This is a genomic window from Pseudomonas sp. Q1 (assembly GCF_009935975.1).
Taxonomy (GTDB): Bacteria; Pseudomonadota; Gammaproteobacteria; order Pseudomonadales; family Pseudomonadaceae; genus Aquipseudomonas; species Aquipseudomonas palleroniana.
Genome location: NZ_QODI01000012.1, coordinates 114,327 through 169,790 on the forward strand (window position 1 = coordinate 114,327; position 55,464 = coordinate 169,790).

A 55,464-nucleotide genomic window follows, 5' to 3' on the forward strand; every position below is an offset into this window, starting at 1 on the left:
TGCTGGCCACCGGCGTGACCCATGAGTTCAGGCTGGCCACACCTGTGCCGGTGCTGCTGGGGTATTGGACGGTTGAGGTGGATCGTCAGGGTGGCTTGGTGTACGCGCCCGATATCTATGGGCGCGACCCGGTGTTGATCAAGGCGATGGGGGCGGTACTCTAGGGGCTGCCCAGCGCCCGTTGGGCGGCGTTACTCGGGGATCAATTGCTGGCGGCATTCCAGCACCAGCCGGGCGCCGCCCAGTTCACTGGTGCCGACCTCCAGCTTGAAGCCATGCAGGTTGATGATCGCCGCGACGATCGAGAGACCCAAGCCGAAGCCGCCCTGCTGATCGCTTTCATCCACCCGATAGAAGCGTTGGAACACCGATTTGCGTTCGGCCACCGGAATGCCGGGGCCCGAGTCGAGTACTTCGATCCGCGTGCTGCCCATATCCGTGGCGGCACGCAGGATGACTTTCCCTCCGGAGGGGGTGAACTTGATCGAGTTGCTCAACAGGTTGCTCAAGGCTTCGAACAGCAACGCGCGGTCGCCGGTGATCCACGGCAGGGATTCGGGGATCTGCAGCACCAATTCCACTTCGCCTTCTTCCGCCAGGGGCAGGTAGAAATCATGCAGTTCGCGCAGCAGCGGCAACGGGTCCATCACCAGAAAACCCGAGCGCCGCTGGTGGTCTTCCAGCTCGGAGATGCGCAGCAGCCCGCGAAAGCGCGCCATCAGGGTGTCGGTCTCGGCGATGGCGTCATCCAGTTTCACCGCATGGGCCGAGTCTTCTTCCGCTTGTTGCTTGATGCGGTAGAGCTGGGCGCGCAAGCGCGTCAGCGGAGTGCGCAGGTCATGGGCAATGTTGTCGCAGACGCCCTTGACCTCGTTCATCAGTTTTTCGATGCGGTCGAGCATGGCGTTGACGATGGCCGCCAGCATATCCAGTTCGTCACGCCGATTGGACAGCGGCAGGCGGTGCGTCAGGTCGCCGGCGACGATGGCCTCGGCGCTGGCCTGGATCCCGCGAATGCGTCGTAGCGGCTGGCGCCGCAATAGATGCCAACCGGCCGCGCCGGGGATGATCGTCAGGGACAGGGCCCACAGCAGGGCATGCCAGATGATCCGGGTGACACCGAACAATGAACCGTTGGCGCGCACCAGTACCAACCAGCGGCCGTCTTCGGTGTGGGTGGCGACGGCGTCGCAGCTGTCCTTGGGCAGCTTGGGGTCGTTGGAGTCGACGCAATTGGCCAGGGCGTGGATCTTGCCGTCCAGGGGCAGGTCGGGCGGCACCGCACGGATCGGCCCGCTCAATGGCCGGAACTGTTCATCGAACAGGCCGTAGGCGTCCACGCCCTTCATGTCGAAGGTCATGCTGGTGGTCAGTGCCTCGACCAGTTCCTCGCCGTCGAAGCGCTGGAACAGGTGCTGACGCTGCATCAGGGAGTGACGCGACAAGTCGCCCAGGTAGCCCGAGACCTCGTAGTACAGCACCCCCATGAGGATGCAGCTCCACGCCACGAACAACGAACTGTACAGCGCCAGCAAGCGGCTGCTGGAGGAGCGCCAGCCCTTAGAGGGGTTCAGCAATGACATACCCGGAACCTCGTACCGTGCGGATCAACGGCGTGAGGCCCGGTGGATCGATTTTTTTGCGCAGGCGACCGATGTGCACGTCGATCAGGTTGGTGCCGGGATCGAAGTGGTAACCCCAGACTTCCTCGAAGATCATCATCCGCGACAGGATCTGCCCGGTGTTGCGCATCAGGAACTCCAGCAGTTTGTATTCGGTGGGCAACAGGCTCAGCGGCTGTTCGGCACGGCTGGCTTCGCGGGTGATCAGGTTCAGTTCCAGGTCGGCCACGCGCAGGGCGGTTTCGAGTTCCTTGACCGTGCTTTTGCGCCGCAGCAGCACTTCGACCCGGGCGGCCATTTCATCGGAGGCGAACGGTTTGGTCAGGTAATCATCGCCACCGGCACGCAGGCCGCGTACACGCTCGTCGACGTCGGAGAGGGCGCTGATCATCAGGATCGGCGTCGACACCCCGATGGTCCGCAGCGTGGTGACGATGGCCAGGCCATCGAGTTCCGGCAGCATGCGGTCGAGGGTGATCAGGTCGTAATCCCCGCTCACGGCACGGACCAGGCCTTCGCGGCCGTTGTCTACCCAATCGACATCCAGTCCATGGCTACTCAGCTCGGCGACGATCTCGCGGGCCGTTACGGCGTCATCCTCGATGGTCAAAATGCGTGTCATAGGATTACCTGGTGAGCGTTCACACTAGAAGTGGGGGCATTTTGCCAAGAAATGATAGCGGGCTTACTAAAAAAATATTCATGTTAGGCAAATCGAGCATTCGCTGGGTGGAAGTGCATAACGCCCACCTCTCACGGCTCATTCTTGCAAGTTGCATGATTTCGAGAAGTTCAAGTTATTTAACTGTTTGAAATATATAGGATTTATTTTTGTCGGCGACTGGCATGGTGCCTGCACTGTCCTTTTTGGGACTTGTAACACTATTTTTCATGCCTGGAGCTAAACAACAATGATCACATCCTCATCCACGCTGCAAGAATCAAGCACGCTCTCCGGGGTTTCCTGGGGGGCTATCTTTGCCGGGGCCGCAGCTGCCGCTGCACTTTCCCTGATTCTGGTACTGCTGGGCTTCGGCCTGGGGTTCTCGGCGGTTTCGCCGTGGGCCGACAGCGGGATCAGTGCCAAGGGGCTTGGCATTTCTACCATCGTCTGGCTGGCCTTCACCCAGATCGTCGCGTCCGGGCTCGGTGGTTACATCGCCGGTCGGTTGCGGGTGAAGTGGGCCAATATGCACACGGATGAGGTGTACTTTCGCGACACCGCCCATGGTTTCCTGGCCTGGGCCGTCGCGACGCTGATCACCGCAGTGCTGGTGGTCGGCTCGGTCAGCAGCGTCGTCAGCGGCGGTGTCAAAGCCGGTGCGGCGGTTGCCTCGGGTGCCACCAGCGGCCTGACACAAGCAGCCGGCGGTGCCGCCAAAGGCGCCAACAGTGGCGACTTCGATTATTACGTCGACAGCCTGTTCCGCGATGACCGCCCAGCCGCCGTCAGCGATGATGCTGCCCATGGCGTGGTTGCACGTATCTTCACCCGCACCCTGAGCAACGACGGCCAGCTCGCTCCTGAAGACCGGACCTACCTGGCCCAGTTGATCAGCCAGCGCACCAACCTCAGCCAGGCTGACGCCGAAGCGCGTATCGACAAGGTCTACGGCGATGCCCGCAAAGCCATCGAAGACGCCAAGCTCAAAGCCAAGCAAGCCGCCGACACCGCTGCCAAAGTCGCTGCCTACACGTCGCTGTGGACCTTCATCACGCTGTTGATCGGTGCCTTCTTCGCCAGCTTCGCCGCCACGTTCGGCGGTCGCCGTCGGGATGCCGTGGTGTATGTCGAAACCGAAACCTACGTTCGTTAATTCAAGGAGAACACTCTCATGCGCTCATTACTCTTGTGGTTTCTCGGCGTGCCTATCCCGGTCATCATCCTGATCGCGATCTTCATGCACTAACCTGAGCCTGGCTCGGTCCCTTGTGGGGGCGTGCTTGCTCGCGAAGGCGGTCTTTCAGCGATTATCAGCTGACTGACACACCGCTTTCGCGAGCAAGTCCGCTCCCACATTTTGTTTTGCGCAGCGTCAGCCAACCGCTGAGCAGCAACACACTCGCCGCTGACGTCATGATCACCAGCGGAGTTGAAGTGCCATCCGACAGCAACCCGGTGAGCCAGCTGCCCACGGTCGTCAGGAACATCTGGATAAAGAAGAACAGCCCCGAAGCCGTCCCGGCCACCGCGCCATACGGCTGCAACACCGACAGTTGGCAAGCTGGAATCGCCATGCCCACCGACACCATGATCACCACCATCGGCAGCACAATCGCCAACCATTCATCTGGCAACACGGTGGTTGCGGTGGCGAGTGTCGCACTGCCGACGATATTCAAGCCGATTGCGGCGCTGATCAAACGGTCGGGTTCGAAACGTTGTACCAGCCGCCGAAACAGGTTCGCGCCGAGCATGTAGCCGCTGATCGTGGCGGCAAACACCAGCGCGTAAGCCGTGGCAGACAAGTGAAAGCCGCGTTGCAGCAAAGCTGACGACTCACTGATGAACGGAAAGTAGGTGCTGTAGACGCAGCCGATGGCGAGCGAATAGCGCAGGAAATAGCGGTCACGCAGCAGTTGGCCGTAGAGCTGCAACAGATTGCGCGGCGGCGCGGCAGCCACCTCTGCCGGGCGGGTTTCCGGCAAGCGCTGATACACCACCAGAGACAGCGCGGCCCCGATCAGCCCCAGCAGCACGAACAGCCCGCGCCAGTCGATCAACGGCAGCAGCAGGCTACCCAGCACGGGGGCGGCCATCGGCGACACGGCCATGGCCATGGAGATCAAGCCCAGCAGACGTGCCTGCTCCTGGCGGTCGAAGTAGTCGCGCACGATCACCCGGCCGATCACCGTGGTGCAGCATCCGCCCAGGGCCTGGAACAAGCGGGCGATGATCAGCACGCCGAGGTTGTCAGACCCGGCGCAGGCGGCGGTGGCCGCCACATACAGGAACAGGCCGCTCAGCAGCACCGGTCGGCGACCGAAGCGGTCGGTCAGCGGGCCGCTGACCAGCAGGGAAATCGCCGAACCCAGGGTGTACAGCGTGAGGGTCAATTGCAATTGGGCGTCGCGGGCGTGGAAATAGTCGGCCATGGCGGGCAGGGCCGGCAGGTGCAGGTCCAGGGTGATGCGCGGCAAGGCGATCAGGAGGGTCAGCAGCACCAGCCAGAATCCCGTGGAGAGGGCGCGTTGTGTCATGGAAAGCCTCGATACCGTTCGTGGAGCCTCGAACTCTACTGGCTTTGTGGTTTAATCCTTTGAGCCACTTATGCCTGGAGTGAATGGACCACTTATGAGTCGAGGAAAAGCCGCATCCGCCTTGGACCTGCCGCGTCCCGCCGCCTTGGACGCGGGCAAGCAGCAGGGCGCTTACGATGCGTTGCGTACCGCCATCCTGAACCGGCAGCTGCCGGCGGGCAGTCGCTTGCCGTCTACGCGCAGTCTGGCTGAGCGCTGGTTGGTATCGCGCGGCACCCTCGAGGCGGCCTATGAGCGCTTGCAGGGCGAAGGCTATGTGCAGCGGGTGGCCGGCTCGGGCACGCGGGTATGTGCGGTGATCCCCGAACAGTTCATTGCGGCTGCGGCGCCCAGCGCAAGCGTGCGCCGTGCGGCGTTGCCTGATCAGCCTGATGCGGTGGTGCAGAGCCACGTGCCTTTCGTGGCACGGCGCCCGGATGCCGGCCTGTTCGACTTGAAAACCTGGGCGCGTTGCCTCTCCCGTGGCTTGCTCCGCGTGGGCCCTGGTGTGCTGGAAGCCGCCCACCTGGCCGGGCTGCCGGCCTTGCGAGAACAGATCGCCGATTACCTGCGCAGCTATCGCGGCCTGCAATGCGAGGCCGATGAAGTAATCGTCACCACCGGCATTCGCCACGCCCTCGACCTGATCGCCCGCACGCTGCTCAAGCCCGGTGACACGGCCTGCGTTGAAGACCCCGGTTACACACCCGCACGTCGCCTGTTCGGCTTGGCGGGTGCACAGGTCAAGGCCGTGCCGGTGACGGCCGAGGGCCTGGATTGCGCGCAACTGCCTTCCACCGCACGCCTGGCCTATGTGACCCCGGCGCACCAGGCGCCGCTGGGCATGACCCTCTCGGTGTCGCGGCGCCTGGCGTTGCTGGACTGGGCCGCCCGCGCCGACGCCTGGGTGATCGAAGACGACTACGACAGCGAGTACAACTACAACAGCGCGCCCCTGGCGGCGCTCAAATCCCTGGATTGCGGCGACCGGGTGCTCTACTGCGGCAGCTTCAACAAGAACCTGTTTCCCGGTTTGCGCGTGGGGTTCATGGTGGTGCCCAAGGCGTTGCGCCCAGCGCTATTGCGCACCCTGCAACTGACCGGGCATTCGGTGGGCGCCACGGATCAGCTGGGGTTGGTGGAGTTGCTTGGCAGCGGCGCCTTTGTGCGGCACCTGCGCGCTTCGCGCCAGGCTTATCAGGCGCGGCGCGATGCATTGCTCGCGTGCCTGCCGGATGGCTGCTCAGTGAGTGGCCAGCAGGCCGGGCTGCACTTTGTCCTGTGGTTGCTGCCCGGTGTAGAGGAGCAGGACTTCTGTGAGCGGGCGGCTGCCGTCGGGTTGGCGCTGCAGCCCTTGGGCAAGTTCTGCGTAGAGGCCAGCCTGCCGCCGGCGGTGATCATCGGCTACACCGCGCTGACCCTGGCGCAGATCCGTTTTCACGGGCGGGTGCTGACAAAGTTGCTGATCGCGACGTGAGTCGGTGTCTGTCGCTCAGTCTTCGAACCCGACCTGTTCATGAATCTCGTCCACCTTCAATTCCAGGCGATACGCCACTGCAATGAACAGCGCCTGGCACAGGCACAAGGTGGCGCTCAACGAGCGGAAGGCGAACGAGGAACCTTCGTTCACCAACAGCACCGTGTTCGCCCGCTTGGCCAGGGGCGAGAGGTTGCTGTCAGTGATGATCAGGGTCTTGGCCTGCTGGTGCTGGGCGATGCGCAGGCAGTGCTGGGTCTCTTTGCCGTAGGGCGTGAAGCTGATGGCGATCACCAGGTCGTTGGCCCGTACGCTGCGCATCTGCTCGCGGTAGCTGCCGCCCAAGCCTGAGATCAGGTGAATGCGCTTGTTGGTGTGCTGCAGGTTGTAGACCAGGTAATCGGCGACGGCGAAGGAACGGCGCACGCCGACCACATAGATATTGTCGGCATTGACCACCAGGTCCACGGCTTTCTCGAACGCCGCGTCATCGAGTTCCAGCCCCAGGCGCTCGATGCCGGACAGCGTGGCGTTGACGCATTCACGTGCCAGGTCGCCGCCGCTGGCTTTCTGCGACTTGTTGGCGATCATGCTGCGGATGCGCTGCTGGTAGTTCTGTACCGGTGTGGTCTTGTGGGTATACGCCTCGCGAAACAGCGCCTGCATCTCACTGAACCCACTGAAGCCGAACCGTTGCGAAAAGCGCACGATGGCGGAGGGGTGCACTTCGCATTCGCGGGCGATATCGCTGATGCGGTCGACCATGATCCGGTCGCGCTGCTGGCTCATGTAGCTGGCAATGCGCTTGAGCTGACGCGGCAGGCTTTCGTACTCGTCGGTGATCAGTTGCAACAGGCGCTCGGCATTGATCGGAGGGCTGGCGAGCGTGGCTTCCAGGGTAGTCTCGGGATCGGTGCGGGACATGGGCAATCCTTCTGGCGTTTTCGTCTGTTGCGCGGGTGGGTGGCGCAAGTCTACAGGGTAGGCGCAAAAAAATACCCCGGCATCACGGCCCGCGCGGCGTGCTGAAACGATGCACGGCGAATGGCGAGCCATTATGTCAGTGTATTGGAAAAAATATTCCACAAAAAATAAATATGGAATAAATATTGATTGCGCTCCCCGGACGTTCTAGTCTGCTCCCACCAAGAGCGTTTGCTGTCGCCACGGCAGTACAACGCAGGCTGATAAAAATAACAGGAGCCAGCATGGGCCAGACTCGTTTTGCCAGTGGGCGTCAATTGGATCTGATTTGCCTCGGGCGCCTGGGCGTCGACCTCTACGCACAGCAAGTGGGCGCGCGGCTTGAGGACGTGTCCAGCTTCGCCAAGTACCTCGGCGGGTCCTCCGCCAATATGGCTTTCGGCACCGCACGCCTGGGGCTCAAGTCGGCGATGCTGAGCCGGGTAGGGGACGACCATATGGGGCGTTTCCTGGTGGAATCCCTGGCCCGTGAAGGCTGCGATGTCAGCGGCATCAAAGTCGATCCTGAACGCCTCACCGCCCTGGTGCTGCTTGGCCTCAAGGACCGGGAAACCTTCCCCCTGGTGTTCTACCGCGAAAACTGCGCAGACATGGCCCTGCGCGCCGAAGACATCAGCGAAGCCTTTATTGCCTCCAGCAAAGCCCTGCTGATCACCGGTACGCATTTCTCCACCGATGGTGTGTACAAGGCCAGCATCCAGGCGCTGGACTATGCCGCCAGGCACAACGTCAAGCGCGTGCTGGACATTGACTACCGCCCGGTGCTGTGGGGCCTGGCCGGCAAGGCGGACGGTGAAACCCGCTTTGTCGCCGACCAGAATGTCAGCCAGCACGTGCAGAAAATCCTGCCGCGTTTTGACCTGATCGTGGGCACCGAAGAAGAGTTCCTGATCGCCGGTGGCAATGAGGACTTGCTGAGCGCCCTGCGCAACGTGCGCGAACTGACCCCGGCCACCCTGGTGGTCAAGCTCGGCCCGCAGGGCTGCACGGTGATCCACGGCGCCATCCCGGCGCGACTGGAAGACGGGGCGATCTACCCCGGTGTGCGCGTGGAAGTGCTCAATGTGCTGGGCGCCGGCGATGCGTTTATGTCGGGCTTCCTCAGCGGTTGGCTGAACGATGCCAGCGATGAGCGTTGCAGCCAGTTGGCCAATGCCTGCGGCGGCCTGGTGGTGTCGCGCCATGCCTGTGCCCCTGCGATGCCCACGCCTGCCGAACTGGATTACCTGTTCAACAGCCCGGTGCCCATCACGCGGCCGGATCAGGACGTTACCCTGCAACGCCTGCATCGCGTCACGGTGCCGCGCAAGGTCTGGAAGCCGTTGTTCGTGTTTGCGTTCGACCATCGCTGGCAGTTGGTCGACCTGGCGCAAAAGGGCGGGCAGGATCCGGCGCGCATCAGCGATATCAAGCAACTGTTTATCCAGGCCATCGAACGGGTGGAGAAAAAACTCGGCGAGCAGGGCGTCGAGGCCGATGTGGGCCTGCTGGCCGACCAGCGTTTTGGCCAGGATGCGCTCAACGCCGCCAGCGGTCGCGGCTGGTGGATCGCGCGCCCAGTGGAAGTACAGAACTCGCGACCCCTGGCGTTCGAGCATGGGCGTTCGGTCGGCAGCAACTTGATCGCCTGGCCTCAGGAGCAAATCATCAAGTGCCTGGTGCAATTTCATCCGGACGACGAGCCGCTGCTGCGCCTGGAACAGGAAGCGCAACTCAAGGCGCTGTACGAGGCCTCGCTGGTCAGCGGCCATGAACTGCTGCTGGAGGTCATCCCGCCCAAGGATCATCCATCCCCTTACCCGGAGGTGCTGTATCGCAGCCTCAAGCGCCTGTACAACCTGGGCATCTATCCGGCGTGGTGGAAGATCGAGGCGCAGTCGGCCGAGGACTGGAAAAAGCTCGATGAACTGATTCAAGAGCGCGACCCGTACTGCCGTGGCGTGGTGCTGCTGGGCCTGAATGCGTCGGCGCAATGCCTGGCCGATGGCTTCCAGCAGGCCAGCCACAGCACCACCTGCCGTGGTTTCGCCGTGGGCCGTACGATCTTCCAGGAGCCGAGCCAGGCGTGGATGGCGGGGGAGATCGATGACGAGACCCTGATCCAGCGTGTGCAGGCGACGTTCGAGCAACTGATCAACGCCTGGCGCAGTTCCCGAACCTGATCACAATTCCAAATATGCAATGCAATCAAATGTGGGAGGGGGCTTGCTCCCGATGGCGGTGGTTCAGCTATAGAAGTTTTGCCTGATTCACCGCTATCGGGAGCAAGCCCCCTCCCACATAAAAGCAGATCTCAGCGATACCTGAAAAATAAAAAAGGTGCAGCCATGCCCGCAATCCGAATTGGCATCAACCCGATCTCCTGGAGCAACGACGACCTGCCGGCCCTGGGCGGTGAGACTCCCTTGAGCACCGCCCTCAGCGAAGGCAAGGACATCGGCTACGAAGGTTTTGAACTCAACGGCAAGTTTCCCAAGGACGCCAAAGGGGTCGGCGATGTGTTGCGCCCCTATGACCTGGCGTTGGTCTCCGGCTGGTACTCCAGCCGTCTGGCGCGGCGTTCGGTGGCCGAAGAAATCGAAGCCATCGCCGGCCATGTCGAGCTGCTCAAACAGAACGGCGCCAAGGTGCTGGTGTATGGCGAAGTCGCCGACTCCATCCAGGGTTCGCGTGTGCGCCTGATCGAGCGCCCGCGGCTGCACAGCGAGCAAGCCTGGCAGGCATACGCCGACAAACTCACTGAACTGGCGCGTTTCACCCTGTCCCAGGGGGTGCGGTTGGCCTACCACCACCATATGGGCGCCTACGTCGAGTCTCCCGAAGACATCGACCAGCTGATGCGCCGCACAGGCCCTGAAGTCGGCCTGCTGTTCGACTCCGGCCATTGCTACATGGGCGGTGGCGAACCCATCGAGGTGCTGCGCAAACACATCGACCGCATCTGCCACGTGCATTTCAAGGACGTACGCAAAGCGGTGGTGCAACTGGCGCGCAACCAGATGTGGAGCTTTCCCGATTGCATCGTCAACGGCACCTTCACGGTGCCGGGTGACGGCGATATCGATTTTGCCGAATTGCTCGATGTGCTGCTGGCCGCGAACTACCAGGGTTGGCTGGTGGTGGAGGCCGAGCAGGACCCGGCCGTTGCGCCCAGCTATATCTACGCCAAAAAGGGTTATGACACCTTGCGTGCACTTCTCGACGAGAGGGTTTGAGTGATGAGCTTGCTGGTCAAAAGCAGCAAACGCGGACAAACCATGGTGGCCCTGGAAGCCGGGCGCCTGGAGTACGTGGGTTTTTCCGCTTACCGCCTGAGCCTGGGCGAAACCCTGCCGGTCAGCGCCGGGGATAACGAGCTGTGCCTGGTGCTGCTCAGTGGCCGGGTCGATATCCAGGGCGAGGGCTTCAACTGGCAGAACCTCGGTGATCGCCAGTCGGTGTTCGAGGAGAAGTCTCCGTTCGCCGCTTACCTGCCGCCCGGCACCGAGGCCCAGGTGACGGCGTTGAGCGATGTGCAAATCGCCGTTTGCGCCGCGCCCGGTGCACCGGGTTTCGAACCGCGCCTGATCCGCCCCGAACAGTGCAGGCGCAGCGTGCGCGGCAAGGGCGCCAACACCCGCTATGTCTGCGACATCCTGCCCGACAGCGAGCCGGCGCATTCGCTGCTGGTGGTGGAAGTGCGCACGCCGTCCGGGCATTCGTCGAGCTACCCGCCGCACAAGCATGACACCGACGACCTGCCGCGCCAGAGCTTTCTCGAAGAAACCTACTACCACCAGATCAACCCGCCCCAGGGCTTCGTGTTCCAGCGCGTCTACACCGATGACCGCAGTATCGACCAGGCCATGGCCGTGGAAAACAGTGACCTGGTGGTGGTGCCCAAGGGCTATCACCCGGTCAGCGTACCGTATGGCTATGAGTCCTATTACCTGAACGTGATGGCCGGCCCCAAGCGTGCCTGGCATTTCCATAACGACCCGCAGCACAGCTGGCTGCTGGACCTTTAAGGGGCGCTTCATGACCACAACCCGACTGACCATGGCCCAGGCCCTGGTGAAGTTCCTGGATAACCAATACATCGAAGTCGATGGCGTGCAGAGCAAGTTTGTCGCTGGGGTATTCACGATTTTCGGCCACGGCAATGTGCTCGGCCTGGGCCAGGCCCTGGAGCAGGACAGCGGCGACCTGGTGGTGCATCAGGGGCGCAACGAGCAGGGCATGGCCCACGCGGCCATCGGTTTCGCCAAGCAGCACCTGCGTCGCAAGATCTACGCATGCACGGCGTCCGTGGGCCCGGGTGCGGCGAATATGCTGACCGCCGCCGCGACGGCCACCGTCAACCGCATCCCGTTGTTGCTGTTGCCCGGCGATGTGTATGCCAGCCGCCAGCCCGACCCGGTGTTGCAACAGATCGAGCAGTTCCATGACTTGAGCATCAGCACCAACGACGCCTTCCGTTCCGTGAGCAAGTACTGGGACCGTATCAACCGCCCCGAGCAATTGATGACGGCGGCCATTCACGCCATGCGCGTGCTCACCGACCCGGCCGAAACCGGCGCGGTCACCCTGGCCCTACCCCAGGACGTGCAGTGCGAAGCCTGGGACTATCCCGATTATTTCCTGCAAAAGCGCGTGCATCGCCTCGAGCGTCGCCCGGCCACCACGGCGATGATCGAGGATGCCGTGGCGGCGTTCCGGGGCAAGCGCAAGCCGCTGATCATCTGCGGTGGCGGGGTGCGTTACTCCGGCGCGAATGCTGCGCTGCAAGCCTTTGCCGAACGTTTTGATATTCCCTTCGCCGAAACCCAGGCCGGCAAGAGCGCCGTGATCTCCAGCCATCCGCTGAACGTCGGTGGCCTGGGGGAAACCGGTTGCTTGGCGGCCAACCTGCTGGCGCCGCAAGCGGACCTGATCATTGGCGTCGGCACCCGTTACACCGACTTCACCACCTCGTCAAAGTCGCTGTTCAAACATGCCGAGGTGACGTTCCTCAACCTCAATATCAGCCCCTGCGACGCGTTGAAACTCGATGGCGTGCAAGTGCTGGCGGATGCGCAAGTCGCCCTTGACGCGCTGGCCGATGCGCTGGGGGATTATCGCGCCGGTTGGGGCGAGCAGATCCAAGAGGCCAAGGCACTGTTCGACGCCGAGGTAGACCGTGTGCACCAGGTGGAATATCAGGGCGACGACTTCGTGCCTGAGGTCGATGACCGCCTGGACCGTGCGGTGCTGCGTGAATTTATCGAGCTGACCGGCTCCTGCCTGACCCAGAGCCGCGTGCTCGGCGTGTTGAACCAGACCCTGGCCGACGACGCGATCATCGTCGCCGCCGCCGGCAGCCTGCCCGGCGACTTGCAGCGCGCCTGGCGCAGCAAGGGCGTCAACACTTACCACGTCGAGTACGGCTATTCGTGCATGGGCTACGAGATCAATGCGGCCCTGGGCGCGAAGCTGGCCGAGCCAAGCCGGGAGGTCTATGCACTGGTGGGCGACGGTTCCTACATGATGCTGCATTCGGAGCTCGCCACCTCGATTCAGGAGCGGCGCAAAATCAACGTGGTGCTGTTCGACAACATGGCCTTCGGCTGCATCAACAACCTGCAACTCGGCAATGGCATGGACAGCTTCGGCACGGAATTTCGCTTTCGTAACCCCGAGAGCGGCAAGCTCGATGGTGGGTTGGTGCCGGTGGATTTCGCCATGAGTGCGGCGGCATATGGCTGCAAGACTTACAAGGTCAGCACGCTGGAGCAACTGGAGGCGGCCTTGGCCGATGCGCGCACGCAGACCGTCTCGACGCTGATCGACATCAAGGTACTGCCCAAGACCATGGTGCATGGCTACCTGTCGTGGTGGCGGGTGGGCGTGGCGCAGGTTTCCACCAGTGAGCGCACGAATGCGGCGGCGAAAAAACTCAATGAACAGCTGGCCAAGGCCCGGCAGTACTAATAACAAGAGGAATGAATCTATGTCGTTGAAGCTTGGAGTGATCGGTACGGGTGCCATCGGCCGGGACCATATCCGGCGTTGCAGCCAGACCCTGCTCAACAGCCAGGTGGTGGCAGTCACCGATATCAATCTTGCGCAAGCCGCCCAGGTGGTGGCGGACTTGAAGCTGGACGCCGAGGTGTACCCAGACGGCCATGCGCTGATCGCCTCACCCCAGGTCGAGGCGGTGCTGGTGACGTCCTGGGGGCCGAGCCACGAAGCGTTCGTGCTGGCGGCCATCGCCGCCGGCAAGCCGGTGTTCTGCGAGAAACCCCTGGCAGTGACGGCCGCGGGCTGCCGCAGGATTGTTGACGCAGAAGTGGCATACGGCAAGCGCCTGGTGCAGGTCGGTTTCATGCGCCCGTATGACGAAGGCTATCGCGCCCTCAAGGCCGTGATCGACAGCGGCCGGATCGGCGAGCCCCTGATGTTGCACTGCGCGCACCGCAACCCGAAGGTCGGCGAGAACTACAAGACCGACATGGCGATCACCGACACGTTGATCCATGAGCTGGATGTACTGCGCTGGTTGCTCAACGACGATTACGTCTCGGTGCAAGTGGTGTTCCCACGCAAGTCGAGCAAGGCGTTGGCCCACCTGCGCGACCCGCAGATCGTGCTGCTGGAAACCGCCAAGGGCACGCGCATCGATGTGGAAGTGTTCGTGAACTGCCAATACGGCTATGACATCCAGTGCGAAGTGGTGGGGGAGACCGGCATCGCCAAACTGCCGGAGCCGTCCCAGGTGCAATTGCGTAGTGAGGCGAAACTGTCGAATGCGATTCTGATGGATTGGAAAGACCGGTTTATCGCGGCCTACGACGTGGAGCTGCAAGCCTTCATCGATGGCGTGCGCGCAGGCCAGGTGGGCGGGCCTTCCGCGTGGGATGGGTTTGCGGCGGCGGTGGCGGCGGACGCCTGTATCGAGGCGCAGGGCAGTGAGCAGATTGTGAAAGTCAGTCTCCCTGAGCGCCCGCACTTCTACGGCTGAGCGAACCTGTGGGAGGGGGCTTGCTCCCAATAGGCCGCGCAGCGGCCTCAAAAAATGAGCCTGCTACGCAGTCCATCGGGAGCAAGCCCCCTCCCACATATGGATTGGGTTGGCCGTTCAAGAAGGAGTTGAAGCATGCGAATTGGACTAGTCGGCTACGGCCACGGCGGGCGATTTTTTCATGCGCCGCTGATTGCCACACTGCCGGGGGCCACCTTTGTCGGGGTGGTGACACGCTCAGCGGAACGTCGGCAGCAATTGAACAGCGACCATCCCGGGGTGAAGGCGTTTGACAACATCGGCCAGATCGTCGAGGCGGGTGTCGACGCGCTGGTCATTTCGACCACGCTCAAGGGGCGCCCGGCGCTGGTACTGGAGGCCATCGAACACGGTGTCGCGGTGGTCAGCGACAAACCCTTCGCGGCCAATGCCGAGCAGGCCCAGGCGTTGATTACCGCCGCCGAACGCCAGGGCTCGCTGTTAAGCGTCTATCAGAACCGGCGATGGGATTCGGACTACCTGACCCTGCGCAAGCTCATCGACGCCGGTGCCCTGGGCGAGATCACCCGGTTTGAATCCCGGGTCGAACGCTACAGCCCGCAAGCGGTGGGCAATGCCAGTGGCGGTGGCTGGCTGCGGGACCTGGGCAGCCACTTGGTGGACCAGGCGCTGCAACTGTTCGGCCCGGTGGACCGGGTGTTCGCACAGCTGCAGTTCAGCCGCGACTACCCCAGCCTCGACCACGGGTTTTTTGTCAGCCTGACCCACGCCAATGGCGTGATTTCCCATTTATGGGGCAGTGCGCTGCAAAACAGCCAGGCGCCGCGCTTTCGGGTGAGTGGTACCGGAGGGTGTTACACCGTGGACGGGCTGGACGGCCAGGAAGAAGCCTTGATGGCCGGCAAGTCACCGAAAACCGAAGGTGAGCATTGGGGCGCTGAAGAGCACCGGCGCTGGGGTTGGTTCGAGCAGGGGCCGGAACGCGAGCGCGTGCCGTCGGAGAAAGGCTGCTGGACCGAGTTCTATCGTCAGTTGCAGCGCGCCGTGCAAGGCCAGGGCCCGCTGCCGGTGGAGGCCTGTGACGCGCTGGAAACCACCCGTATATTGGACGCCGCACGCCTGAGCGCCGAGCGCCAGCAGGTGGTTTCAACAAAAATGGAATAAAATTCCAAAACATATTGATATAGAAATTATTTTCCAATAAAGTCTTTTCCAGGTTGCAAAAAAGTACGTTCGAACCCGATTCGCACGGCTCAACAAAAACAAGATCAAAAACAACCAGGTACCGTCAGATGAAAATCTTCAACGCTGTACTGCGAGTTTTACGCCCCGCCTTTGCGTCACGCGGTCTGCCCCGCCCCCGTCCGTTTTACTTCTCTTTCCTGAATGTGCTGTGCGTCGAAAACCAGGGCGCGCTGGTGTGCTGCATTCCCGGCGCACCGGTGGTCCGACTGCCCGCCGAGCTCTGATCAACGCAACGTCCAAAAAACCAACAAAAAAATGTGGAGACAGACCGTTCATGAAGACCCCGATCCGTTTTACCGCGCTGGCCCTGTCCATCCTGCTGACCAGCGGCGTTGCCGCGGCCGCCGATCTCAAGATCGGCGTAAGCATGTCGCAGTTCGATGACACCTACCTGACCAGTGTGCGCGACAACATGCTCAAGCAGGCCAGTTCCTATCCCAAGGGCGATGGTGTGCAGCTGCAATTCGAAGACGCGCGCGCCGACGTGGTCAAGCAACTGAGCCAGGTCGAGAACTTCATCAGCCAGAAAGTCGACGCCATTATCGTCAACCCGGTCGACACCGCCTCCACGGCAAGAATCAGCAAGGAGGCAACCGAAGCCGGCATCCCGTTGGTCTACGTCAACCGTCGGCCGGATCAGAAGGATCTGCCCAAAGGGGTCGCGGCCGTGACGTCGAATGATGAAGAGGCCGGCCGCATGCAGATGCAGTACATCGCCGAAAAATTGGGCGGCAAGGGCACGATCGTGATCCTGCTCGGCGATCTGGCGAACAACTCCACCACCAACCGCACCAAGGGCGTCAAGGAAGTTTTGGCCAAGTATCCGGGTATCAAGATCGAGCAGGAACAGACCGGTGCCTGGCTGCGCGACAGGGGCATGACGCTGGTCAGCGACTGGCTGACCCAGGGCCGTGCGTTCAACGCGGTGATTTCCAACAACGATGAAATGGCGATTGGCGCCGCCATGGCCTTGAAATCGGTGGGGACCAAGCCGGGGAGCGTATTGATCGCGGGTGTCGATGGTACGCAGGACGGTTTGAACGCGGTGGCCAAGGGTGACCTGGCCATGTCGGTGTTCCAGGACGCCAAAGGCCAAGGGGACGGCGCGGTAGAAGCGGCACGCAAGATGGCCAAAGGCGAAACGATCGAACAGAACATTGTCATCCCGTTCAAGCCGATCACCGCCGACAACGTCAAAGACTTCAAGTAGCCCTGGTATAACAACAATAAGCCGGCAGGGCGGTCTCGGCCGTCCTGCAGATGGAGTACTTTTCTATGCTCGCTCAAGCGACTGCTTCGCAGCCTCCGGGTATCCAGCCTGTCGAACCGCAAGAACCCTACCTGTTGGAGATCGTCAACGTCAGCAAAGGCTTTCCCGGTGTCGTGGCTCTGGCCGATGTGCAACTGCGTGTGCGCCCAGGTACGGTGCTGGCGCTGATGGGGGAGAACGGTGCGGGTAAGTCGACGCTGATGAAAATCATCGCCGGGATCTATCAGCCGGACGCCGGCCAGATTCGCCTGCGGGGCAAGCCGGTCAAGTTCGAAACGCCCCTGGCGGCGCAGAAGGCCGGGATCGCGATGATCCACCAGGAGCTCAACCTGATGCCGCACATGAGCATCGCCGAGAATATCTGGATCGGGCGCGAGCAGCTCAACAGCCTGCACATGGTCAACCACCGCGAAATGCACCGCTGCACGGCGCAGTTGCTGGCGCGCTTGCGCATCAACCTGGACCCCGAGGAACAGGTGGGCAACCTGAGCATCGCCGAACGGCAGATGGTCGAGATCGCCAAGGCGGTGTCCTACGACTCTGACATCCTGATCATGGACGAACCGACCTCGGCGATTACCGACAAGGAAGTCGCGCACCTGTTTTCGATCATTGCCGACCTCAAGTCCCAGGGTAAAGGCATTGTCTATATCACGCACAAAATGAACGAAGTGTTCGCCATCGCCGATGAAGTGGCGGTGTTCCGTGACGGCCAGTACATCGGTTTGCAACGTGCCGACAGCATGAACAGCGACAGCCTGATCTCGATGATGGTCGGCCGTGAATTGAGCCAGTTGTTCCCGGTGCGGGAGACACCGATCGGCGAATTGTTGCTCTCGGTACGCGACCTGAGGCTGGACGGCGTATTCAAGAATGTCTCGTTCGACCTGCACGCCGGTGAAATCCTCGGTATTGCCGGGCTGATGGGCTCGGGACGCACCAACGTCGCAGAGACCCTTTTCGGTATTACCCCAAGCGACGGCGGGCAGATCACCCTTGATGGCAAGGCGGTCCGCATCACGGACCCGCACATGGCAATTGAAAAAGGCTTCGCGCTGCTGACCGAAGACCGCAAGCTCAGCGGTCTGTTTCCGTGCCTGTCGGTGCTGGAAAACATGGAAATGGCGGTGCTGCCGCATTATTCGGGTAATGGCTTTATCCAGCAGAAGGCCCTGCGGGCGCTGTGCGAAGACATGTGCAAGAAGCTGCGGGTGAAAACCCCCTCCCTTGAGCAGTGCATCGACACCTTGTCCGGCGGCAACCAGCAGAAGGCCCTGTTGGCGCGTTGGCTGATGACCCACCCAAGGCTGCTGATTCTCGATGAGCCCACTCGCGGCATCGATGTAGGCGCCAAGGCGGAGATCTATCGCTTGATCGCCTTCCTCGCCAGCGAAGGCATGGCGGTGATCATGATTTCCTCGGAACTGCCCGAAGTGCTGGGCATGAGCGACCGGGTGATGGTGATGCACGAAGGCGAACTGATGGGCACCCTGGACCGTGCGGATGCGACCCAGGAAAAAGTCATGCAGCTGGCTTCCGGTATGACGGCAGTCCACTGACGCAAGCATAAGAAGGTGATTGGCTATGAATGCGATAACAGAAAACAAACCGGCCACGGCCCCGGCCAAGAACCGTCGACGCCTGCCCACCGAGCTGAGCATTTTGCTGGTGCTGATCGGCATCGGGTTGGTGTTCGAACTGTTTGGCTGGATCGTGCGCGACCAGAGTTTCCTGATGAACTCCCAGCGCCTGGTGCTGATGATCCTGCAGGTGTCGATCATCGGTCTGCTGGCGATTGGCGTGACCCAGGTGATCATCACCACCGGTATTGATTTGTCCTCGGGCTCGGTGTTGGCACTGTCGGCGATGATTGCCGCCAGCCTGGCGCAGACGTCCGATTTTTCCCGGGCAGTGTTTCCCAGCCTGACGGATCTGCCGGTCTGGATTCCGGTGGCGATGGGGCTGGGCGTGGGGCTGCTGGCGGGGGCGATCAACGGCAGTATCATCGCCGTCACCGGTATCCCGCCGTTCATTGCCACCCTGGGCATGATGGTTTCGGCCCGTGGCCTGGCGCGTTACTACACGGAAGGCCAGCCGGTGAGCATGCTGTCGGATTCGTACACCGCAATCGGCCATGGCGCCATGCCGGTGATCATCTTCCTGGTGGTCGCGGTGATCTTCCATATTGCCCTGCGCTATACCAAATATGGCAAGTACACCTATGCCATCGGCGGCAACATGCAGGCGGCGCGTACCTCGGGTATCAACGTCAAGCGTCATCTGATCATTGTCTACAGCATTGCCGGTCTGCTTGCCGGGCTGGCCGGTGTGGTGGCCTCGGCACGCGCCGCCTCCGGCCAGGCCGGCATGGGTATGTCCTACGAGCTGGATGCGATTGCCGCCGCTGTGATCGGCGGCACCAGCCTGACGGGCGGGGTAGGGCGCATTACCGGTACGGTGATCGGCGCACTGATCCTCGGCGTGATGGCCAGCGGGTTTACCTTTGTGGGCGTGGATGCGTATATCCAGGACATCATCAAGGGCCTGATCATCGTGGTGGCGGTCGTCATCGACCAATACCGCAACAAGCGCAAGCTCAAGCGCTGACGCGCAGCCGCAAGTCATGAGCCACAAGCGGCAAGCCGAGCTTTACAGCTTGTCGCTTGCAGCTTGCGGCTTATAGCTGTTTCACGAACTTTCCTGCTATAAACGCACTCCGATGACCATTCTCCGAGCCCGTCCTGATGCTTCTGGGGGTTATCTCGGAAAAATTGCCTGTCTTTTCAGTTGCTGCGCTCTCAAGTCGGCCTTAGACTGCCGCCCCTCGTAAATTGAGTGCCGGGTGGCGCTTGGAATGGATGGCGCCCTTCCGAGACCTGAAGAGGTCGACCGGAACGCTCCCTTATTCGCCTTAATGCACGTATTTTTTATAGAGAAATCAATGACAAAGGAAAAGTTGCTGGCCATGCCGGCAGATGACTACATGAATGCCGAACAGCACGCTTTTTTCGAGCAGATGCTGCAAGACATGAAAGTGGAACACCACGCGCGCATTGAACAGAACCGCATCGCCATTGAAAGCCTGGACACCCCGGCCGACCCGGCTGACGCCGCTTCCGTTGAAGAAGAGCGCACCTGGCTGGTAAACGCCATCGACCGCGACCAGCGCATGCTGCCGCAACTTGAGCGCGCCCTTGAGCGTATCAAGGAAGACTCCTTCGGCTGGTGTGATGACAGCGGCGAGCCTATCGGCCTCAAGCGCCTGCTGATCAGCCCGACCACCAAGTACTGCATCGAAGCGCAAGAGCGCCACGAGCAGATCGACAAGCACCAGCGTCAAGCCTGATGCGGTGAGCGGGGGGCCGTCCCGTCGGCTCCCCCGAGAAATATCCGTTACACCCTGGTTATTGATCTACTGCAGGTTCTCCCACTAAAGGCCCATGGATAATGGCTCGATAGTGGCGTTTAATGCAGAAACAATAACGACAAGCAGCGGGGTAACGACGATGGCTGGAGACGGATCTCTGATGGGCGCATCAGTGCCGCCGCACACGGTGACGCGCGCGCTCCCCCGCTGGCTGACGCCATTTTTGCAGAGCACTGCCCTGGTGCTGGTACTGCTGGGCCTGGCGTTCGCCGGTTTGCCGATATACCTCTGCCTGCCGCTGGCCTTGCTGGTCATCTGGCTGCCTTCCCTCAAAGCTCGTACACCACGAGTGGCACCGGCCCAGGCCGTCGATGCGATAGGCGAGCTGACCCGCGATCTGTCCTATACCACCAGTCATAACGCGCTTTCCGCTGCGGGCGTGGCCTATTCGGTCAAGCAACTGGCGGCGCGGGTGCAGTCGCAGCTGGGTGCCGCCAGGCAGATCGTCAGCAGTGCCGAAGTGATGATCGGCACCGAGCAGGTGACCGCACAACTCAGCCGTCAGGCCCTGGAGGCGGCCAGCCAGGCCCACCAACGCAGCACCGAAGGTCGTGAAGTGCTGGCTGAGTCGATCACCCGCATGCGCCAACTCAGCCAGCGCGCCAATGCCAGCCGCGAGCTGATCGAAGCGTTGAGCCAGCGCAGTGAAGAGATCCAGCGCGTGACCCTGGTGATCCAATCCATCGCCAGCCAGACCAACCTGTTGGCGTTGAATGCGGCGATTGAAGCCGCGCGTGCCGGTGAGCATGGGCGTGGATTTGCCGTGGTGGCCGATGAAGTGCGCGGCCTGGCCGGGCGTACGGCCTCCGCCACCGATGAAGTCGGCGTGATGGTCGCCGATATCCAGCAGCGCACCGCCCAGGTGGTGGAGCAGATTCGCCAGTTGTCGGCGGACCTGCATATCGGCGTCGAGCGGGTGGAGCAGGCCGGCGAACAGCTGGAAAGCATCGCCAGCCTGGCTGCGGGTGTGGAAGGGCAGGTCAATGAAATTGCCCAAGGCACCGATACCAACCAGGCGCAACTCGACAGCCTGTTTCATGCCGTGGAACAGATGCGCAGCGATTTGTCGGAAAGCGATCAGCAAACCCGCCAGTTGGCCGAGGTTGCCGTGCAAATGGAAGGCCAGGCTGAAACGATCAGCGAGCGCCTGGCGCAAGTCGGGCTGGATGACTATCACCAGCGTATCTATGACCTGGCCCGAGAAGGTGCCGCGCGCATTGCCGAACAGTTCGAGGCCGATATCCAGCAGAATCGCATCAGCCTGGAGGACTTGTTCGACCGCAGCTATACCCCGATCCCGAATACCAGCCCGAGCAAGTACCACACGCGTTTTGACGGTTACACCGATCAGGTGCTGCCGGCGATCCAGGAAGCCCTGCTACCACGCCATGAAGGACTGGTGTTTGCCATCGCCTGTACGCCTCAAGGTTACGTGCCGACCCACAACAAGGCGTTTTCCCACGCCCTGACCGGCGATGCCCAGGTCGACGCGGTGCAGAATCGCACCAAGCGCAAGTTTGATGACCGTACGGGGATTCGTTGTGGCAGCCATCAACAAGCCGTGTTATTGCAAACCTACACGCGTGATACCGGCGAACTGATGCACGATTTGTCGGTGCCGATCATGGTCATGGGCCGGCATTGGGGCGGCTTGCGCCTGGGCTACAAACCCGAAGCCGCGAAGACCCATCGCCAGTGATTGTTGCGGTTTATGCAACGCAGCTATTCCGGGGATAGCTTTTTCCTACTGGCAGAAAACCGTAGCATGCTGAACATTGTTAGCCAGCTAACTAATGCGACGGAGAAGCTCCATGCAAAACAAAGTCGATGTGGCGGTGATGATCGGCAGCGGCGTGCCTGCCACCCTGCGTGAGCTGGGCCAGAAGGCTTGTTGGGTGGTATTGCTCAATGGCGAGCAACGCGGCACGGCGTTCGCCAGCCGCGATGAAGCAGAGGAGTGCAGGGCTGCCTGGCAAGCGTTGATGAACCTGGAAAAGTCAGACAGCCTGCACTGAGGCGTGCGTTATTGCGGTTGATGCAGGCGCTGGTTCAGTTCATCCACCGGGATCGCCCAATCGGCGTCCTCGCGCAGTTCTTCCTTGAGAAATTGTGCTTGTTGCGGCGTCCAGAACGGGGCGTCGATCAATTTCACGTCGTCAGGCAGCGGATGGGCGGCGATGAATGCGTCGATGGCTTGCGGCGTCGAGTCCAGGCCCAGTTGTTCGAACAGGGTTTCAAGGGTGGGGATAGGCGCGTCCATTGTGGGTTCTCCATGCAGGATGAGGGTCGTTGTGCATGTGAGGCTTTGGCCCCGGCAGAGTTCTATCGGATTATCCTCAATGGAGCGTGCGCGAATCCAAGGCAGCCCTGAGGGCTGTGTACGCCGTGCCGGTCGGTCATCCCTGCGTCGCAACAATCCCGGCCTGAAAGGCTTGCAGCCCGGCCTCAAGCTGTTTGGCCAACTCACAGGCCTGGATATGGTCGCTGCGAAAGCCTTTGACCCTGCCGCTGGTGACTTCAAGAATATGAAAAAAGTTCTTTCCGGCCGGAACCACCTGATAAAGGACCGAATTCAAGTACCCATCGGGGTTGTGCAGGCAGTAGTATTGGCGCCCATCATGACATGTTGAACGAATGCGCGAAGACGTAGCGTCGTGTTGAGGTCGGTTCATCGTCAGCTCCTGTCGCTCGATCATGTTGACCCATCAGCAGCGTTTCGGGTGGTTTTGTTCGGTGTTGCTGTTTTAGTATTGTCGTCGGCAGTCCACGCCTGGTTCCATGCTCTAGTCTTTTCTTTTGTGTCAGGTGTCAGAAACTGCGTTTTTAATAAGGTTATTCTCTGAAGTTGGTCGACCCGTATTCTCGGGTTGTTGAACCTGTGATCTGCTGTGGTACCGGATGGCCCTTGCACAAGGTCTGTCGCGCCCGTCTGTACGAGTCTTATGGCGCCCCAGCGGGGTCTCTTCAGTTTTTTGACGAATGTGCGATCGCGCCGTAACGGCCGTTTTTTTGTGCTGCCCGCTTCAGCGGACAGCACCTTTTTGATGTGGGGGCGTTTCCTTGGCAGTCAGTAATCTGGATATGCACGCGTTATTCGTGCTGGGTGATTTGCGCGCAAAGTTGGTCAAGCAGTTTCAATCCCGTTTTGTTTATGTCACTGAACAGACGCCGGAAGGTATTTATATCGCCGAGATCGATACCGAAACGGCAATGGTCGTGGACGATAAACCACGCCTGGAACTCAAGGTCGGCGACCATTTTCGCGCAGCCGTATTGCCCAGCCGTGAAGGTGGCAAGTTCGAACTCAAGTTTCGCGATATCAAGTTGACGGTGTACGGCTTGGGCGATTATGCGTTTGTCTCCTCGGCCGAAGGCCAGGGAATCCTGTTCAAGGAAGGCCACAGCGTGATGCTGGTGTTTGCCGCCAATGAACAATTGCAGGAAGGCCTGACCAAGACCCTCAAGGCCGTGACCGGCAAGGCCGCCAAGTGGCGCAAGGGTGAACTGGTGACCTTCAAGGCCAGTGAGTAACCCTGAACACGCTGTGTATCTTGCTCTTTTGGAACCTCTACTACAGTTGAGTTGACTTAACTATTCAGAGGCTTCGCGCATTGGCAGCAAAGCCGCCCGCTATGGCTGCGAAAATGCGAGGTGAAGGCATGAAAGGATTGAAATCGCTGTTGGCAGCATCCCTGACGACCTTGAGTCTGTCGCTGGCCTCGGTGCCGGTATCCGCCGCTCAGGCACCGGTGCATTTTGCCGACCTGAATTGGGAAAGCGGCAGCCTGATCACCGAGGTGCTGCGTTTTATCGTCGAGAAGGGCTACGACCTGCCCACCGACACCTTGCCCGGTACCACCATCACCCTGGAAACCGCCCTGGCGAAAAACGATATCCAGGTGATCGGCGAAGAGTGGGCCGGCCGCAGTCCCGTATGGATCAAGGCTGAGGCTGAAGGCAAGGTGCTGGGCCTGGGCGATACGGTCAAGGGCGCCACGGAAGGTTGGTGGGTGCCGGAATACGTGATCAAGGGCGATCCCGCCAAAGGTCTCAAGCCCCTGGCGCCGGACCTCAAGACCGTGCAGGACCTGGCGCGCTACAAAGAGGTGTTCAAGGACCCTGAGTCACCTGGCAAAGGGCGCTTTCTCAACAGCCCGATCGGCTGGACCTCGGAAGTGGTCAACGCACAAAAGCTCAAGGCGTATGGCCTGGACGGTAGCTATGTGAATTTCCGCAGCGGTTCGGGCGCTGCACTGGACGCCGAGATCGCCTCGTCGATTCGTCGCGGCAAGCCGGTGCTGTTCTACTACTGGTCGCCAACGCCCCTGATGGGGCGTTACAAGCTGATCCAGCTGGAGGAACCGGCGTTTGATGCCGAGGCCTGGAAGACCCTGACCGACGCGGACAACCCTAACCCACGGCCAACGCGTTCGCTGGCGTCCAAGTTGAGCATTGGCGTGTCGACGCCGTTCCAGAAAGAACATCCGCAGATCGCGGAGTTTTTTACCAAGGTGCAGTTCCCCATCGACCCGCTGAACAAAGCCTTGGCGACCATGAGCGAAAACCACACGCCACCCCGGGAAGCGGCCCAGGCGTTTCTCAAGGCGCATCCCGAAGTGTGGAAGGCGTGGGTGACGGATGATGTGGCGAGCAAAGTCGAGGCAAGCCTGAAATAACGACACGTGCTGCAGCCAAGTCGCCCTAATGCTGGTCAGTTAAGAGAGCCCGCTCACTACAGATGATGTGTTCTACATCCCACCATTTGACTGACTGGCATTAGGGCAAGTCCCCTCCCACATGTTTGATTACATTGCAGGTTCAGAACCGGGTTTGCATTGCCAGCTCGAACGTGCGTGGCGCCCCCAGGTAATACGCCGGCGATACATGGGCAAACTCGGCATACACCTCATTGGTCAGGTTACGCACCCGGCCGGTCACCGAGGTATGGGCGTCCACTTTGTAGCGCAGGAATGTGCCGAACAACGTATAGGCCGGCACCGTGAGGGTATTGGCGTTATCCGCATATACCTCGGCGACGTACCGCGCATCCACACCGCCTTGCCAAGCCTCGGCAAAATCATAAGTCAGCCACAGATTACCGACGCGCTTGGGCACGTTGGTCGGCGTGTTGCCCTTGCGCGATACCACCGCACCGCTGGCAAGTTTCTCATTGAAGTCATCGTACTCGGCATCCACCCAGGCAAAGTTGCCTTCCGCCAACAGTCGGGGCGTGATGCGCAGTGAGCTGGCCAGTTCGATGCCTTTGGACGATTGCGCTCCCACCGGAATGCTGTTGTTCGGATCCAGCGGGTCGGTGACGGCAAAATCCTTGCGCTCGATCCTGTAGGCGGCAACGGTGGCCGAGCCGCGACCGTCCAGGTAGTCGAACTTGCTGCCGACCTCCCACTGCCGGCCGGTGGACACATCGAAGACTTGGGTGGTGGTCGATGGTTGCTCGGCCGCCGTGCTGTATTGCACATACACATTAGCCGACGGGATGAACTGGTAAGTCAGGCCGACGCGGCCGGTCACTGGTTCCCAGCGGCGTTTGAAGTGACGCGGATTGGTGGCCGTTATCTGGCGGTGGTTGGTCACGTCGAGGTCGATGGCGTCGTAGCGCAGGCCCGTCAGCAACGAGAGTTTATCGGTGAGGCCCAGGCGGTTTTCCGCGAACAGTGCCTGGGTCGTCACTGCATTGGTCTTGTCCGGTACGAACCCTGGCCGGGTGCCCGGGATGTCGTAAAAGTGCCCAGGGTCGTAGTGGTTCGGGTCGACCGTGCTTTTACCCGGTACGTTCAGCGGGTGGTTGGTGGTGCTGTTGACCTTGTATTCAAAACCGCCCGACCAGGTGGTCGAAAGCCCCCACAACGTATTGTCATGACGCAGTTCGAACTGGTTGCCGTTCTGCTCACCCTGGTGGCGCACCTGATACGCGGTCAAGCGATTCACGGCGCTGTTGTCGGCGTTGTATTGGTAAGTTTCCAGGTTTCGATAGTCGCGCTGGCTGTCCAGGTGATAGAGGGTGTTCTTCAGCGTGGTGTTGTCGTTGATCCGGTAGTCGATGATCGAGCGCGCCCAGATCGTGCGCTGTTCGTATCGGCCATCGCCGACGTTGTAATTGTTGAAGCGGTTGTGCCGGTCGATCTTCAATTCGCCGGCCTTGGGGTTGAGCACCGGCGTGCCCCAGTAGGGGCTGTCCTCATGCTCATCCTGGTATTCCAGCGCCAGGGTGTGCGACAGGTGGGGCGTCAAGTCGCTGAGCACGGAAAACGCCAGGCTCCAGGCATCGCGCTGGTCGCGGTCGATGTAGCTGTGGTTGGTATTACGGCTGACGTCCAGGCGTGCGTAATGCTGCACCTCGGCGCCGGGTTCGGTCAGGGCGTGGTTGAGGCCCAAGGCCATACCGGCGGTGTCGTAACTGCCGTAGGTGAGCTGGCCTTCAGCCGCCTGTTCTTCGCGGGTTGCCAGTTTGGTCACATAGTTCAACGAGCCGCCCACGGAGCCGGCACCGTTGATTAAGGAGGAGGGCCCGCCGACGAGTTCGACCCGGTCATAGATCCAGGCATCCACTGGCCGCGCCAGGCCGGTGGCGACGTTGATACCGTTGAACATCTGGGTGATCTGGTTGCTCGTAAAGCCCCGATAGGACACAAACCCACCAAACCCCGGCGGTGCGCTGGCGTTGACGCCGGGCAGGGTATTAGCCGCATCGCGGAAGGTCTTGGCGCCATGGCGCTCGATATCATTGCGATTGGCGATGGCCACCGACGCCGGGGTTTCTCGCACACTCAGGCCAAGGCGCGACGCCATGCCGCTGGGCTGATCCAGCGCCAGGCCAGGCTCGGTGCTTTGTTCACCATCAATGGTGGTGGGGGCCAGTTCAAGTGCCCAGCCACAGACAGGCAGGCAGCCGAACAGGCCCGCCAACAGGGGTAAATGTTTCATGGTTGAATCCTGAAAAACTCAGCTTGAAAACAACGCACAGCCGCCCGTAAACCCGAGGGGAACGGTGAGCGGTGCAGATCGGAAAGCGAAGGATCAGGCGACAGCGGGAGGCGCGCGCGGGTGGGCCGTGGGCCAGGTGAAGCGGGCAGGAACGTCAGCGGCAAACACGACCGCCGCAGGCGGCGCGTGCGGTTGTGGCAACACGGCCACATTCAAATGGGTGTTGAGCGCAGGGCCCATGCCGCCGGTGGAGCACAGCGGGCAACCGAACGCCTTGGACAGCGTCGGCAGGTTCTCGTCAGTGGACCGGGTTGGGGTGGGGGCCTGAGTGCGCGGGTCTACCGTACAGAACTGACCACCGATACCGTTGAGCTGCATCCCCAGCATCTGCCCATGGCCAATACTGCAGGCGAACACATTGAACAGGACGCAGCAGTAGAGCATCCAGGCAATGAGCGAGCGGTCGGTACGGGCAAGTTTCATGGGGCGGCACTTTACCATCAGCCGCCGACGAAATGCCTACAAAAAATCCTAGGGCGACTATCCTGAATCGCACATTTTTGGAGAGAGCCAGCCATGAGCTTTTTCATCGCGCGATGGATCGTTGGCGTATTTACCTGCATCAGCATGGTGCATTTGTACTGGGCCGCCGGTGGCAAACTCGGCATGCTCGCTGCCATTCCTCAACTGCCGGGCGAATTCGCCAGCGGGCCGAGGCCGGCGTTCAAACCCTCGGCGCTGGCCACGCTGCTGGTCGCGATGGGGCTGGTGGCGATTGCGTTACTCGTGTGCTTGCGGGTCGGGTTGTACTTTTCGCCGGTGTCCCACGGAGCGCTGCAGTGGGGCATCAGTGCGATCGCCGTGGTCATGTTCGCCAGGGCAATTGGGGACTCGGAATTGGTGGGTTTTTTCAAGAAAGTGGGCGGGTCGAGGTTTGCACGGTTGGATACGTATGTTTATTCGCCGTTGTGTCTGGTGTTGGGGGTGGGGTTGTTGGTGGTGGCGTGGGGGTAATGAGGGCGACAGGTTTCGCTTCTTACGATGCTCACTCAGTGCGAAGAGTTGCGAAGTCCAAGTGCCCCTCGAAGGAGATGCACGCAATCCAATCAATTGCCTCTGTCACAATGTAGGTGTGTTGAGGTAGTTCGGAAAAAATTCTGAGTGCGTGGATTTGATGTCCATGGTTTAGGCCCAAATTACGCAGTCATGGTCGTCCATATGTACTAGAAATGTAAGCTGGTTATCGGTTATCCAAAATGGATATCCAGTTGTTTCACCCAAAATAGAGGCGATATCTTGTGCACTGCTGACTTTCCAAGCTCGGTATGATGAGTCGAAAACCAGCAAAATCAGATTTTTTTTGTGAATGCGATTTTCTATCTCCCTCCAGAAGTTAGGGTTGTGCTCTATTTTTTTCATTCAGGTTTATTGCGTCAAGTACGTTGTTTTGTGATTTGAAGAATTTTTTGTCAGTGATTTTGTCAAGTCAGTGAGTTCCGCCTCCTCAAGCTTCTTTGAGTCTATTTTCAAGGTTTTAAAGCGTTATCGATTTCATCTTCAAGATAGTTGATTTGATAAATAATCTCGTTCATTTTGTTATGAGCCCTTTTTCGATTTAAAAATAATAGTGTCTATTTAGTGATGTTAGGTGAGTGTTTATCGAGTTTTCTGAATATATGATTTAGCCATAATGTCCCTGAGGGCCATTTGTGCGGGTAATAGTAGCCGCACCCAATTTCCAAGAATAGAAGGTTTTGGAGTTGTGGCTCGGGTAAATTGGCGAATATTAATTTGGTAAGTTCTAGTTTTGTCAGCTCTATTGTTTCTGCAGGTGCTTCCGATAGGTAATTCGCGATTACTTCGTCTGCATTTGAGTAGTCATCAGCCCAATCTTGATTAAAGTAGCCAGATAAGAATTGCTGTAGTTTTGGGTAGTCTTTATTCATGGGTTTGGATATCCGGTATGAATTCTATAGCCGTCAGGCATTCTTATGTCTCTTCGTATTATAAGATAAATTTCTATTCCTGGAACCGTTGTTTGTGTGCCTCTTACTAGGCTTTTGCCCACTGGGATTGGAGATCTTTGGATAATTACGGTTTGGCTGTCGTTACCCGTTAGAAAATCATTTATCTTAGTTTGGTTTTCGGCAAGCACTTTTGATATGGTGGCCTCGGCTGTTGTGCGATCAAGGAAAGTGGATGCCACAGGAACATGGGGTTCTTGCGCCAAACGTTCAGCAAGTTGCTCATCCGTTTTACCTATGTGCCTTCCTATCAAGTGCCCGCCTGCAGATTCATGTGCGCCCAAACCTCCTCCAGGAACAATTACGCTGAACGGACCTTCTGGACAATTATTTGACTTACAACTCAATCCGAGTGGATCCACCCACCCCGTAGGATTCGGCACGTACTGGTACGCGTTAATCCCACCCGCCAGCTTCACCGGATCCGGTGTCAGGTATCGACCAATGTCCGGATTGTAGTAACGATGACGGTTGTAGTGCAGCCCGCTTTCCGCGTCACGGTACTGACCTTGAAAACGCAACGGATTGTCGATTTTGCCGACATCAAGGCGGGCTATTTCGCCATAGGCGCGGTAGTGCGCGGACCAGACGATTTCGCCTTCGCTATCGGTCAGTTCCTGCGGCGTGCCGAGGTGGTCGAGTTGGTAGTAGTAGGGTTTTGGCTCTTTTGGCCCAAAGCCTTCCAGCATCGCGAGCGGGCGGAAGCTGTCCGGTTCATAGAGGTAACTGCGATGGCGCTCCGCATGATGCTCGGCAATCAGCTTGTCGCCTTGCCAGAAAAACTCCGTGGTCGTGTCATCCACGGTTTTGCTGATGCGCCGCCCAAACGGGTCGTAGCGATAGTGGGCGGTTTGCCCGTTGGGCGTGGTGAGGCCGATCAGGCGGTGCTGGCAGTCGTAGCGGTATTCGGTGACGAGTTGCTGGCCTTTGCCGCGTCGTTCGCGGATCAGGTTGCCGAAGGCGTCGTAGTCATAGTGATGATCGCCCTGGATCATCAGGCGATTGCCCGCAACGATGTTCGGACCAGGGCGGTTCTGCATCAGCAGGTTGCCCGCCGGGTCGTGGCCGAAGCGTTCCTGTACGTCTTGCGAGTGGTTGGCGCGGGTCAGGCGGGCGAGGGGGTCGTGGTGGTAGTCGTGCTGGCCCTTGCGGGTGTCGAGCAGGCGGGTGAGGTTGCCGGTTTTGTCGTAGTCGTATTGGCGCTGGTAGAGAATGTGTTCCTGCTGGGTGATGGCGTGGGCGTGCAGGCGGTGCTGGTCGTCGTAGTGGTAGTGGCTGAGCAACTGGCCTTGTTGGCGTTGGTGTTCGCGACCGTTTTTAAACAGGTGTGAGGTGAGCAGCGCACCGTTGAGTTCAACCGTGGAAAGGTGACCGCCTTTGTCGTGGTTGAACACCAGACGGTTGTTGTCCGGCAGGCGCAGGTGTTTTAACTGACCACAGGCGTCATAGCCGTAGCGCAGGGTGCCCCAGCCTTGGTGCTCGGCGGTCAGGCGATTCTGGACGTCGTATTCGTAGGCCAGCGCCCAGTGGCCGTCGTCGACACTGAGCAGGTTACCCTGGCGGTCGTAGGCATATTCAACCACTTCGCCATCGGGGAGGATTTTTCTTACAAGGCGCCCGGCGTGGTCGCGCTCATAACGCGTAACCAGCTGACTGCCATCGTCGCCGTGTTCGGTCTTTTCCAGCAGATTGCCGTTGAGGTCGTAGGCATACGCCGTGCGCTGGCCATCAAAGCCGATTTCTTGCTGGATCAGGCCGTTGGGGTGGTAATCAAGCTGGTAGGTTTCGCCGGCTTCGTTTTCAATCGCGGTCAGCAACAACCGCACGTTGTCGTAGCGGTACTTGACCTGGGTGCCGTCGGCATTGAGGCGGCGGCTGATCAGGTGCAGGCCATCGGTATATTCGTAACGGGTGACATGGCCGAGTTCGTCGCGTTCGGCGGTGATTTTTCCGTAGGGGTTGTAGCTGTATTCCCGACACGCATCGCCCGGCAGTGCCACGCGAACCAGGCGGCCCACGCTGTCCCACTGGTACTGGGTCAGCGCGCCGTGCTCATCCTCACGCGCCACTTGCCGCCCAACGTCGTCATAGCGATAACGCTTGATGGCACCATTGGGCAGTTGCTCCTCCAGCAATTGCCCGCGCTCATTCCAGACCAGCCGATGACAGCTGTGATCGGGGTACCAGACGCCGGTCAGTTGCCCGGATGGGTTGTAGCTGTAGTCGGTGATGTGCCCGGCGGGATCCGTCCGACGCGTCACATCGCCCTGGTCATTGCGCTCATATTTCCAGACCGCCTGACCCCGCCGCACCACGCGTACGAAGCCGTTGTCATGCTCGTAGGAGGTTGGTTCGTCCTCCCCCGGAAACATCGCCACCAAGCGTCCGGCATCGTCGTACTGATAGGCCGTCACCGCGCCCAGCGGGTCTTGCTCGACCGTCAGCCGGCCCTTGTCGTCGTAGGATTTGAAATGCTCGGCACCGTCCGGATCGATGCGCTGTACCAGCCGTGCGCGCTGGTCATGCACGTAGACTTCCTGGCTGCCGTCGGCGTTAAACACCGTGACCTGGCCGTCGTCACCCCAGGCATAACGCGCGTCCATCTGCGAGAAGCTGGCCCAATGCCGGACACAGCGCGCCGCCTTGCCGGAACGTTCCCATTCCCAGTAGAAACTCGCGCCACCGGCCAACTGCCGCTCAAGGATGACGTGCTGAGCGTCGTAGCGATAAACCTCACGTTCACCCACGGCATTGGTCGCACACACCAGTCGGCCACCGTCGTCATAGGCGTAGGAAACAACGTTGTGTTCGGTCACCCAGGTGAAGGCTTCATGACCTTTGGCGCGCTGAACTTGGTAGTCCACTGCCACAATGCGCTCAAGCTCATAGCGCAAAAACAGCGAGCGGCCGACGCCGTTATCCAGCCGTTCAATACGCCCCGAGCGATCCCGCAGAATACGCAGCCGGTTGTCGTACGCATCGCTGATGGCGGTGAGCACACCGTTGCAAAAGTGGTAGAAGCGCGAGGCCTGAGCCAGTACTAATTCATCGGGCAGAGCGCCCAGATAGATCGCCGCTTCGGCCAGGCTATTGGTGATTGCGGGCCGTGAAATAGACGGCAAGGGCAGCGTGGTCGACCGATTCTCATGATCCGTCCACACCACCGAATCGCCATCAACGACAAGCCTGTGCGCCAGCGCATGGCTCCAGCCAAACCCCAACCCACAATCCACCTCCACGGTACTGGTGCGATACAGCCGCGTCCACTCAAACGGCAACACGCCATCCAGCGTGCCATCGGTGAGGGTCAGCAACTCCTCGCCAGTGACCATCGACACCGGGCAGCCATGGGAGGCGGTCTTGTCCGCCGGGGCCGAAGCCTCCCCATTGAGGTTTTTCCCCGAGGCCGGTACATCGTCGACAGATTCTTTCTGCCTCAGCACCGCATTCTGCCGCGCTCGCCAGCGCATCTGCATCCGGCCTTGTTTCAGCCCGCCGACCACGCCGCGAACCGCGACCGCCTTGTAACGATCCACCGCTTGCATAAACGCCCGCAGAATCGTCAGCACGTCTTCGACAAAGCCCATCGCCGCCTGAACAATGCCTTTGCCATACTTGACCAGGCGCAAGCCCAGGTACGCCACGCCCGCCGCCGGCAAGGCAATCGTCAGCACCGCGCCGATCACCAGATCAATCAGCAGCGAGACCACAAAACCGGCAGCCACCTCCGCCATCGCCTGGGGAGGCAACGCGTCCAGCCAGATCATTGCAGTGCGCAACATCAGGTACAGCGCTGCTTCATCACTGGCGAGCAACATCGCCTGTTCCATGACCTTGGGTGCATCGGTGGCGATCTGCGCCAGCTTCGCCGCCTCGGCTCCCAGTTGTTCGGCAAATTTCAGCGGGTCTTCAAGAATCGACTGCACCAGCTTGATGCTGTCCCACACCTCTTTGATCGCCACCCAACTGCCCGCCAGCACACCGCTGGCAACTGCACTGGCCGTTGACACCTCCCAATGAGGCCGGAAACCCTCCCACTGTGAGCGCAGCCATTGTTCCAGGTCTGCCGTCAGCCCGGCGTAGGAGGCAAACAAGGCGTCTACCTGCTCCTCTGAGACCTCGCCTTGTACGCGCACCTGGTATCGCCCGCCGGCGGCGCAAACGTGCGCGCCTTTGCCGTGCTCATCCAGCATGATGGTGGTAGAGCTGGCATCATCCAGCCCGATGACCTCAACGGGGATATTGCCGATCGGTACCTCATACACCGACTCGAACTGGCTCTCGATCTGCAGCACACCGCCCGCCGGGCAGTGGGCTACGGTAGAAAAATCCGCATCGGAAAGACTCACCGAACGCTGTGAGTCGCCTACCCGCAACACCCGATCCATTCCCAACAGCGACGGCATATCGGCGACATGGCTGACTGAGTCCAGCGCCTGTGCGTACCAGGTGCTCATCTGTCGGCGGTAGTGCACCAGGCTCTGATGAAAGCCATCGAGCTCATGTTCGATAGCGGCAATGTGGGAGGCGTGGGTCATCCGTGACGTCTCGGCAGAAGGGCAAGGCGCCGGAGTCTGCCGCAACAAAAAGCGTCGGGATGAACGGTTTGAAAAAACAGAATGGGATGACTGGAGACGAGGAAAACTCGTAAAAAACCAGCCCTAAGGACTACACAAAAAAGCGATAGGGCTCATTGCGTGAGGCTAGGCATCTAAGATGCCGACGCAATAAGGCAATTTAATGGCCCCTTTGTAACAAAATTCTCGCCAGAATCGCTTTTATTTTCAGGTGGTTAGGTGGGGAAGCGAATGCGCACTGTTGGAATCATGCTGATTGCCTGCTCCCTGGCGGGGGGGGCGGCTGCCGTGCAGGCAAGGGAACTGCGCGAGGGTGACAAGTACATGTGCAGTTGGGGCGCCGGTACGGCGGCCAGGGCTCAGGAGCTCAAGTTGGCGGGTGTGTCTTTGTATGCGGCGCGCCAGAAGATCCAGACCATCAAGTTCAGCAAGTCGTGGATGCGCATGATGGCTATGGGCATCACCGAGCAGACCTATGACAGCCGTTCCCGGCTCAAGCCTGAGGTGATTCGCCAGAGCTTCTATCAGGACTGCTTGCGCTACAAGGTGGCGCGCAAGTAGCCCCTGGGCGCTTTGCACCGGGCAGTGCAAAATCTGCGTAAGCCTGTCCAACTTTCCCCGGAGGCCGCTCGCCATACTGGTGCCAGGTAAACCAGGAGGCACAGGCCATGACCGATTACGTATTCCCCCCCGCGCAAACCCCATCCCTGGCCATACAGGGCAGCGATGCGCGTTTCCCCCTGCGTCGCGTGTTCTGCGTTGGTCGCAATTACAGCGAACACGCCCGGGAGATGGGGCATGACCCGGATCGCGAGCCGCCGTTCTTTTTCATGAAACCGGCGGATGCGGTGGTGCCGGCCGAAGGTGTGATCGCCTATCCGCCGCTGACCTCCGACCTGCACCATGAAGTGGAATTGGTGGTGGCCATCGGCAAGGGCGGGGTGGATATCAGCCCCGATGAAGCTTTTTCCCACATCTGGGGCTATGGCGTGGGGATCGACCTGACGCGCCGCGACCTGCAAGCCCAGGCGAAAAAGCTCTCACGCCCGTGGGAATGGGCCAAAGCCTTCGATGAGTCGGCGCCCAGCACGGCGTTGCAGCCGGTGAGCGCGGTAGGGCACCCGTCCACCGGCAAGATCTGGCTGAAGGTCAATGGCGAACAACGCCAGGTCGGCGACCTGGCTGACCAGATCTGGTCGGTCAGCGAAGTGATCAGCCACGCCTCCCGATCCGTCGCGCTCAAGGCCGGTGACCTGATCTTCACCGGCACGCCCGCCGGTGTCGGCGCGTTGCAACCGGGCGATACCGTGACGGCCGGCATCGACGGCGTTGGCGAGTTGAGGTTCACCCTTGGCAACGGTTGAGGCTAAAGTGGTGCCCTGGCCACCCGAGACAGCGCTATGCCCGGCACCCGCGTCACCACCTACGGCATGGAACAACGCAGCGACCGCCCCGACTTCTATATCCGCGACAAACGCGGACGGGCGGCGCTGACCAGCCCCCATCGGCACGAATACTTCCAGATCCAGATCAACCTCGGTGGCGACACCGTGCAGCATATCGGTGGGGCGGTGCGACCGTTTCCGCGTAAAGCCCTGGCGTTCATCCTGCCCCATCGCCTGCATGTGATTCCCCATCCTGAGGATGGCGAGTTCATCCTGATCAACTTCAGCCAAGCGTTTTTCCTGCCGCAACTGAGTTGTGATCCGCTGGACCTGGAGGACATTCCTATCGGCCAGGCACCGGAGCTATCGCCGTTTCGCTTTCAGGAGCAACTGGACTTTATCCTCGATGATACCGCGTTCGAAGAAGTCAAAACCTGGCTGGCCCATATGCGCGCCCTCGACACTCACCGCACTTTTGGTGCCCGCGAGAGGCTCAAGGGCTACCTGTTTCAACTGATTGGCCTGGTCTGTGAGCAGTACGCCGAGCCGCTGCAAGCGTTTGCCGCCAACAACGCTATCCGGCGCGGGCGTAAGGACGCCTTGGCGCGGGTGCAAGGCTATATCCGCGCGCATATCCACGAACCCAGTCTCAACCTTACCGATACGGCCGCCGCCGCATTTCTATCGCCCAACTACCTGACGCACCTGCTGCGCAAGGAAACCGGGAAACCCTTCTCCCAGTGGGTGCTGGACCGCCGCATGCAACTGGCGCGCACGTTGTTGCTGAACAGCACCCAACTGATCGGGGTGATAGCGCAACGTTGCGGGTTTACCGACGAGGCCTACTTCTCCCGCTGCTTCCGCAAGGCCCAGGGCATGACGCCCGGGCAGTTTCGCCGTCAGCAGCAGACAGAAATGTTGTAGTCACACGGTTTTTACAAATCCACGACAATGAGTAGGTTTCAATGTGCATACAATTCGACGCTTCTAGTCACTCCAGCAGGACGCTTGCGAGACATGAATCAACCAGAACCCCCATCCTCAAGCGGCTTTCGCTCTTTTGCGATCGGGGTTGTGTGCGTGGCGGTGCTGTTGGGCACTTATTTCATGCGGCTCAACGCTGAGGTTGACCGAGAGCGGGAGCAGGTTGCAGAGCGTCTGGCTTTCTGCCAGCACCTTGAAAGTGTGACCCGTGTGGCGGGGTCCACGAACCTGGAATCCCCAGAAGCCTGCAAGCAACTCAAAAAACGTTATGCCGAAAGTGTTGCGCCGTTATAACCAATAACCCCAATTACAGAGTGGAAATAAGCGGGCGAAGTGTGCACGCTTAATCAGCGCTTATTGCACCAAAAAGTGGCACTTATGGTGTTGGCCACCTTAAAAAATGTGTGGATATTGAATGACTTACGGCGCTTTTAATCCGACGAAAGGATTAAAATAATCTTGTTGCAGGTTTTAACAACCGTTATTATAGCCGGGCGTTCACCTCCCACGGTTTATGCATTTTTAAATCCCAAGTTTCCATCAGCTACTTGGGATTTTTTTTGCCCGGAATTTGATCTCGGCGTCAAACTTCTATGTCGGCAAACTCTGCTCGCATCCGGCCATTGTGCTTGGCTTGATAGAGCAACTTATCGACGGATTCGACAAACCCCAACACGTTGCTGTCGGGTGTCACGATGTGCGTGCCCACGCCCAGGCTCAACGTCAGCAAGTTCGACACCGGCGAGAACCCGTGCTCGATCTGTTGTTGGCAAATCAAATGCAGACAACGCTGGGCAACCTGCCGAGCCGATGCGGCATCAGTTTCCGGCAACAGCCAGACAAACTCCTCGCCGCCGATACGGGCAATGAAATCCCGGGGGCGGTTGGCAGCCTGGGACAGGGTGCGCGCCACCTGGCGCAGGCACTCGTCGCCCTTGATATGGCCGTAGTGGTCGTTGTACTGCTTGAAGAAATCAATATCGAGGATGAGCAACGACAGCGGCAACCGGCTGCGCAGCGCACTGGCCCATTCCCGTTCCAGCACGGTGTCGAACATGCGGCGGTTGGCGATGCCGGTGAGGCCGTCCTGGAACGAGTACTCCTCCAGTTGTTTTTGCAGGCGGATCAGGTGTTCCTCGGTCTTTTTGCGTTCGCTGATATCGAACATGAAGCCGATCAACGCCTCCACTTCACCGTCCTTGCGCACGACGTGCACCACATCGCGAATCCACACGTAATCGCCATTCACCGTGAGCGCGCGGTAATCGGCCTCGTGGTCGACCCCGGCACGCGATTGCGACACACAGAAATTCACCACATATTCACGGTCGTCCGGGTGCATGCGTTCAACCCAGTCATCCACGCTGGCCCAGCTTTGCGGCGTCCAGCCCAATAACGTCTCGATCTGCGGGCCGATATAGCTGAAGGTCATGGTCTGCCAATCAATGCGCCAAGGGATAGCCTTGGTCGACTCCAGCAGGGTCTTGTAGACGTCGCTGTCGGGCAGGCGTGGAGCATCGATGTTCATGGGCGGCGGCTCGCATGATGGCTAAAAGCCAACAGCGTCTTGTGAGCGAAGCCCTGAGTCAAGCCTTCGCGAAAGCCGCAGACGAGAGGTCGTGTGCTGGGTTTCTGGCGCCAGCACACCAGTATTTGTTGGGCATAGTGAGGCACAGCTAACACTTTTGAGTTAATTGTTCGGTAGCAGGCAAAAGCTTATCTACGCTGTTTACATCACACATTCAGGGATGCATCCACGGACGGGGCTTTATCATGATTCCGATCGTCGAATTCAACCGCATCATGGCCGCCGGGTTCCTGCCGCTGGCGTGTGATTGCAGCCTCAACAGCGACGGTTCGCTGCGCATTCGTGTGTTCGAGCCGGAGTCTGGCCGTGTCGAGCTGCTGTTGACTCGGGTCTCGCCCCAAGGTCTGGACAGCATCCGTTCCATCTCAAACCTGATTGGCGAGTTGCGCACCGAGATCAAGGCCGGGCGCCGTGGCTTTGCGGTGATGGGTTAGCTGTTGACGGTACTGGTGGTGGGAGTGGCGGCGCCGTAGTAGCGCCAGCAGCAATGCCGGTGTTCCGGCAGGATCACGCAACCGCTGAGGCTCACGATCAACAGGGCGGCGACCAGCATATATAGGCGACGGGACATGATGTTTCCTCTTGGTGTGTTCTGCGTCACTCCTTGAACGCAACCACCGACACAAATCCGTCGCGATGCTTGCAAACTTTTCATCAAGTCCTGTGATTCCCTGGGCAATACTTCCTCTGGGCCACCGTGTAGAAAAAACCCGTTTTTTCTGCGACGGATTTTCCTGCGCCTGGCGTTCAACCCATCAGCAGCGTGCACTTTCGCTCGCCGTATGAAGGAGTTGCCATGAACTCACTGACCCAATTGCGTTGTGCCGTGCTGGCTCCGCTGGCTTTCGCCGCGTTTGTCAGCACCCCGGTTTTCGCCGAGACCGAAGTGATTATCCGCCAGGCACCACCGGCAGAACGTGTCGAAGTGATCCCTGCCGAGCGCCCCGGATACGCCTGGGATCGCGGCCACTGGCGTTGGGAACACGGTGCCTACGCCTGGGTGCCTGGCCACTGGCAACCGGTGATGCGCAATGCCCGGTGGGAGCCAGGCCATTGGGAATCCCGTGGGCCGAACTGGTACTGGCGCGAAGGGCATTGGATTCGCTGAAACCTAACTCCCCGGACCGAGTATTACCCGATTGAAAGACACTGATCCGGACGTTGAGCTACTGGCACGTATCGGCAACAACGAAGCCGCCGCGGTCAATGAAATGGTGACGCGCAAGCTGCCGCGGTTGCTGGCGCTTGCCGGCCGGCTGTTGGGGGATGCCGACGAGGCCAGGGACGTGGCTCAGGAAAGTTTTCTACGGATCTGGCGCCAGGCGGCCAATTGGCGTGCCGGTGAAGCGCGCTTCGACACTTGGCTGCACCGAGTGGCGCTCAACCTGTGCCATGACCGCTTGCGTCGACGCAGAGAACGCCCGTTGAATGAGGACGAGGTGCTGGAACTGGCGGACAGCGCACCGTCCCCCGAGGAACAGTTGGAAACCAGCCAGCGCAGCGCCCGCATGGCCGCCGCGTTGGCGGCTTTGCCGGAGCGTCAGCGCGAAGCCATCGTGTTGCAGTATTACCAGGAGCTGTCGAACATCGACGCCGCGGCCCTGATGAATATCAGCGTCGAGGCACTGGAGAGCCTGCTGTCGCGGGCCCGCCGCCAGTTGCGCAGTCAACTTGCCGACACACCCGGGCTCGCCCGCCCAGGAAGGGGAACACCATGACACTTGAACGATTTGCTTACCTGGCCGATGCCTACGGCGCGAGCCTGCACCGCTGGCCCGTTGCCGATCAAGCGGCGGCCCGCGCCTTGCTCGACAGTGGCGACCCTGGCGCCCGCGAAGCACTGAGTGCGGCGAGTTGGCTCGATCAGCAGATGGACAGCCATCAACTGGCGCCCGTCGACCCCGCACTGGTGCGCCAAATTCGTCAGTCGGCTGTGCAACGCAGGTCATTTTGGTCGCGCTATGCCAACTGGTTGTCACCGGCCGGTCTGGTGGGCGTGGGCATTGCCGGTATCGCTGCCGGGGTGCTGGTGGCGTCGATGAGCGTGCCGCTGCCGATGTTGTCATCCGAAGTGTTGCCCAGCGTCTTCGATCAAGGCGATGCCGACGTCGTGTTTACCGTCAATGCCGAGGAAACCGAGCAATGACAGCCAAAACCCTTAAGCCGTGGTTGGTCGTCTCGGTGTTGCTCAACGTATTTTTGATTGGCGGGGTGGCGGGCGGCCTCTATCACTGGATGGCCGTTGCCGCGCCTGCCGAGGCGGTGGTCAACCAGCATGGTCTGCGCCAGGCGATGTTCAAGTTGCCGGTCGAGCGGCGTAAGGAGTTGCGTCAGTTGCTGCGCCACAACCGTGCCGACAGCCAGCCGTTGATCATGGCGGGTCGTGAAGCCCGTCTGGGGGTGATCAAGCAATTGGAGGCGCCGACGCTGGACCGCGCGGTGCTGGTGTCTGAATTGGCCAAGGCACGTGAGGCGGATGTTGCGCTTCGGGCGTTGGTGGACGATACCTTGGCGCAGTTTGCGAGTAATTTGCCTCAGGATGAGCGGCAGAAATTGGTTGAGGCGCTTTATCAGCGGGGGCAGGGGAAGGCCAGGGAGAAGATGACGCAAGGGCTGGGGAGTAAGCCGCGTTCTTGAGCGGGGTGGCTACCTATCCATTGCTGCGGGAACGGCTGATGGCGCTGCCGCGTTCGTCAATTCCTTTGTCGAACGGCAGGGCGTAGAGGCAGTTATGCAAGGGTCAGAGGCGACGCAGGAAGGCTTTGACGATATGCCGCGTGGCGTCGGTGGTGTCCAGGTCGTCCACGGCGGTGTAGGGGTGCCACCGGCAATCGATGATTTCGTTGCAGGGCCGCGCGTCCGCGAGGTTGATCACGGAGGCTTCAAACACGTGGTGCTCGGTGTCACTGGTTTTCAGTTCCTGCAGGTAGAGCAGGCCGTCGACCTTCAATCCGGTTTCTTCGTGCAACTCCCGTTCGGCCGCGCCCACGGGGCGTTCGCCGGGTTCGACCTTGCCGCCCGGCAAGGCCCATTTTGATCGGACTTTGCGCACGAAGAGGATATGCCCCTCATGTGCGCAAATGACGGTTGCGCGTGTTTTCAATGTGTGAAGCTCCGTAGCGAGATGGCTGTCATCAAAGTGTAATGCAATTGTCATGCTGGGCGGCTGTGGCACTTGCATCAGGGGATGTGGATACTGCTCGCTGGACAACACGGACGAGGAAGGCAGATGAGTACCGTACGCTGGGGCATGATCGGCTGTGGCAGTGTCACTGAGTTAAAGAGTGGACCCGCTTTCTACAAAGCGCCAGGTTCGGCGCTGGTGGCGGTGATGGGGCGACGTGTCGAAGCGGTGCGCGATTATGCGGCACGCCATGGCATCGCTCGCTACTACACCGACGCCCAGGCGTTGATCAACGACCCCGAGGTGGATGCGGTGTACATCGCCACACCGCCCGACAGCCATCTTGAATACAGCCTGATGGTGGCGGCAGCCGGCAAGCATTGTTGCGTCGAGAAACCCATGTCGTTGAATGCCGGGCAGAGCGCGTTGATGCAGCGCACGTTCGAGCGCGCCGGGCTGCATTTGTTTGTGTCCTACTATCGCCGCTCCTTACCGCGCTTCCAGCAAGTGCGCGATTGGCTGCAGACCGGGCGCATCGGTGAGTTGCGTCATCTGACCTGGACCCTGTGCAAGCCGGCCGCCGCAGCGGATACCAACCCGGCCAACTGGCGCACCGACCCGGCGATTGCCGGTGGTGGCTACTTTGCCGACCTGGCCAGCCATGGTTTTGACCTGTTTCAGTACCTGGCCGGGGATATTGTCGATGTGGCCGGGTTCACCGCGCGCCAGGCCGGCCGTTATGCCGCGGAGGACGCGGTGACCGCCAGCTGGCGCTTCGCTTCGGGTGCGCTGGGCATGGGCGCCTGGAACTTTGTGGCGGACCGGCGCGAAGACCGGGTCGAGTTGATCGGCAGCCATGGGCGCATCTGCTTTTCGGTGTTCGAAGACCAGCCGATACGTCTTGAAGCGCAGGCCCATGAAGTGCTGACTGTGCCGTGCCACGCGCATATCCAATGGCATCACGTGCTGGGCATGAATGCGCATATTCGCGGGGAGGCGCAGCACCCCTCGTTGGCCATCGAAGCATTGAAGACCGATCAAATCCTTGACCAGGTGTTGCAACGTAACCCCGTTCATCCCGAGTCGTCGTACTAAAGTCAGCTTTTTTCAAGGAACAGGCAGATGAAATACTGGATGTTGTTATGGCTGGTGCTGGCCACGGGGGCCGTGGCGGCTCCGCGCAGCCAAGGGCAGGCGGGGGAGTTTGATTTTTATGTGTTGTCGTTGTCGTGGTCGCCGACCTTTTGCCTGACGCACCCGGACAACGAGCAGTGTTCGGGCAAGGGGTACGGCTTTGTACTGCACGGTTTGTGGCCGCAATACGCACGGGGCGGATGGCCGGCCTCGTGCGACTCGCCGTCGTCGCTGAACCGCCAAGCCATGGACAAGGGCGCCACGTTGTTCCCCAGCCGTTCACTGATCAAGCATGAATGGGCCAAGCATGGCACGTGCTCCGGGCTTGAGCCGCTGGCCTATCTGGAAAAGGCCGACGCCGCGCTGGGGGCGGTGAATATTCCGCCACAGCTGCAGCCGCTCAACTCGCCGGCGTCATTGCCGGCCCAAGCGATCGAGGCGTTGTTTCGCGAAAGCAACCCACGCATGGGCAACCACGGGCTGGCGGTTATCTGTAAAGGCAAGGTGCTGTCGGAAGTGCGCGTGTGCCTGACCAAGGATCTGGCGTTCGCCGGCTGCCCACGCAGCGTCAAGACCCAGTGCCGTGACGGGGATATCCGCATTCCTTCACAGCGTTGAAGCAACAGCGCCTTGCTGTTCGGCGCCAGAGGGTGATTTTCTTCAATACCGCGCGTGCCTTGCCCTTTAACGTGACGTCATCTTGATCGTCACCACCTAAAGGGAATCGCAATGAGCTTGATCATTTCCATGGCCGCCTTCGCCTTGGCGACCTCCATTACGCCGGGCCCGGTCAATGTGGTCGCCTTGAGTTCCGGTGCGCGCTTCGGTTTCGCCGCCAGTCAGAAGCACGTATTTGGCGCCGCCGTGGGTTTTACTTTGTTGCTGGTGCTGATTGGCCTCGGGTTGCATGAAGTGCTGTTGCGCTGGCCCATCCTTACCCAATTGATTCAGTGGGGCGGTGTGGCCTTCCTGCTGTACATGGCCTGGAAACTGGCCGTGGACGATGGCCGGTTGGACGCTGAGGGTACGGCTACCGCACCGTCGATGCTGTACGGCGCGATCATGCAGTGGCTCAACCCGAAAGCCTGGTTGGCCTGTGTCGCGGGCATGGGCTTGTTTGTGGCCGATGGCGACGCCGCACAGGTCTGGCTGTTCGCGGCGCTCTATCTGGTGATCTGCTACCTGTCGGTGGCGTGCTGGGCCTATGCCGGCACGTTCTTGCGTCGTTACCTCGGCAACCCGCAGGGTGTGCGTCTGTTCAACCGTTCAATGGCCGCGTTGCTGGTGGCCAGTGTGGGTTATTTGCTGATGGCTTGAGCCGGTCGCGGTACTGGCCAGGCGTGGCGGCGAAGTGCTGTTTGAAGGCGCGCTGGAAATGCGCCTGGTCGGCAAAGCCCGCCGCCAGGGCCACATCGGCAATCAGCTTGCCCTGGCGCAGTTGGGCGCGGGCAAACTGGATGCGTTGGTTGATCAGGAAGGCATGGGGCGTCAGCCCGTAATACTGCTTGAAGGCGCGGATCAGGTACGAGGGCGACAGCTCGGCGGCCAGGCAGATGTCTTCCAGTTTCAAGGCTTGCGTGCAGTGCGTGCGAATGTAGTCGGCCGCCCGTTCCAGCTTGTGGTTGACCTCGCGTACCGGAGTGTCCGCAGGGTTGAGGCGCTGTTGGACTTCGGTGAAATAACTCACCAGCGCGCTTTGTTTTTGCAGATGTTCAGCCTGTGTGTCCACCAGTATCCGGTACAACTCCAGCAGGCCGCGATACAGCAGCGGATCGCGCACGTAGGGCGTGTTGAACGGCCGGTAACCCTGGTCGGTGCTGAAGCCCAGTTGGTACTGCAGGTCAGTCAGCCAGGGCGTATCGATGTACAGCATCTGATAGGACCACGGCTCATTGTCGATGGGGTTGCAGGCATGCACGTCGCCGGGGTTCATCAGGACCACCGTACCCGCGTCGATCTCGAACGTCTGTGTACCGTAGTGGTAATAGCTGCGTCCGGTGGTGATTGCCCCAATCGAAAAATGCTCGTGCGCATGCCGGCTGTAGGTCACCTTGCGCCCGTCCGCAATAGTGCGCGCCTCAATGAACGCCAACGCAGGGTCGCGCCAGAAAAACGGTGCTGTAGCGGCGGTCATGGCAGGCGCTCCCTGAAAGAATTGGAATGAGCAGGCAACAGGCTCATACAAAAGGTGGGCTTATTCAAGCCTTGTGCATCACACGATACGCTGCCACGCGGCGCTCTATTGGCCTGACTGATTAACGGGAGGTGGCACCAGGAACGCCGCCTCCAGCAATTGCCGGGTATACGCATGCTGCGGATCGGCAAAAATCGTCCCGGCCTCGCCTTGTTCCACCACCTGCCCATGCTTGACCACCATCAGTTGGTGGCTCAACGCCTTCACCACCGCCAAGTCATGGCTGATAAACAGGTAGGTCAGGTTGTACTTGGCCTGCAGGCTGCGCAACAACTCGACCACTTGGCGCTGCACCGTGCGGTCCAATGCCGAGGTGGGTTCGTCCAGCAGGATCAGGCGCGGCTTGAGCACCAGGGCGCGGGCGATGGCGATGCGTTGGCGCTGGCCGCCGGAGAACTCGTGGGGGTAGCGATGGCGGGATTCCGGGTCCAGGCCGACTTCCTTGAGTGCGGCAATAATCGCCGCCTCCTGTTCAGCCGGCGTGCCCATCTTGTGAATACGCAAGCCTTCGCCGACGATTTCGCTGACGCACATGCGCGGGCTCAGGCTGCCGAACGGGTCCTGGAACACCACCTGCATTTCCCGCCGCAGCGGGCGCACCTGTTGCTGGCTGAGCTTGTCCAACTGCTGGCCTTCAAAGCGAATGCCGCCCTGGCTGCCGATCAGCCGCAAGATCGCCAGGCCCAGGGTCGATTTGCCTGAGCCGCTCTCGCCGACAATGCCCAGGGTCTGCCCCTGGGGCAGGTTGAAATGGATACCATCCACCGCCTTGACGTAATCGACGGTGCGGCGCAAAAAGCCTTTCTTGATCGGGAACCAGACCTTGAGGTCATCGACTGCCAGCAACGGCGGCCCGACTTCATTGGCAACCGGCCCGCCGCTGGGCTCGGCGGCCAGCAGTTCCTGGGTGTAGGGGTGGCGGGGCGACTGGAACAGTGTCTCGCTGTCGGCTTGTTCAACGATGCAACCTTGCTGCATCACGCACACCCGGTGAGCGATGCGTCGCACCAGGTTCAAGTCGTGGCTGATCAGCAGCAGCGCCATGCCCAGGCGCGCTTGCAGCTCTTTGAGCAACTCGAGGATTTTCAACTGCACCGTCACGTCGAGGGCCGTGGTCGGTTCATCGGCGATCAACAGCTCCGGCTCGTTGGCCAACGCCATCGCGATCATCACCCGTTGGCGTTGGCCGCCGGACAACTCGTGGGGCAGGGCCTTGAGGCGCTTGTGCGGCTCGGGGATGCCCACCAGCTCAAGCAATTCCAGGGTACGCCGGGTGGCGACTTTGCCGGTCAGCCCCTTGTGCAGGCCAAGCACTTCGTTGATCTGCTTCTCGATGGAATGCAGCGGGTTCAACGAGGTCATCGGTTCCTGGAAGATCATCGCAATGCGGTTGCCACGAATATGCCGGATGGTTTTTTCCTTGAGCGTGAGCAAGTCTTGCCCGGCATAGGCAATGGTGCCCGACGGATGCCGCGCCAGCGGGTAGGGCAGCAGGCGCAGGATCGAGTGAGCGGTCACCGACTTGCCCGAGCCGCTTTCGCCGACCAGGGCCAGGGTTTCGCCACGCTTGATATCGAAACTGACGTTGTTCACCACGCGGTGATGGTGACTGCCCGTGACGAACTCGACGCTGAGGTCGCGGACTTCGATCAGATTGTCCTGGTTCATCTCATTTCCTCGGGTCGAAGGCATCGCGAGCGGACTCGCCGATAAACACCAGCAAACTGAGCATGATCGCCAGCACGGCAAAGGCACTCATACCCAGCCACGGCGCTTGCAGGTTGGATTTGCCCTGGGCCACCAGCTCGCCCAGGGACGGCGAACCGGCCGGCAAGCCGAAGCCGAGGAAGTCGAGGGCCGTGAGGGTGCCGATGGCGCCGGTGAGAATGAACGGCATGAAGGTCATGGTCGAGACCATGGCGTTGGGCAGGATATGGCGGAACATGATCGCGCCATTTTGCATACCCAGCGCCCGGGCTGCGCGGACGTATTCCAGGTTGCGCCCGCGCAGGAACTCGGCGCGCACCACGTCCACCAGGCTCATCCAGGAGAACAACAGCATGATCCCCAGCAGCCACCAGAAGTTGGGCTGCACGAAGCTGGCGAGGATGATCAGCAGGTACAATACCGGCAAGCCCGACCAGATTTCCAGGAAGCGCTGCCCGGCCAGGTCGACCCAGCCGCCGTAGAACCCCTGCAACGCGCCGGCGATAACGCCGATGATCGAGCTGAGGACGGTCAGGGTCAGGGCAAACAGCACCGACACCCGGAACCCGTAGATGACCCGGGCCAGGACATCACGGCCCTGGTCATCGGTGCCCAGCAGGTTGACGCTTGACGGCGGTGCGGGCGCCGGGACCTTCAGGTCGTAATTGATGCTCTGGTAGCTGAACGGGATCGGTGCCCATAAGGTCCACGCATCCTTGGCCTTGAGCAGCTCCTGGATGTACGGGCTCTTGTAGTTGGCCTCCAGCGGGAACTCGCCGCCAAAGGTCGTCTCGGGGTAGCGCTTGAGCGCTGGAAAGTACCAGTCGCCGTCGAAGTGCACCGCCAGCGGCTTGTCATTGGCGATCAGTTCCGCACCCAGGCTGAGCACGAACAGGATCAGGAACAGCCACAGCGACCACCAGCCGCGTTTGTTCGCCTTGAACCGCTCGAATCGGCGGCGATTGAGGGGGGACAGGTTCATCTCAATGCTCCCGGCTGGCGAAGTCGATGCGTGGATCGACCAGGGTGTAGGTGAGGTCGCCGATCAACTTCACGATCAGCCCCAGCAGGGTGAAGATGAACAGCGTACCGAACACCACCGGGTAGTCGCGGTTGATCGCCGCTTCAAAGCTCATCAGGCCCAGGCCGTCGAGGGAAAAGATCACTTCGACCAGCAACGAGCCGGTGAAGAAAATCCCGATGAAGGCCGACGGGAAACCGGCGATGACCAACAGCATCGCGTTACGGAATACATGGCCGTAGAGCACACGATGGTGGGTCAGGCCTTTGGCCTTGGCGGTGATCACGTACTGCTTGTTGATCTCGTCGAGGAAGCTGTTTTTGGTCAGCAGCGTCATGGTCGCGAAGTTGCCGATCACCAGTGCGGTAATCGGCAGTGCCAGGTGCCAGAAGTAATCGAGGATTTTGCCGCCCCAACTCAACTCATCGAAGTTGTTCGAGGTGAGGCCGCGCAACGGGAACCAGTCGAAGTAACTGCCGCCGGCAAACACCACGATCAGCAGGATGGCGAAGAGGAACGCCGGGATCGCATAGCCGACGATGATCGCCGAACTGGTCCACACGTCGAAGTGGCTGCCGTGTCGCGTGGCCTTGGCGATGCCCAGCGGGATCGATACCAGGTACATGATCAGCGTGCTCCACAACCCGAGGGAAATGGACACCGGCATCTTCTCCTTGATCAGGTCGATGACCTTGGCATCGCGGAAGAAACTGTCGCCGAAGTCCAGCCGGGCGTAGTTCTTGACCATGATCCACAAGCGTTCCGGCGCCGATTTGTCGAAGCCGTACATCTTCTCGATTTCCTTGATCAGCGCCGGGTCCAGCCCCTGGGCACCCCGGTAACTGGAGCCGGCCACCGAGACTTCGGCACCACCGCCGGCAATACGGCTGGTGGCGCCTTCAAAGCCTTCGAGCTTGGCGATCATCTGCTCAACCGGGCCGCCGGGGGCGGCCTGGATGATGATGAAGTTGATCAGCAGTATGCCGAACAGCGTGGGGATGATCAGCAGCAGGCGGCGAACAATATAGGCCAGCATTCAATTGCCTCCGCTCGCCGGATCGGCGCTTTGAGTCGTGTCCAGGGAAACCGCCGGCTTGACGTTGGGTTTGGCCCACCAGGTGATGGTGCCGACGTCGTAGCGTGGCGGTACCTTGGGGTGGCCCAGGTGGTCCCAGTAGGCGACGCGGAACGTCTTGATGTGCCAGTTGGGGATGACGTAGTAGCCGAACTGCAGCACGCGGTCCAACGCCTTGGCATGAGCGACCAGGCTTTTGCGCGAGTCGGCGTTGATCAACTCTTCGACCAATTGGTCGACCGCCGGGTCCTTGAGGCCCATGTAGTTGCGGCTGCCGGGTTTGTCGGCGCTGGGGGAACTCCAGAACTCACGCTGCTCGTTGCCGGGCGATGTGGATTGGGGGAAGCTGCCCACCAGCATGTCGAAGTCGCGCGAGCGCAGGCGGTTGATGTACTGCGACACGTCGACCCGGCGAATCACCAGGTCGATGCCCAAATCGGCGAGGTTGCGCTTGAAGGGCAGCAGGATCCGTTCGAATTCGGTCTGGGCCAGCAGGAACTCGATGGTCACCGGTTTGCCGGTGGTGTCGACCATTTTGTCGTTGACGATCTTCCAGCCGGCCTGCTGCAGCAACTGGTAAGCCTCGCGTTGCTGGGCGCGAATCATGCCGCTGCCGTCGGTCTTGGCCGGTTCGAAGGCTTGGGTGAAGACCTCGGCCGGGATCTTGTCGCGCAGCGGTTCGAGAATTGCCAACTCTTCCGGGCCGGGTAGGCCGGTGGCGGCCATTTCCGAGTTTTCAAAGTAGCTGCGGCTGCGGGTATAGGCGCCGTTGAACAGTTGCTTATTGCTCCATTCAAAGTCCAGCAACAGGCTGATCGCCTTGCGCACACGTACATCCTGGAACATGGGCTTGCGGGTATTGAACACAAAACCCTGCATGCCGGTGGGGTTGCCGTTGGGGATCTCTTCCTTGATCAATCGGCCTTGAGCGACCGCCGGAATGTTGTAGGCGTTGGCCCAGTTCTTGGCGCTGATCTCCAGCCAGTAATCGAACTGCCCGGCCTTCAGCGCTTCCAGGGCGACGGTGTTATCGCGGTAATAGTCGGTGATGCGGCTGTCGAAGTTGTAGAAACCCTGGGTGACCGGCAGGTCCTTGGCCCAGTAGTCCTTGACCCGCTCATAGCGAATCATGCGTCCGGCCTTGACCTCGGCGACCTTGTACGGCCCGCTGCCCAGAGGGATTTCCAGGTTGCCCTTGGAAAAGTCGCGGGTCGCCCACCAATGCTTGGGCAGTACCGGCAATTGCCCGAGGATCAGCGGTAACTCGCGATTGTTGGTGCGCTTGAACTTGAACAGCACGCGCAACGGGTCTTCAGCCACCACTTCATCAACGTCGGCGTAGTAGGTGCGGTATATCGGTGAACCGTCCTTGAGCAGTGTCTGGAAGGTGAACACCACATCGTCGGCGCGGATCGGCTGCCCATCATGAAAGCGCGCTTCGGGGCGCAGGTAGAAGCGTACCCAACTGTTATCCGGGGCCTTTTCGATCTTGCCGGCGACCAGGCCGTATTCGGTGACGGGTTCGTCCAGGCTTTGCATGGCCAGGGTGTCATAGACCAGGCCGATGTTATCGGCGGGCACACCTTTGCTGATGTAGGGGTTGAGGCTGTCGAAGCCGCCCATGGCCGACTCGCGGAAAGTACCGCCCTTGGGCGCATTGGGGTTTACGTAGTCGAAGTGCTTGAAGTCGGCGGGGTACTTCGGCGGCTCGTTGTAGAGCGTCAACGCATGTTGCGGCGCGGCTTGGGCCGCGGTACACAGCAAGAGGCTGCCAAGCAGTGCCGTACGCAAAGACATCATTGGGCTTTCTCCGAAGCTTTGAGCCACCACGCGCTCAGGCCCAGGCTGTAGGGCGGCGTGGTGACAAAGGCGAACCGGTTGCGGTAGGCCAGTCGATGATAGTTGAGGTACCAGTTGGGAATGCTGTAGTGCTGCCACAGCAGCACCCGGTCCAGCGCCCGGCCGGCGGCCAGTTGCTCCTCGCGGGTTTGCGCGGCGAGCAGTTGTTCCAGCAAGTGATCGACCACGGGGTTGGCGATGCCTGCATAGTTCTTGCTGCCCTTGATCGCGGCCTGGCTGGAGTGGAAGTACTGCCACTGCTCAAGACCCGGGCTCAAGGTCTGGTTGAGGGTCATCAGGATCATGTCGAAGTCGAACTGATCCAGGCGTTGCTTGTATTGCGCCCGGTCAACGGTGCGCAGGCGGGCGTCGACGCCGATGCTGATCAGGTTCTCGACATAGGGCTGCAGGATGCGCTCCAGGTTCGGGTTGACCAGCAGGATCTCCAGGCGCAGCGGCTGCCCCTGGCTGTCGAGCAAGCGTTGCCCCGACAGCTTCCACCCGGCGTCTGCGAGTAATGCCAAGGCACGACGCATGGTGTCGCGGGGGATGCCACGCCCATCGGTCTGCGGCAGGCTGAACGGCTGGGTGAACAGTGGCGCCGGCAACTGCTCGCGGTAGGGGGAGAGCATCAGCCATTCATGCCCCACCGGCACGCCGGTCGCCGAAAACTCGCTGTTGGGGTAGTAACTGACGCTGCGTTTGTAAGCACTGCTGAACAGCGAGCGGTTGGTCCATTCAAAGTCGAACATCAGCCCCAGGGCTTCGCGCACTTTGGCTTGGCCGAAGGTCGGCCGCCTTGTGTTCATGAACAACCCCTGGCTTTGGGTCGGGATCTGGTGGGCGATCTGCGCCTTGATCACGTCGCCTCGGTTGACCGCCGGAAAGTTGTAGCCCGTGGCCCAGTTCTTGGCCTGGTGCTCGATATAGATGTCGAACTCGCCGGCCTTGAAGGCTTCGAACGCGACGTCACTGTCACGGTAGAACTCCACTTCGACCTTGTCGTAGTTGTAGAAACCCTGGTTGACTGGCAGGTCCTTGCCCCAGTAGTCCTTGACCCGCTCGAACACCAGTTGCCGCCCCGGCGTGACCTTGGTGATGCGGTACGGCCCGCTGCCCAGTGGCGGCTCGAAGGTGGTGGCCTTGAAGTCGCGGTTTTTCCAGTAGTGCTGGGGCAGCACGGGCAACTCGCCCAGGCGCAGGATCAGCAGCGGGTTGCCGGCGCGCTTGAAGACAAAGCGGATACGATGACGATTGAGAATGTCGACCCGCGCCACTTCCTGCAGGTTGGTGCGGTATTGCGGGTGGCCTTCGGTCAGCAGCGTACGGTAGGAAAACGCCACGTCATACGCTGTGATCGGCTTGCCATCGTGAAAGCGGGCTTCGGGGCGCAGATTGAACACCACCCAACTGCGGTCCTCGCTGTACTCCACCGATTGCGCGATCAGGCCGTAGCTGGACGTGGGCTCATCCCCGGACGGCGCGTACTGGCCGGTGCCGACCATCAGCGGCTCGTTCAGCTCGTTGACGCCGTATTGCAGGAAATTGGGAGTGGAAACCGGGCTGGTGCCCTTGAAGGTGTAGGGGTTGAGCGTGTCGAACGTGCCAAATGCCATCACCCGCAACGTACCGCCTTTGGGCGCTGCAGGGTTTACCCAATCGAAGTGGGTGAATTTGGCCGGGTACTTGAGCGTGCCGAACTGCGCGTAACCGTGGCTCTCGGTAATCGTCGCGTTCGCAGCAAAGCTCAAGGCCAGACTTATTAGTAGAAGGAGGGGACGCTTCAAGGCAGAGATCCGATCCAGGCGGCTTGGGCTTTATGATCGGTACAGTAACAGCTTGTTCCGGTTGGAAAAAGCTGGTTTATGTAGTGAGCGGGCTTGCCCCGCGCTGGGTGGCGCAGCCGCCCTAAACCAGGCCCCTCGGTCTTCCTGACACACCACGGCGTCCATGTTGGGGACACCTCATCTGTAGTGAGCGGGCTTGCCCCACGCTGGGTGGCGAAGCCGCCCTAAACCAGGCCCCTCGGTCTTTCTGACACACCACGGCGTCTTTGTTAGGGCGGCTGCGCCGCCCAGCGCGGGGCAAGCCCGCTCACTACAGAAACGGCTATCGTGGGCCGGAAACGACGAGCATCTGCCCTGGCTTCAATGCCTGGCCCGTGCGCGGGTTCCAACGCTTGAGGTGTTGCATCTCAACGTTGAAGCGCTTGGCAACTATGTACAACGAGTCGCCTTTCTTGACCTTGTATTGCACCGGCTTCTTGCTGCTGGCCACGACTTTGCGCGTGTCCTGCATCACCAGGGTCTGGCCGACCTTGAGTGCCTGGCCGTTGAGCTTGTTCCAGCGTTGCAGGTCATGCACGTCGACCTTGTTCGCCTTGGCGATCAGGGTGAGGTTGTCGCCAGTGCGCACCTTGTAGCTGCGGGTACGTCCGGCAACGGCTTTTGTCTCGACTTCGTCGAACACGGCCTTTTTCGGGCGCATGGCCAGCAATTCCTCCGGACGCATCGTCGAAAGGGTGCTGGTCAGCAGATGCGCCTTGGAACTGGGCACCAGCAGATGCTGGGGGCCGTCCAGGGTGGTGCGTTGTTTCAGGGCCGGATTGAGCTGGAACAGCTCGTCTTCGTCGATTTCAGCCAGTGCCGCGACCCGTGACAGGTCCATGCTCTGTTTGACTTCAACCACTTCGAAGTACGGCTGGTTGGCGATCGGGCTTAGGTTGACACCGTATGCCTCCGGCGCCAGCACCACTTGGGACAGCGCCAGGAACTTGGGCACATAGTCCTTGGTTTCCTGGGGCAGGGGCAGGTTCCAGTAGTCGGTGGGCAGGCCGAGTTTCTCGTTACGCTCGATGGCCCGGCTGACCGTGCCTTCGCCGGCGTTATAGGCCGCCAGGGCCAGCAACCAGTCGCCATTGAACATGTCATGCAGGCGCGTCAGGTAATCCAGTGCGGCGGTCGTGGACGCGGTGATGTCACGGCGGCCGTCGTAGGCGCGGGTCTGGCGCAGGTTGAAGTAGCGCCCGGTGGAGGGGATGAACTGCCACAAACCGACCGCATCGCTACGCGAATAGGCCATTGGGTTGTAGGCACTTTCAATCACCGGCAGCAGCGCCAGCTCCAGGGGCATGTTGCGTTCTTCAAGGCGCTCTACGATGTAGTGAATGTAGAGGCTGCCGCGTTCTCCGGCGTTTTCCAGAAAGGACGGGTTGCTGGCGAACCACAAGCGCTGTTGCTCGATGCGCGGGTTGACGCCCAGGCCTTCCTGCAATTGAAAGCCCCGTCGCATGCGTTCCCAGACATCCTGGGGCACTTCGGGGCTGGGCTTCTCTGAGAGCCAGATAGGTTTTTGCTTGATCTTGGCGGCAAGATTGGGTTTGGGTTGCACGGTGGATTGTGCAGCGAAATTTGTCGATTGGCAGCCCGCCAGAGTCGCGGACACAGCCACCGCCACGGCTTGAGCCAGGCGGGTCAATGCGTCTGAAGAAATGGATTTACGAATAGATGACGACATTGGCTGGAAGTAAGTTCCGGGCAAAAATGTCGGGCGATTCTAGAAAGCGCTTCGGTTCCGGTCAACCATTCAGAAATTGCGTATCAGATTGCTTCCCGTTAGAACTTATCTTTCCACGCCCTCAAGCTAGCAAACACCTCGGCCCCAGAGCGGTTGTCGCGACCGTTCCGTTCGTCCGCTTTTTGTTTAACGGATGTTTCAGCGGTGCGCAGAAAAGGGTTGGTGCGTTTTTCCAGGGCCAGGTTCGACGGCAGTGTCATCTCGCCACGGGCTCGCAACTGGTTGACGTCAGCCACCCGTTCGGCAATATCGGCGTTATCCGGCTCCACGGCCTGGGCGAATTTAAGGTTGCTTTGCGTGTACTCGTGAGTGCAGTACACCAACGTGTCGGCGGGCAGGGCGGCGAGGCGTTGCAGCGAGGCGTGCATTTGCTCTGGAGTGCCTTCGAACAGGCGCCCACAGCCGGCGGCGAACAGCGTGTCGCCACAGAACAGCACGCCCTGGTGGTAATAGGCTATGTGGCCCAGGGTGTGGCCGGGCACCGTATAGACGTCGAAGTCCCAGCCTAGCACCGTGACACGGTCGTTATCCTGCAGGGCAATGTCGCGTGCCGGGATCTTCTCACTGGCCGGGCCGTAGACCTTGGCGTCGGTAGCACTTTTCAAGGGCTCCACACCGCCGACATGATCATGGTGGTGGTGGGTGATCAGGATATCGCTGAGCTGCCAGCCGGGGTTGGCCTGGAGCCAGGCAAGTACCGGCCCGGCATCACCAGGGTCGACGACGGCGCAGCGCTGGGTGCTTGGGTCTTGTAACAACCAGATGTAGTTGTCGGTGAAGGCGGGTAGCGCACTGATCTGTATCATTCTTCGATTCGCCAAGCTGAACACATTGGTGCATCTTAGAACGTCTAGGCGAGTTGGAGAATGCAATGACTGATAAAGCGTTCGCCCAGGCCGATCCTGAGTGGCTGGCCCTGATCAGCGCGGCCCGCGAGTGGCTGTCCGGGCCGATAGGGCAATTTCTGCTGGACGAAGAACGGCGCATGCTCGAAGACGAGCTGGGGCGCTTCTTCGGCGGTTACCTGGTGCATTACGGCCCCTCGGCGCAGACGCCGCCGTCGGCCCCACAGGTGCAGCGCAATGTGCGCCTGGGTGCGCCGTTGCCCGGTGTGGAAATCGTCTGCGAGGAACAGGCCTGGCCACTGAGCGAGCACGCCGCCGATGTGGTGGTGTTGCAACATGGCCTGGATTTTTGCCTGTCTCCCCACGGTTTGCTCCGTGAGGCCGCCAGCAGCGTACGCCCCGGTGGCCATCTGCTTATTATCGGCATCAACCCCTGGAGCAGTTGGGGAATGCGCCATCTGTTCGCCCATGACGGCCTGCGCCAGGCGCGCTGCATCGCGCCGTCGCGGGTGGGAGACTGGCTGAACCTGCTGGGCTTCGCGCTGGAGAAACGCCGCTTCGGGTGCTATCGTCCGCCGCTTGCGTCGACCAAGTGGCAGGCACGCCTGGCCGGCTGGGAGCGCCGGGCCGGGGCCTGGCAGCTGTCGGGTGGTGGCTTCTATTTGTTGGTGGCGCGCAAGATTGTGGTCGGGCTTCGGCCGGTGCGCCAGGTGCTACGCCAGCCCGTGGGCAAGCTGGTGCCGATGCCGATGGCCAAGGTCAACCGCAAGCAGAGTGAACCGTAAAACCCTTTTTTTGATTTCAGGCCGAGTGACCGATGACCGATAGCGTAGAACTCTTCACCGACGGCGCCTGCAAGGGCAACCCTGGCCCGGGCGGCTGGGGTGCCCTGCTGGTGTGCAAGGGCGTGGAGAAGGAACTGTGGGGCGGCGAAGCCAACACCACCAACAATCGCATGGAGCTGATGGGCGCCATTCGTGGCCTGGAAGAGCTCAAGCGACGCTGCAACGTGCTGCTGGTGACTGACTCGCAGTACGTGATGAAGGGCATCAATGAGTGGATGGTCAACTGGAAAAAACGGGGTTGGAAGACCGCCGCCAAGGAACCGGTCAAGAATGCCGATCTGTGGCAATTGCTCGATGAACAATGCAATCGCCACGACATTACCTGGAAATGGGTACGCGGGCATATCGGCCATCCCG

The 55,464-nt window shown here is 60.5% G+C and carries 54 protein-coding genes (2 of these 54 running past the window's edge); 33 read left to right on the forward strand and 21 right to left on the reverse strand.

Features of this window, described 5'->3' with window-relative positions; translation table 11 throughout:
* A protein-coding gene (locus tag DK870_RS19720) for a murein L,D-transpeptidase (protein ID WP_161549458.1) crosses the window boundary here: on the forward strand, positions 1 to 164 show its end. Its footprint begins 1,423 nt before the window's first position; only the last 164 of its 1,587 coding nucleotides appear in the window; its start codon lies off the left edge, out of view; its stop codon occupies positions 162 to 164.
* Between the two features lie 27 nt (positions 165 to 191).
* On the opposite strand, the gene DK870_RS19725 is transcribed toward DK870_RS19720, so the two are convergent.
* Both DK870_RS19725 and DK870_RS19730 read right to left on the reverse strand, forming a co-directional pair.
* Positions 192 to 1,583, reverse strand: coding sequence for a HAMP domain-containing sensor histidine kinase (locus DK870_RS19725; protein ID WP_060757183.1), 1,392 nt, complete (start codon positions 1,581 to 1,583; stop codon positions 192 to 194).
* Positions 1,561 to 2,244, reverse strand: coding sequence for a response regulator transcription factor (locus DK870_RS19730; protein ID WP_060757182.1), 684 nt, complete (start codon positions 2,242 to 2,244; stop codon positions 1,561 to 1,563). The genes DK870_RS19725 and DK870_RS19730 overlap by 23 nt, the downstream gene beginning before the upstream one ends.
* Before the next feature lie 289 nt (positions 2,245 to 2,533).
* Here DK870_RS19730 and DK870_RS19735 point away from each other — a divergent pair, with 289 nt between their 5' ends.
* Positions 2,534 to 3,439: a hypothetical protein gene (locus DK870_RS19735; RefSeq protein ID WP_161549459.1), complete on the forward strand. Its 906-nt coding sequence runs from the start codon at positions 2,534 to 2,536 to the stop codon at positions 3,437 to 3,439.
* Between the two features lie 157 nt (positions 3,440 to 3,596).
* Here the strand turns inward: DK870_RS19735 and DK870_RS19740 are convergent, their stop codons facing one another.
* Positions 3,597 to 4,823 carry a multidrug effflux MFS transporter gene (locus tag DK870_RS19740; protein WP_161549460.1) on the reverse strand — a complete coding sequence of 409 codons (1,227 nt, stop codon included), beginning with the start codon at positions 4,821 to 4,823 and terminating at the stop codon, positions 3,597 to 3,599.
* Positions 4,824 to 4,917: 94 nt separating this feature from the next.
* On the opposite strand from DK870_RS19740, the gene DK870_RS19745 reads away from it, so the two are divergent.
* A complete protein-coding gene (locus tag DK870_RS19745) occupies positions 4,918 to 6,339 on the forward strand; it encodes a PLP-dependent aminotransferase family protein (protein WP_161549461.1) in 1,422 nt (473 codons plus the stop codon).
* Positions 6,340 to 6,354: 15 nt separating this feature from the next.
* Here the strand turns inward: DK870_RS19745 and DK870_RS19750 are convergent, their stop codons facing one another.
* Positions 6,355 to 7,263 (reverse strand): MurR/RpiR family transcriptional regulator, encoded by a 909-nt coding sequence (locus tag DK870_RS19750; RefSeq protein WP_060757178.1) that lies wholly within the window; start codon positions 7,261 to 7,263, stop codon positions 6,355 to 6,357.
* 284 nt (positions 7,264 to 7,547) lie between these two features.
* On the opposite strand from DK870_RS19750, the gene iolC reads away from it, so the two are divergent.
* The 13 genes from iolC (at position 7,548) to DK870_RS19810 (ending at position 22,259) form a co-directional block, all read left to right on the forward strand.
* Positions 7,548 to 9,485: a 5-dehydro-2-deoxygluconokinase gene (gene iolC / locus DK870_RS19755; protein ID WP_161549462.1), complete on the forward strand. Its 1,938-nt coding sequence runs from the start codon at positions 7,548 to 7,550 to the stop codon at positions 9,483 to 9,485.
* A gap of 165 nt (positions 9,486 to 9,650) precedes the next feature.
* Positions 9,651 to 10,538: a myo-inosose-2 dehydratase gene (gene iolE / locus DK870_RS19760; RefSeq protein ID WP_161549463.1), complete on the forward strand. Its 888-nt coding sequence runs from the start codon at positions 9,651 to 9,653 to the stop codon at positions 10,536 to 10,538.
* 3 nt (positions 10,539 to 10,541) lie between these two features.
* Complete coding sequence (gene iolB, locus DK870_RS19765; RefSeq protein WP_060757175.1) at positions 10,542 to 11,330, forward strand: 5-deoxy-glucuronate isomerase; 789 nt, start codon at positions 10,542 to 10,544, stop codon at positions 11,328 to 11,330.
* Between the two features lie 10 nt (positions 11,331 to 11,340).
* Positions 11,341 to 13,272, forward strand: a complete 1,932-nt coding sequence (gene iolD / locus DK870_RS19770; RefSeq protein ID WP_161549464.1) for a 3D-(3,5/4)-trihydroxycyclohexane-1,2-dione acylhydrolase (decyclizing) — start codon at positions 11,341 to 11,343, stop codon at positions 13,270 to 13,272.
* 19 nt (positions 13,273 to 13,291) lie between these two features.
* Positions 13,292 to 14,302 (forward strand): Gfo/Idh/MocA family protein, encoded by a 1,011-nt coding sequence (locus DK870_RS19775; RefSeq protein ID WP_060757173.1) that lies wholly within the window; start codon positions 13,292 to 13,294, stop codon positions 14,300 to 14,302.
* A gap of 135 nt (positions 14,303 to 14,437) precedes the next feature.
* Positions 14,438 to 15,466, forward strand: a complete 1,029-nt coding sequence (locus tag DK870_RS19780) for a Gfo/Idh/MocA family oxidoreductase (RefSeq protein ID WP_161549465.1) — start codon at positions 14,438 to 14,440, stop codon at positions 15,464 to 15,466.
* Between the two features lie 128 nt (positions 15,467 to 15,594).
* A complete protein-coding gene (locus tag DK870_RS29380) occupies positions 15,595 to 15,771 on the forward strand; it encodes a hypothetical protein (RefSeq protein ID WP_162843538.1) in 177 nt (58 codons plus the stop codon).
* 50 nt (positions 15,772 to 15,821) lie between these two features.
* On the forward strand, positions 15,822 to 16,757 hold the full coding sequence (locus tag DK870_RS19785) for a sugar ABC transporter substrate-binding protein (RefSeq protein ID WP_161549466.1): 936 nt from the start codon (positions 15,822 to 15,824) through the stop codon (positions 16,755 to 16,757).
* A gap of 65 nt (positions 16,758 to 16,822) precedes the next feature.
* Positions 16,823 to 18,376, forward strand: coding sequence for a sugar ABC transporter ATP-binding protein (locus DK870_RS19790; protein ID WP_060757170.1), 1,554 nt, complete (start codon positions 16,823 to 16,825; stop codon positions 18,374 to 18,376).
* A gap of 25 nt (positions 18,377 to 18,401) precedes the next feature.
* Positions 18,402 to 19,424 (forward strand): ABC transporter permease, encoded by a 1,023-nt coding sequence (locus tag DK870_RS19795; RefSeq protein ID WP_060757169.1) that lies wholly within the window; start codon positions 18,402 to 18,404, stop codon positions 19,422 to 19,424.
* Positions 19,425 to 19,758: 334 nt separating this feature from the next.
* Positions 19,759 to 20,163 carry a TraR/DksA C4-type zinc finger protein gene (locus DK870_RS19800; RefSeq protein WP_060757168.1) on the forward strand — a complete coding sequence of 135 codons (405 nt, stop codon included), beginning with the start codon at positions 19,759 to 19,761 and terminating at the stop codon, positions 20,161 to 20,163.
* Positions 20,164 to 20,707: 544 nt separating this feature from the next.
* Positions 20,708 to 21,943: a methyl-accepting chemotaxis protein gene (locus DK870_RS19805; RefSeq protein WP_372241684.1), complete on the forward strand. Its 1,236-nt coding sequence runs from the start codon at positions 20,708 to 20,710 to the stop codon at positions 21,941 to 21,943.
* Positions 21,944 to 22,055: 112 nt separating this feature from the next.
* Positions 22,056 to 22,259: a hypothetical protein gene (locus tag DK870_RS19810; RefSeq protein ID WP_060757166.1), complete on the forward strand. Its 204-nt coding sequence runs from the start codon at positions 22,056 to 22,058 to the stop codon at positions 22,257 to 22,259.
* A gap of 8 nt (positions 22,260 to 22,267) precedes the next feature.
* Here the strand turns inward: DK870_RS19810 and DK870_RS19815 are convergent, their stop codons facing one another.
* Together DK870_RS19815 and DK870_RS19820 are read right to left on the reverse strand one after the other, a co-directional pair.
* Complete coding sequence (locus DK870_RS19815; protein WP_060757165.1) at positions 22,268 to 22,504, reverse strand: DUF2789 domain-containing protein; 237 nt, start codon at positions 22,502 to 22,504, stop codon at positions 22,268 to 22,270.
* A 136-nt stretch (positions 22,505 to 22,640) separates the two neighbouring features.
* Positions 22,641 to 22,940: a hypothetical protein gene (locus DK870_RS19820; RefSeq protein WP_235594061.1), complete on the reverse strand. Its 300-nt coding sequence runs from the start codon at positions 22,938 to 22,940 to the stop codon at positions 22,641 to 22,643.
* A gap of 385 nt (positions 22,941 to 23,325) precedes the next feature.
* Between DK870_RS19820 and DK870_RS19825 the strand changes: the two genes are divergently transcribed.
* Together DK870_RS19825 and DK870_RS19830 are read left to right on the forward strand one after the other, a co-directional pair.
* Positions 23,326 to 23,775 carry a hypothetical protein gene (locus tag DK870_RS19825; protein WP_060757163.1) on the forward strand — a complete coding sequence of 150 codons (450 nt, stop codon included), beginning with the start codon at positions 23,326 to 23,328 and terminating at the stop codon, positions 23,773 to 23,775.
* A 128-nt stretch (positions 23,776 to 23,903) separates the two neighbouring features.
* On the forward strand, positions 23,904 to 24,920 hold the full coding sequence (locus DK870_RS19830; protein WP_104993437.1) for an ABC transporter substrate-binding protein: 1,017 nt from the start codon (positions 23,904 to 23,906) through the stop codon (positions 24,918 to 24,920).
* 142 nt (positions 24,921 to 25,062) lie between these two features.
* Here the strand turns inward: DK870_RS19830 and DK870_RS19835 are convergent, their stop codons facing one another.
* Both DK870_RS19835 and DK870_RS19840 read right to left on the reverse strand, forming a co-directional pair.
* Positions 25,063 to 27,189 (reverse strand): TonB-dependent siderophore receptor, encoded by a 2,127-nt coding sequence (locus DK870_RS19835; RefSeq protein ID WP_161549468.1) that lies wholly within the window; start codon positions 27,187 to 27,189, stop codon positions 25,063 to 25,065.
* Positions 27,190 to 27,282: 93 nt separating this feature from the next.
* Positions 27,283 to 27,672: a DUF2946 domain-containing protein gene (locus DK870_RS19840; RefSeq protein WP_060757161.1), complete on the reverse strand. Its 390-nt coding sequence runs from the start codon at positions 27,670 to 27,672 to the stop codon at positions 27,283 to 27,285.
* 93 nt (positions 27,673 to 27,765) lie between these two features.
* Here DK870_RS19840 and DK870_RS19845 point away from each other — a divergent pair, with 93 nt between their 5' ends.
* On the forward strand, positions 27,766 to 28,203 hold the full coding sequence (locus DK870_RS19845) for a DUF3995 domain-containing protein (protein WP_161549469.1): 438 nt from the start codon (positions 27,766 to 27,768) through the stop codon (positions 28,201 to 28,203).
* A gap of 617 nt (positions 28,204 to 28,820) precedes the next feature.
* Here the strand turns inward: DK870_RS19845 and DK870_RS19850 are convergent.
* Together DK870_RS19850 and DK870_RS19855 are read right to left on the reverse strand one after the other, a co-directional pair.
* The gene (locus DK870_RS19850) at positions 28,821 to 29,135 is read right to left on the reverse strand and encodes a contact-dependent growth inhibition system immunity protein (protein ID WP_161549470.1); all 315 of its coding nucleotides are present in this window, start codon (positions 29,133 to 29,135) and stop codon (positions 28,821 to 28,823) included.
* Complete coding sequence (locus DK870_RS19855; RefSeq protein WP_161549471.1) at positions 29,132 to 33,751, reverse strand: RHS repeat-associated core domain-containing protein; 4,620 nt, start codon at positions 33,749 to 33,751, stop codon at positions 29,132 to 29,134. Before DK870_RS19855 ends, DK870_RS19850 begins: the two co-directional genes overlap by 4 nt.
* Before the next feature lie 270 nt (positions 33,752 to 34,021).
* Between DK870_RS19855 and DK870_RS19860 the strand changes: the two genes are divergently transcribed.
* From DK870_RS19860 to DK870_RS19875, 4 genes are all read left to right on the forward strand, one after another.
* Positions 34,022 to 34,351, forward strand: coding sequence for a hypothetical protein (locus tag DK870_RS19860; protein ID WP_060757159.1), 330 nt, complete (start codon positions 34,022 to 34,024; stop codon positions 34,349 to 34,351).
* A 107-nt stretch (positions 34,352 to 34,458) separates the two neighbouring features.
* Complete coding sequence (locus DK870_RS19865; RefSeq protein ID WP_161549472.1) at positions 34,459 to 35,154, forward strand: fumarylacetoacetate hydrolase family protein; 696 nt, start codon at positions 34,459 to 34,461, stop codon at positions 35,152 to 35,154.
* 36 nt (positions 35,155 to 35,190) lie between these two features.
* Positions 35,191 to 36,099: an AraC family transcriptional regulator gene (locus DK870_RS19870; protein WP_161549473.1), complete on the forward strand. Its 909-nt coding sequence runs from the start codon at positions 35,191 to 35,193 to the stop codon at positions 36,097 to 36,099.
* A gap of 93 nt (positions 36,100 to 36,192) precedes the next feature.
* The gene (locus tag DK870_RS19875) at positions 36,193 to 36,453 is read left to right on the forward strand and encodes a hypothetical protein (protein WP_161549474.1); all 261 of its coding nucleotides are present in this window, start codon (positions 36,193 to 36,195) and stop codon (positions 36,451 to 36,453) included.
* 289 nt (positions 36,454 to 36,742) lie between these two features.
* On the opposite strand, the gene DK870_RS19880 is transcribed toward DK870_RS19875, so the two are convergent.
* Positions 36,743 to 37,687, reverse strand: a complete 945-nt coding sequence (locus DK870_RS19880; RefSeq protein ID WP_060757155.1) for a diguanylate cyclase domain-containing protein — start codon at positions 37,685 to 37,687, stop codon at positions 36,743 to 36,745.
* 245 nt (positions 37,688 to 37,932) lie between these two features.
* On the opposite strand from DK870_RS19880, the gene DK870_RS19885 reads away from it, so the two are divergent.
* On the forward strand, positions 37,933 to 38,181 hold the full coding sequence (locus tag DK870_RS19885) for a DUF1652 domain-containing protein (protein ID WP_090371558.1): 249 nt from the start codon (positions 37,933 to 37,935) through the stop codon (positions 38,179 to 38,181).
* On the opposite strand, the gene DK870_RS29385 is transcribed toward DK870_RS19885, so the two are convergent.
* Complete coding sequence (locus DK870_RS29385) at positions 38,178 to 38,318, reverse strand: hypothetical protein (protein WP_178126884.1); 141 nt, start codon at positions 38,316 to 38,318, stop codon at positions 38,178 to 38,180. The two genes, DK870_RS19885 and DK870_RS29385, sit on opposite strands and share 4 nt — an antisense overlap.
* A 225-nt stretch (positions 38,319 to 38,543) precedes the next feature.
* Here DK870_RS29385 and DK870_RS19890 point away from each other — a divergent pair, with 225 nt between their 5' ends.
* The 4 genes from DK870_RS19890 to DK870_RS19905 are packed head-to-tail and all read left to right on the forward strand — an operon-like array spanning position 38,544 to position 40,384.
* Positions 38,544 to 38,855 (forward strand): YXWGXW repeat-containing protein, encoded by a 312-nt coding sequence (locus DK870_RS19890; protein WP_060757153.1) that lies wholly within the window; start codon positions 38,544 to 38,546, stop codon positions 38,853 to 38,855.
* Between the two features lie 31 nt (positions 38,856 to 38,886).
* Positions 38,887 to 39,465 (forward strand): RNA polymerase sigma factor, encoded by a 579-nt coding sequence (locus tag DK870_RS19895; protein WP_060757152.1) that lies wholly within the window; start codon positions 38,887 to 38,889, stop codon positions 39,463 to 39,465.
* Positions 39,462 to 39,893: a hypothetical protein gene (locus tag DK870_RS19900; RefSeq protein ID WP_060757151.1), complete on the forward strand. Its 432-nt coding sequence runs from the start codon at positions 39,462 to 39,464 to the stop codon at positions 39,891 to 39,893. Before DK870_RS19895 ends, DK870_RS19900 begins: the two co-directional genes overlap by 4 nt.
* Positions 39,890 to 40,384 (forward strand): periplasmic heavy metal sensor, encoded by a 495-nt coding sequence (locus tag DK870_RS19905; RefSeq protein WP_060757150.1) that lies wholly within the window; start codon positions 39,890 to 39,892, stop codon positions 40,382 to 40,384. The genes DK870_RS19900 and DK870_RS19905 overlap by 4 nt, the downstream gene beginning before the upstream one ends.
* 103 nt (positions 40,385 to 40,487) lie before the next feature.
* Here the strand turns inward: DK870_RS19905 and DK870_RS19910 are convergent, their stop codons facing one another.
* Entirely contained in the window at positions 40,488 to 40,850 is a 363-nt protein-coding gene (locus DK870_RS19910) for an NUDIX hydrolase (protein WP_060757149.1), read from the reverse strand.
* Between the two features lie 126 nt (positions 40,851 to 40,976).
* Here DK870_RS19910 and DK870_RS19915 point away from each other — a divergent pair, with 126 nt between their 5' ends.
* The 3 genes from DK870_RS19915 to DK870_RS19925 all read left to right on the forward strand — a co-directional run bounded on the left by DK870_RS19915 (position 40,977) and on the right by DK870_RS19925 (position 43,322).
* Complete coding sequence (locus DK870_RS19915; protein WP_161549475.1) at positions 40,977 to 41,966, forward strand: Gfo/Idh/MocA family protein; 990 nt, start codon at positions 40,977 to 40,979, stop codon at positions 41,964 to 41,966.
* A gap of 27 nt (positions 41,967 to 41,993) precedes the next feature.
* Complete coding sequence (locus tag DK870_RS19920) at positions 41,994 to 42,623, forward strand: ribonuclease T2 (RefSeq protein ID WP_161549476.1); 630 nt, start codon at positions 41,994 to 41,996, stop codon at positions 42,621 to 42,623.
* Positions 42,624 to 42,734: 111 nt separating this feature from the next.
* On the forward strand, positions 42,735 to 43,322 hold the full coding sequence (locus DK870_RS19925) for a LysE family translocator (protein WP_161549477.1): 588 nt from the start codon (positions 42,735 to 42,737) through the stop codon (positions 43,320 to 43,322).
* On the opposite strand, the gene DK870_RS19930 is transcribed toward DK870_RS19925, so the two are convergent.
* From DK870_RS19930 to gloB, 8 genes are all read right to left on the reverse strand, one after another.
* Positions 43,264 to 44,139: an AraC family transcriptional regulator gene (locus DK870_RS19930; RefSeq protein WP_090371542.1), complete on the reverse strand. Its 876-nt coding sequence runs from the start codon at positions 44,137 to 44,139 to the stop codon at positions 43,264 to 43,266. The genes DK870_RS19925 and DK870_RS19930 overlap by 59 nt on opposite strands.
* Positions 44,140 to 44,244: 105 nt before the next feature.
* Positions 44,245 to 45,867 carry an ABC transporter ATP-binding protein gene (locus tag DK870_RS19935; RefSeq protein WP_161549478.1) on the reverse strand — a complete coding sequence of 541 codons (1,623 nt, stop codon included), beginning with the start codon at positions 45,865 to 45,867 and terminating at the stop codon, positions 44,245 to 44,247.
* 1 nt (position 45,868) lies between these two features.
* On the reverse strand, positions 45,869 to 46,888 hold the full coding sequence (locus DK870_RS19940) for an ABC transporter permease (RefSeq protein ID WP_017738565.1): 1,020 nt from the start codon (positions 46,886 to 46,888) through the stop codon (positions 45,869 to 45,871).
* Between the two features lies 1 nt (position 46,889).
* Positions 46,890 to 47,963 carry a microcin C ABC transporter permease YejB gene (locus tag DK870_RS19945; protein WP_060757143.1) on the reverse strand — a complete coding sequence of 358 codons (1,074 nt, stop codon included), beginning with the start codon at positions 47,961 to 47,963 and terminating at the stop codon, positions 46,890 to 46,892.
* On the reverse strand, positions 47,964 to 49,802 hold the full coding sequence (locus DK870_RS19950) for an extracellular solute-binding protein (protein ID WP_161549479.1): 1,839 nt from the start codon (positions 49,800 to 49,802) through the stop codon (positions 47,964 to 47,966).
* A complete protein-coding gene (locus tag DK870_RS19955; protein WP_161549480.1) occupies positions 49,799 to 51,628 on the reverse strand; it encodes an extracellular solute-binding protein in 1,830 nt (609 codons plus the stop codon). Before DK870_RS19955 ends, DK870_RS19950 begins: the two co-directional genes overlap by 4 nt.
* A 322-nt stretch (positions 51,629 to 51,950) precedes the next feature.
* Complete coding sequence (locus DK870_RS19960; RefSeq protein ID WP_060757140.1) at positions 51,951 to 53,357, reverse strand: transglycosylase SLT domain-containing protein; 1,407 nt, start codon at positions 53,355 to 53,357, stop codon at positions 51,951 to 51,953.
* Positions 53,358 to 53,455: 98 nt separating this feature from the next.
* A complete protein-coding gene (gene gloB, locus DK870_RS19965) occupies positions 53,456 to 54,223 on the reverse strand; it encodes a hydroxyacylglutathione hydrolase (protein WP_090371531.1) in 768 nt (255 codons plus the stop codon).
* 65 nt (positions 54,224 to 54,288) lie between these two features.
* On the opposite strand from gloB, the gene DK870_RS19970 reads away from it, so the two are divergent.
* Positions 54,289 to 55,047, forward strand: coding sequence for a class I SAM-dependent methyltransferase (locus DK870_RS19970; protein ID WP_060757138.1), 759 nt, complete (start codon positions 54,289 to 54,291; stop codon positions 55,045 to 55,047).
* A 32-nt stretch (positions 55,048 to 55,079) separates the two neighbouring features.
* Positions 55,080 to 55,464: the 5' portion of a ribonuclease HI gene (gene rnhA / locus DK870_RS19975; RefSeq protein WP_003173571.1), read on the forward strand. Its footprint extends 68 nt past the window's final position; only the first 385 of its 453 coding nucleotides appear in the window; its start codon is at positions 55,080 to 55,082; its stop codon lies off the right edge, out of view.

What these genes read in the sequence shown, in the direction of transcription:
- DK870_RS19725 (WP_060757183.1), bottom strand. Translation starts at nt 1,583, where the DNA reads ATGTCATTGCTGAACCCCTCTAAGGGCTGGCGCTCCTCCAGCAGCCGC.
- DK870_RS19730 (WP_060757182.1), bottom strand. Translation starts at nt 2,244, where the DNA reads ATGACACGCATTTTGACCATCGAGGATGACGCCGTAACGGCCCGCGAG.
- DK870_RS19735 (WP_161549459.1), top strand. Translation starts at nt 2,534, where the DNA reads ATGATCACATCCTCATCCACGCTGCAAGAATCAAGCACGCTCTCCGGG.
- DK870_RS19740 (WP_161549460.1), bottom strand. Translation starts at nt 4,823, where the DNA reads ATGACACAACGCGCCCTCTCCACGGGATTCTGGCTGGTGCTGCTGACC.
- DK870_RS19745 (WP_161549461.1), top strand. Translation starts at nt 4,918, where the DNA reads ATGAGTCGAGGAAAAGCCGCATCCGCCTTGGACCTGCCGCGTCCCGCC.
- DK870_RS19750 (WP_060757178.1), bottom strand. Translation starts at nt 7,263, where the DNA reads ATGTCCCGCACCGATCCCGAGACTACCCTGGAAGCCACGCTCGCCAGC.
- iolC (WP_161549462.1), top strand. Translation starts at nt 7,548, where the DNA reads ATGGGCCAGACTCGTTTTGCCAGTGGGCGTCAATTGGATCTGATTTGC.
- iolE (WP_161549463.1), top strand. Translation starts at nt 9,651, where the DNA reads ATGCCCGCAATCCGAATTGGCATCAACCCGATCTCCTGGAGCAACGAC.
- iolB (WP_060757175.1), top strand. Translation starts at nt 10,542, where the DNA reads ATGAGCTTGCTGGTCAAAAGCAGCAAACGCGGACAAACCATGGTGGCC.
- iolD (WP_161549464.1), top strand. Translation starts at nt 11,341, where the DNA reads ATGACCACAACCCGACTGACCATGGCCCAGGCCCTGGTGAAGTTCCTG.
- DK870_RS19775 (WP_060757173.1), top strand. Translation starts at nt 13,292, where the DNA reads ATGTCGTTGAAGCTTGGAGTGATCGGTACGGGTGCCATCGGCCGGGAC.
- DK870_RS19780 (WP_161549465.1), top strand. Translation starts at nt 14,438, where the DNA reads ATGCGAATTGGACTAGTCGGCTACGGCCACGGCGGGCGATTTTTTCAT.
- DK870_RS29380 (WP_162843538.1), top strand. Translation starts at nt 15,595, where the DNA reads ATGAAAATCTTCAACGCTGTACTGCGAGTTTTACGCCCCGCCTTTGCG.
- DK870_RS19785 (WP_161549466.1), top strand. Translation starts at nt 15,822, where the DNA reads ATGAAGACCCCGATCCGTTTTACCGCGCTGGCCCTGTCCATCCTGCTG.
- DK870_RS19790 (WP_060757170.1), top strand. Translation starts at nt 16,823, where the DNA reads ATGCTCGCTCAAGCGACTGCTTCGCAGCCTCCGGGTATCCAGCCTGTC.
- DK870_RS19795 (WP_060757169.1), top strand. Translation starts at nt 18,402, where the DNA reads ATGAATGCGATAACAGAAAACAAACCGGCCACGGCCCCGGCCAAGAAC.
- DK870_RS19800 (WP_060757168.1), top strand. Translation starts at nt 19,759, where the DNA reads ATGACAAAGGAAAAGTTGCTGGCCATGCCGGCAGATGACTACATGAAT.
- DK870_RS19805 (WP_372241684.1), top strand. Translation starts at nt 20,708, where the DNA reads ATGATCGGCACCGAGCAGGTGACCGCACAACTCAGCCGTCAGGCCCTG.
- DK870_RS19810 (WP_060757166.1), top strand. Translation starts at nt 22,056, where the DNA reads ATGCAAAACAAAGTCGATGTGGCGGTGATGATCGGCAGCGGCGTGCCT.
- DK870_RS19815 (WP_060757165.1), bottom strand. Translation starts at nt 22,504, where the DNA reads ATGGACGCGCCTATCCCCACCCTTGAAACCCTGTTCGAACAACTGGGC.
- DK870_RS19820 (WP_235594061.1), bottom strand. Translation starts at nt 22,940, where the DNA reads ATGATCGAGCGACAGGAGCTGACGATGAACCGACCTCAACACGACGCT.
- DK870_RS19825 (WP_060757163.1), top strand. Translation starts at nt 23,326, where the DNA reads ATGCACGCGTTATTCGTGCTGGGTGATTTGCGCGCAAAGTTGGTCAAG.
- DK870_RS19830 (WP_104993437.1), top strand. Translation starts at nt 23,904, where the DNA reads ATGAAAGGATTGAAATCGCTGTTGGCAGCATCCCTGACGACCTTGAGT.
- DK870_RS19835 (WP_161549468.1), bottom strand. Translation starts at nt 27,189, where the DNA reads ATGAAACATTTACCCCTGTTGGCGGGCCTGTTCGGCTGCCTGCCTGTC.
- DK870_RS19840 (WP_060757161.1), bottom strand. Translation starts at nt 27,672, where the DNA reads ATGAAACTTGCCCGTACCGACCGCTCGCTCATTGCCTGGATGCTCTAC.
- DK870_RS19845 (WP_161549469.1), top strand. Translation starts at nt 27,766, where the DNA reads ATGAGCTTTTTCATCGCGCGATGGATCGTTGGCGTATTTACCTGCATC.
- DK870_RS19850 (WP_161549470.1), bottom strand. Translation starts at nt 29,135, where the DNA reads ATGAATAAAGACTACCCAAAACTACAGCAATTCTTATCTGGCTACTTT.
- DK870_RS19855 (WP_161549471.1), bottom strand. Translation starts at nt 33,751, where the DNA reads ATGACCCACGCCTCCCACATTGCCGCTATCGAACATGAGCTCGATGGC.
- DK870_RS19860 (WP_060757159.1), top strand. Translation starts at nt 34,022, where the DNA reads ATGCGCACTGTTGGAATCATGCTGATTGCCTGCTCCCTGGCGGGGGGG.
- DK870_RS19865 (WP_161549472.1), top strand. Translation starts at nt 34,459, where the DNA reads ATGACCGATTACGTATTCCCCCCCGCGCAAACCCCATCCCTGGCCATA.
- DK870_RS19870 (WP_161549473.1), top strand. Translation starts at nt 35,191, where the DNA reads ATGCCCGGCACCCGCGTCACCACCTACGGCATGGAACAACGCAGCGAC.
- DK870_RS19875 (WP_161549474.1), top strand. Translation starts at nt 36,193, where the DNA reads ATGAATCAACCAGAACCCCCATCCTCAAGCGGCTTTCGCTCTTTTGCG.
- DK870_RS19880 (WP_060757155.1), bottom strand. Translation starts at nt 37,687, where the DNA reads ATGAACATCGATGCTCCACGCCTGCCCGACAGCGACGTCTACAAGACC.
- DK870_RS19885 (WP_090371558.1), top strand. Translation starts at nt 37,933, where the DNA reads ATGATTCCGATCGTCGAATTCAACCGCATCATGGCCGCCGGGTTCCTG.
- DK870_RS29385 (WP_178126884.1), bottom strand. Translation starts at nt 38,318, where the DNA reads ATGTCCCGTCGCCTATATATGCTGGTCGCCGCCCTGTTGATCGTGAGC.
- DK870_RS19890 (WP_060757153.1), top strand. Translation starts at nt 38,544, where the DNA reads ATGAACTCACTGACCCAATTGCGTTGTGCCGTGCTGGCTCCGCTGGCT.
- DK870_RS19900 (WP_060757151.1), top strand. Translation starts at nt 39,462, where the DNA reads ATGACACTTGAACGATTTGCTTACCTGGCCGATGCCTACGGCGCGAGC.
- DK870_RS19905 (WP_060757150.1), top strand. Translation starts at nt 39,890, where the DNA reads ATGACAGCCAAAACCCTTAAGCCGTGGTTGGTCGTCTCGGTGTTGCTC.
- DK870_RS19915 (WP_161549475.1), top strand. Translation starts at nt 40,977, where the DNA reads ATGAGTACCGTACGCTGGGGCATGATCGGCTGTGGCAGTGTCACTGAG.
- DK870_RS19920 (WP_161549476.1), top strand. Translation starts at nt 41,994, where the DNA reads ATGAAATACTGGATGTTGTTATGGCTGGTGCTGGCCACGGGGGCCGTG.
- DK870_RS19925 (WP_161549477.1), top strand. Translation starts at nt 42,735, where the DNA reads ATGAGCTTGATCATTTCCATGGCCGCCTTCGCCTTGGCGACCTCCATT.
- DK870_RS19930 (WP_090371542.1), bottom strand. Translation starts at nt 44,139, where the DNA reads ATGACCGCCGCTACAGCACCGTTTTTCTGGCGCGACCCTGCGTTGGCG.
- DK870_RS19935 (WP_161549478.1), bottom strand. Translation starts at nt 45,867, where the DNA reads ATGAACCAGGACAATCTGATCGAAGTCCGCGACCTCAGCGTCGAGTTC.
- DK870_RS19940 (WP_017738565.1), bottom strand. Translation starts at nt 46,888, where the DNA reads ATGAACCTGTCCCCCCTCAATCGCCGCCGATTCGAGCGGTTCAAGGCG.
- DK870_RS19945 (WP_060757143.1), bottom strand. Translation starts at nt 47,963, where the DNA reads ATGCTGGCCTATATTGTTCGCCGCCTGCTGCTGATCATCCCCACGCTG.
- DK870_RS19950 (WP_161549479.1), bottom strand. Translation starts at nt 49,802, where the DNA reads ATGATGTCTTTGCGTACGGCACTGCTTGGCAGCCTCTTGCTGTGTACC.
- DK870_RS19960 (WP_060757140.1), bottom strand. Translation starts at nt 53,357, where the DNA reads ATGTCGTCATCTATTCGTAAATCCATTTCTTCAGACGCATTGACCCGC.
- gloB (WP_090371531.1), bottom strand. Translation starts at nt 54,223, where the DNA reads ATGATACAGATCAGTGCGCTACCCGCCTTCACCGACAACTACATCTGG.
- DK870_RS19970 (WP_060757138.1), top strand. Translation starts at nt 54,289, where the DNA reads ATGACTGATAAAGCGTTCGCCCAGGCCGATCCTGAGTGGCTGGCCCTG.